We start from the raw sequence: 56,429 nt of genomic DNA, 5'->3' as shown, positions 1-56,429 counted from the left end.
CGCTGGCCGAGATCCTGGGCATGCCGCGCAACTGGATCGGCTATGTGTTCCTGCTGGTCACCGTCAGCCTGTACGCCGGCATCGGCATCGTCTGCCGCACGTCCGACCAGGTCGAATACTACGTCGCCGGCCGGCGCGTGCCGGCCATCTACAACGGCATGGCGACGGCGGCCGACTGGATGTCGGTGGCTTCCTTCATCGGCGTGGCGGGCACGCTGTACCTGACCGGCTACGGCGGGCTGGCCTACATCATGGGCTGGACGGGCGGGTACGTGCTGGTGGCGATGCTGCTGGCGCCGTACCTGCGGCGCTTCGGCCAATACACCATTCCCGATTTCATGGGCGCGCGCTACGGCGGCAACCTGCCTCGGTTGGCGGGGGTCTTCTGCGCCATTCTGTGCTCGTTCACGTATCTGGTGGCCCAGATCTACGGCGTGGGCATCATCACCACCCGGATGACCGGCATCTCGTTCGAACTGGGCATCTTCGTGGCGCTAGGCGGCATGCTGGTGTGTTCGTTCCTGGGGGGCATGCGCGCGGTCACGTGGACACAGGTCGGGCAGTACATCATCCTGGTGATCGCGTATCTCGTGCCGGTGATCTGGCTGTCGGTCAAGCACACCAACATGCCGTTGCCGCAACTGTCGGGTGGGGCCGTGCTGCAGCAGGTGACCGAAAAAGAGGTCTACCTGCAGAACGATCCTTCGGAGATCGAGGTGCGCAGGATCTGGCAGCAGCGCGCCGACGAAATGGCGCGCCGTCTGCAGGCGCTGCCCGAGTCGTGGACGCTGGAAAAGGACAAGCTGCGCAGCCGGCTGGCCCAGTTGAACGCGGGCGATGCGCCCATGGTCGAGATCCGGTCGGCCGAGCGCGAACTGGCCGCCTATCCGCCGACCGTCGAGGATGCGCGCGCCACGTGGTCGCAGGCCAAGGCGACCTTCGAGGCCCGAGCCGCGCCGCCCACGCCACATGCCGAGCCGTTCCCCGCGAAGGACGCCGAGGAACGCAGCAACATGCGCATCAACTTCCTGGCGATGGTGCTGTGCCTGATGCTGGGCACCGCGGGCATGCCGCACATCCTGATGCGCTCCTACACGACGCCGTCCGTCATCGAGGCGCGCAAATCGGTGTGCTGGTCGCTGCTGTTCATCCTGCTGTTGTATTTCATGGCGCCCGCGCTGGCGCTGCTGGTCAAGTTCGAGATCTACACGCAGGTCGTTGGATCGAACTTCCTCAGCCTGCCCAACTGGGTGCATGCCTGGAGCGCGGTCGACACCAACCTGCTCGACGTCAGCGACATCAATCGCGACGGCGTCGTGCAGCTCAGCGAAATCAGCATGGGGGCGGACGTGGTGGTGCTGGCCATGCCAGAGATCGGCGGGCTGCCTTACGTGATTTCGGGGCTGGTTGCTGCGGGCGGGCTGGCGGCGGCGTTGTCCACGGCCGACGGTCTCCTGCTGACGCTGTCCAATTCGCTGTCGCACGACATGTGGTACCGGGTCGTGTCGCCGCGGATGTCGGCGGCGCGCCGGGTGATGGTGTCCAAGATCCTGCTGCTGGTGGTGGCGTTTGGCGCGGCGTGGGTCGCGGCGCGCAAGCCGGCGGACATCCTGTTCATGGTGTCGGCCGCGTTTTCGTTTGCGGCCTCGTCGTTCTTTCCGGCGCTGGTCATGGGCGTGTTCTGGAGGCGCGCGAACAAATGGGGCGCTACGCTGGGCATGGCGGCCGGGCTGGCCGTGACGTTCGCCTATATGACGCATACGCATCCGTGGCTGCGGGAGTCGGTGCTCGGCATCGCCCGCACGCAACCGGTGGATCTGTGGTGGGGCATCCAGCCTATCGCGGCGGGTGTGTTCGGTGCGCCCGTGGCGTTCCTGACGATCGTGGTGGTGTCGCTGCTGACGCCGCCGCCTGACCGGGCCACGTTGGCGCTGGTGGATTACCTGCGCAATCCGGACGTGCGTCACCCGCAGCCGGACAACACCTAGGGGGCGGGGCAGGCGGCCGGACTGCGGTCTTGGGTATCGGCGCAGGCTGCCCAGGCGGCGCCGGGCATCGCCTGCAACAGCGTCAGGACCTGACCCGGCGCCCATAGCCATTGCACACCGCCGGGCGCGCGGCCCGCTGCCTTCCAGATACGTTGGCGGGCGTCGGCGCTAAGGTCGAAGCGCCCATTGGCGCCGCTGTTGCCGCTGGCCAGCACGGACGAAGGATCGCGCTTGGCGTCGTAGACATCGGCGTCGCCACGCGGCTGCACGATGGCCCAGTCGTAGTGGTAGAAGTCCAGCGCCGGCGGCTGCCAGTTGGGGCTGGGCAAGACGAGGATCGGGTGTTCGCCCTGGACTGCGCGATACGGCAATGCCGCCTGCGCGCCCAGGCCGTCTTCAGTGTTGCGGACCGGCCGCAGGTAGCGCTGGGCGGCTCCGCCTTTTGCGTCATGCACGATGACCTCGTTCGCCTCGCCGGTTTCGGGCGCGTGGCGGATGGTCCGTAACAGGCGGCCTGCGGCGTCATGCACGTAGCGCACTTGCGGGCGCGTGGCGCCGTCGCAGGCGCCGTCGGCCAGTTCCGCCAGCCAGCCATTGGCGTCGTAACGCAGGCAATGCCGCACCGGGCGATTCTGCCGGCCGTCCCAGGCGCGGGAGCGGAGGTCATAGCCGGTCAGCCTGCCGGCCGCGTCGTACCGAAAGCGGGTTTCGTTGTCTGGCGGCGGCAGGGCGGGGCCGGGCTGGGCGCGCGCCTCATCCACCGTGTGCGGGTTGTATTGGGCAATGCCGCAAAGATGCTGGCGGCCGTCTACGCCGCGTTCGAAGCGCAGCACGGTGACGCCGATGCGCGCGCCGGGTTCGGCTGCATAGACGGACCAGTCCACGCGTTCGGCCCAGAGGATCGGCGTGGCGCGCGGACCGTCTGGCACCTGGACAGGGGGCAGCCAGCTCCGGACGCGGGAACCGTCTTTGCCCAGCAACGTGTTGGTGTCGTCGAGCCGGACGTCGGCGACGACGGTCAACTTGTCGCCCGCAGCCAGCGGCTGGCACAGGGCCAGCGCAAGCCCCGGCGCCGCGGAAAGCGCGGCAAGGGCAAGCAGGCGCAGGACGAAATCAGTTCGCGGCATTGTGCAGCCATGCAACGAGGCCCCACAACTCGGCGCTGACACCGCCCAGCCTCAGCGTCCCGTCGCGCGACTCCATCAGCAGGAAGGGATAGGCCTTGCGCTCGAGCGTGCCGGCGGGCGGCAGCCGGTAGGGGGTGAAGTGGCCGGACGACAGCAGATAGGTGTTGGTCATGTCGCCAACATCCACGTGCAGGTACCAGACGATCAGATCCGTGCCCCTGAACGCGGCATCGGATTCGGGATACGTGCCGCCTTGGCCGGCGGGAATGCCGCTGGCCAGCACGCCCAGGAAGACCGAGCGCGGTCCGTATTGCGGGTGGTAGTCGCCATCGCTGTTGCGGCGGGTGAAGGCTTCGCGGATGAAGCCAGCGGCTCGCGAGCCGGGCACCACGGATTTGTCGAACATCGCATCGAGCTGCGCGTCGTTCAACGGGCCCCGCGCGGCGGCCAGCAGGTCCATGTCCTGCGTGAAGACGGTCAGCCAGGCCCGGTAGCGCTTGAGCTCGGCCGCGCGGTCAAAGTCGTGGGCGGATGCACTGCCGGCGAATAGGCAGGCCAGACACAGGAAGGACGCCAGCGCGCGGCGCAACGTGCCCTGCGCCAGGAAGCCCTGCGCCAAAAAGCACCGCGCGAGGACCCCGGCGACGGCCGTCAATGCGAGACGGACTTGGAGAAGACGTTCATCACCACCACGCCGGCGATGATGAGGCCGATGCCAATGAGCGCGGGCGTGTCCAGATGCTGCTTGAACAGAACCGCGCCCACGATGGAGATCAGCACGATGCCGACGCCGGACCAGATCGCGTAGGCAATGCCCACGGGGATCTCGCGCAGGGTCAGCGACAGGAAATAGAACGAGATCAGGTAGCCGAAGACGGTAATGACGGACGGCACCAGCCGCGTGAACCCTTCGGACCCCTTGAGGGCGCTGGTGGCGAAGATCTCGGCGACGATCGCCACGCCCAGGTACAGCCATTTCATTTGCGCGGACCCTCAGACTGCCGCAGCAGCACCAGCAGGGCGCCGGCGCCGCCTTCGCGTTCGGGCGCCTCGGAAAACGCCATGACCTCGGCCTTCTGGACCAGCCACGTGCGCGCCTTGTCCTTCAGGACCGGCTCAAGGCCTTCCGAGTTGTAGCCATTGCCGTGCACGATGCGCACGCAGCGGATGCCGTGTTCCTGGCATTCGTCCAGGAACGACAGCAGCGCATGCCGCGCCTGTTCGACACGCAATCCGTGCAGGTCGAGTTCAGCCCCCGCGCGCCATTGGCCGCGGCGCAGGTTGCGCGCGGTGTCGGGCGCCACGTCGCCGCGCACGAAGGCGGTGCCGCCTTCGGACAGCAGATGCGTGATCTCGCCGCCGTCCGAGACGCCGGCATCGGCGCGGCTGGGCGTTTCGCCCAGCGCGTTGGCGCGGCGCAGGGCGGGCGCGGGTTCCGCGGCGGGCTTGTGCGTGACGCGTTCCGTGTGCCGGATCGGCGTGACGGACTTCATCGAACGCTTGAACGCCGCCAGATCGTCCTCGGGGGGCGATGCCGCGCGCGCCGGCGCTGCCGCCGCCCGTTGCGGGGCGAGGGCGGCGCGCTCGCGCTCTTCCTGCAGGGCCTTCTTCAGGCGTTTCAGTTCCGCCACGCCGACCTTACTGCCCCGCATTCTCCAACCACCGTTGGGCGTCCAGGGCGGCCATGCAGCCCGTGCCGGCGCTGGTGATGGCTTGGCGGTAGACGTGATCCTGCACGTCGCCGGCGGCAAACACGCCGGGCACCGAGGTCATGGTGGCCATGCCGGACAGGCCGCTCTTGGTGACGATGTAGCCGTCCTTCATTTCGAGCTGGCCCTGGAAGATTTCCGTGTTGGGCTGGTGACCGATGGCGATGAACGCGCCGGTGACCGGCATGTCTTCGGTCGCGCCGGTGTCCACGTGGCGAACGCGCACGCCGGTCACGCCGCTGTCGTCGCCCAGCACTTCTTCCAGCGTGTGGAAGAGCTTCAGCTCCATGTTGCCGTTTTCGACCTTGCTCATCAGCTTGTCGACCAGGATGGGCTCGGCGCGGAACTTGTCGCGGCGGTGGATCAGGGTGACCTTGCGGCAGATGTTGGACAGGTACAGGGCTTCTTCGACGGCGGTATTGCCGCCACCGACCACGACCACGTCCTGGTTGCGGTAGAAGAAACCGTCGCAGGTGGCGCAGCCGGACACGCCGCGGCCCATGAAGGACTGTTCGGACGGCAGGCCCAGGTATTTGGCCGAGGCGCCGGTCGCGATGATCAGGGCGTCGCAGGTGTAGACCTTGCCGGTGTCGCCGGTCAGGGTGAAGGGACGCTTGGAGAGGTCGACCTTGGCGATGTGGTCGAACAGCATTTCAGTGTTGAAGCGTTCGGCATGCTTCTGGAAGCGCTGCATCAGGTCGGGGCCCTGCACGCCATCTGCGTCGGCCGGCCAATTGTCGACGTCCGTGGTGGTCATGAGCTGGCCGCCTTGGGCCAAACCTGTAACAAGAACAGGGTTAAGATTGGCGCGTGCCGCATAGACGGCCGCCGTGTAACCGGCGGGGCCGGAACCGAGTATCAAAACTTTAGCGTGCGTAGGCGTGGACATGGGCAGGTATCTTTAGGGTAACGCCCAATTATAATGAGCCGCATGCCGCGTATCTCGACTGCTTCTCCGCGCGCCTCGCGCAACACCCGCAACGGACCTTCGCCGCTGCAAACGCGCATTTCCGCGCTGTTGCGTGAAGCCCGCTGGATCCTCTTTGCCGCCCTGGCGGCCTGGCTTACCCTGGTGCTCGCCACCTGGAGCGCGTCCGACCCTGGCTGGTCGCACTCGGTTCCGGGCGATGTCGTGCGCAACCAGGGGGGACGCCTGGGCGCCTATCTGGCCGACATCCTCCTCTATCTATTCGGTTTTTCCGCCTGGTGGTGGGTCATCCTGCTGCTGCACCGCGTTCGCGCCGGTTACCGGCGGCTGGCCGCGCAGTTGCGCGTCGCCAACAGCAAGCAGCCCGAAGTGCTGCCGCGTGTCCATTGGGAAGAGGGCATCGGCTTCTTTCTGCTGATGGTGGGCTCGCTGGGCATGGAAGCCCTGCGCCTGGCCAGCCGCGGCACGCACCTGCCGGGCGCCTCGGAAACGTCCAGCGGCGCGGGCGGGGTCATCGGCCAGATGCTGGCCAGCCTGATCGGCAGCAGCATCGGCTTTACCGGCGCCACGCTGGCCTTCCTGGTCATGCTCGCAATCGGGCTCAGCCTGTTTTTCTCGTTCTCGTGGTTGGCGGTGGCCGAGCGCGTCGGTTCCTGGCTGGAAGGCCTGGTCCGCAAGATGCGCAATTCGTATACGGCGCGTCAGGACCGCAAGGTCGGCGAAGTCGCCAAGGCCGTGCGCACCGAACAGGTCGTGGCCAAGCAGGAAAAGCTGGTCCACGAGCAGCCGGTGCGTATTGAACCGGCCATCACCGTGGTGCCCAAGTCCGAGCGCGTCGAGAAGGAAAAGCAGCAATCGCTGTTCTTCCCGCCCACGGGCGGCGCCGAAGGCGACCTGCCCACCCTCGGTCTGCTCGATCCGCCCCTGAACAACCAGGAAACCGTCTCGGCCGAGACCATCGAATTCACCTCGCGCCTGATCGAAAAGAAGCTGGCCGACTTCGGCGTGTCGGTCACCGTGGTCGCGGCGCAGGCCGGCCCCGTCATCACCCGCTACGAGATCGAACCGGCCACCGGCGTGAAGGGCAGCCAGATCGTCAACCTGGCCAAGGACCTGGCGCGGGCGCTCAGCCTGGTCAGCATCCGCGTGGTCGAGACCATCCCCGGCAAAAACCTGATGGGGCTGGAACTGCCCAATCCGCGCCGCCAGATGGTGCGCCTGTCCGAGATCCTGGGTTCGCAGACCTATCACGCCAGCCATTCCGTCGTGACCATGGCGCTGGGCAAGGATATCGCCGGCAACCCGGTGGTGGCCGATCTGGCCAAGATGCCTCACCTGCTGGTGGCGGGCACGACCGGCTCGGGCAAGTCCGTCGGGATCAACGCGATGATCCTGTCGCTGCTGTACAAGGCCGACGCCTCGCACACCCGCCTGATCCTGATCGATCCCAAGATGCTCGAAATGAGCGTCTACGAAGGCATCCCGCATTTGCTGGCGCCGGTCGTCACCGACATGCGCCAGGCGTCCAACGCGCTGAACTGGTGCGTGGGCGAAATGGAAAAGCGCTATCGCCTCATGAGCAAGATGGGCGTGCGCAACCTGGCCGGCTACAACACCAAGATCCGCGACGCGATCAAGCGCGAAGAGCCGATCCCCAATCCGTTCTCGCTGACGCCGGACCAGCCCGAGCCCCTGTCCCCGCTGCCGACCATCGTCGTCGTCATCGACGAGCTGGCCGACCTGATGATGGTCGTCGGCAAGAAGATCGAAGAACTCATCGCCCGTCTGGCGCAGAAAGCGCGCGCAGCCGGCATCCACCTCATCCTGGCCACGCAGCGTCCCAGCGTGGACGTGATCACCGGTCTCATCAAGGCCAACATCCCGACGCGTATCGCGTTCCAGGTGTCGTCCAAGATCGACTCCCGCACCATTCTTGACCAGATGGGCGCGGAGACGCTGCTGGGTCAGGGTGACATGCTGTACATGCCGCCGGGCACGGGCCTGCCGGTGCGCGTGCACGGCGCGTTCTGCAGCGACGACGAAGTCCATCGCGTGGTCGAGAGCCTGAAGTCGCAGGGTGAACCCAATTACGTCGAGGGCCTCCTGGAAGGCGGTCTGGACGGCGACGGCGCCGAGGGCGCCAGCAGCGTCACGGGCATCGGCGGCGACGCGGAATCCGACCCGATGTACGACCAGGCCTGCGAAGTCGTGCTCAAGCACCGCCGCGCGTCGATCTCGCTGGTGCAGCGTCACCTGCGCATTGGTTACAACCGTGCAGCCCGGTTACTCGAGCAGATGGAGCAATCGGGTATGGTGTCGGCGATGCAATCCAATGGGAACCGCGAGATCCTGGTTCCCGCAGCCGCCGCCCGAGAGGAAGCATGATGAAGACGTTTCAAAGGCTGGCCGCCGTCGCGGTCCTGGGCCTGTCGCCGACTTTGGTGCTGGCCGCCAGCGCGCAGGAGCAATTGCGCGCTTTCGTGAGCACGGTCACCTCGGCCACCGGATCGTTCTCGCAGTACACCGTCAACGATCAGGGCCGGACGCAGCCCGCGCAGACCGGGGTGTTCTCGTTCCAGCGGCCCGGCAAATTCAAGTGGGCCGTGCAAAAGCCTTATGAGCAGTTGGTGATTTCCGACGGCCGCCAGGTGTTCCAGTACGACCCGGACCTGGCGCAGGTCACCGAGCGCAAGGTCGACGCCGCCATCGGCACGTCGCCTGCGGCCATTCTTTTCGGCTCCGGGTCGCTTGAGCAATCGTTCGACGTATCGGCGTTGCCCGCCAAGGACGGCGTGGACTGGCTGCGCGCCAAGCCGCGCACGGCCGACGCCGGTTTTTCGCGCGTGGACATTGGTATGAAGAACAATCTGCCCGTGCGCGTGGAATTGCTGGATTCGTTCGGCCAGACCACTCGCGTCGACCTGTCTGGCATTCAGGCCAATCCGCAATTGCCCGCCAAGGAATTCCAGTTCACCGCGCCCAAGGGCGTGGATGTGGTGAAGATGTAGGCGCGGGCTGCTCGTCCGCTGAATGCAGAATGCCCGGTGGAAACCGGGCATTTTTACTTTGGGTGCGGTGCCTGGCGGCGGCCGTGTAATGAACCCGGTGTCTGACACCCGTGTGAGACGGCCGTCAGCTTGGGCCGGCGTCGCAGGGGTGTCAGACACCTGCCGCCGACACCCGCCGCGCCACGCCGCCGGGCCACCCCAAGGCGGGGCAGCCCCCTTGGGGGGCAGCTAGACCACGTTAGTGGTCGTGGCGTGGGGGCTGCCACGCCGCCGGGCCGCCCCAAGGCGGGGCAGCCCTTGGGGGGCAGCTAGACCACGTTAGTGGTCGCGGCGTGGGGGCTCCTATACGCCACGCAATCGACTTCCACTTTCGCATCCACGACCAGACTCGACTGCACGCAGGCACGCGCCGGCGGATTCGCGCCGAAATACTCTTTGAACACCTTGTTGAACGACGCGAAATCCCGCGCGTCGTCCAGCCAGACGCCGCAGCGCACGACGTGTTCGGGACCGTAGCCGGCTTCCTGCAAGATCGCCAGCACCTGCTGGATGGCCTTGTGGCTTTGCGCGACGATGCCGCCTTCGATCACTTCGCCGTTGTCCATCGGCACCTGGCCGGACACATACAGCCAGCCGTCCGCAGCGACGGCGCGGGCGAAGGGCATGTGCGAGCCGCCCTGGCCGGTGCCACCGGCCACGCCGTAGCGGGTGATGCCGTTGTTGTCGGGAGTGGGGGTAGCGCTCATGGGATGGTTCTCCTTGAAGATGTCCGGATGCGCCGCAGTCAGGCGGCCGAAAGATCGGGGTAAGACTTTCGCAGGTCGCCGCTGCGCGGCAGCCAACGGCCGGCGCGCTCGCCGGTGGCCTGGCCCTTGCGGTAGGACAGGACGCCATTGACCCACACCGCCTCGATGCCCGCCGCAGTCTGTACGGGCTCAGCGAAAGTGGCGCTGTCGATAACGGTGTCGGGGTTGAACAGCACCAAGTCAGCGTGATAACCCTCGCGCACGAAGCCGCGCTCGGCCAAACCGAAGCGGGCGGCAGACAGGCCGGTCATCTTGTGCACGGCCTGGGCCAGCGGAAACAGGCCTACGTCGCGGCTGTAATGACCCAGCACGCGGGGAAAGGCGCCCCACAAGCGCGGATGCGGCATGGGGTCGTTCGGCAGGCCGTCTGATCCGACCATCGTGAGGCGGTGCGACAGCACACGGCGCACGTCGTCCTCGTGCATGTTGTGATACACCGCACCGGCCGGTTGCAGCCGCTTTGCCGCCTCCAGCAAGGTCACGCCCCAGTCGGCCGCGATGGCCGCGAGCTTGCGGCGCGCCTGTTCCGGATGCGGCTCGGACCACGTGATGTCGATGTCGAATTCGTCGGTGACCTGCTTCAGATCCAGCGTCGACGAACTGGCCGAGTACGGGTAGCAATCGCAACCCACGTGCTGCATGCGCCCCGCGTTCTCCAGCGCGAACAGCACCTCTTTCGTGCGGCCCCAGTTGCCGGCCCCCGCGCATTTCAGGTGCGACACCACCACCGGCACGCGCGCATGCAGGGCGATGTCGAAGGCTTCCTGCATGGCCTCCAGGATGGCGGCGAACTCCGAGCGCAGATGCGTCGTGTACAGCGCGCCGAACTCGTCCAACGCTTCGGCCAGCAGCTTGACCTCGGCCGTGTCCGCCTCGAACGCGGACGCATAGGCCAGGCCCGTACTCAGGCCGATCGCGCCGTGCGCCAACGCATCGCGCAACTGTTCGCGCATCGCCAGCACTTCTTCCCGCGTCGCCGCCCGGTCCAGCCGGTCCATGTGATTGCTGCGCAAGGCGGTATGCCCGACCAGAGCGGCCACGTTGACGGCGGGCTGCGCGGCTTCGATGGCGCGGGTGTAGTCGGCAAAGGTGGCATAGCGGAAGTCCTCGCGCTTGCCCAGCAGGTTCATCGGGTCGGGCGGATCGCCGCGCAGCGTCACCGGCGAGGCGCTGATGCCGCAATTGCCCACGACTACCGTCGTCACGCCCTGCGACAGTTTGGGCAGCATGTCCGGCGTGCGGATGACGTTGGTGTCGTCGTGCGTGTGGACGTCGATGAAGCCGGGCGCCAGCACCAGGTCAGTGCCGTCGATGATCTGGCGTGCCGGCGCACCGGGCAGGTCGCCGATGGCGGCAATGCGGCCATCTGCCAGCGCCACGCTGGCGCGGATTTCCGGACCGCCGGAGCCGTCCAGAATCCGGACGTTGCCTATGAGGGTGTCGTACATCTTGGTTTCCAGATCAATCGCCCAGCGGCAGGCGGTTCGGCCCGCCGCGGTGTTCGTCCAGCGCCAGCTTGATGCGGCGCAGGCGTTCGCGGTTTTCTTCCTGGTTCAGCATGGCCAGTTCGGTCGACAGCAGGTCGATGGCCAGCATCATCGCGTAGCGCGAGGCGGAGGGCTTGTAGATGAAGTCGGTTTCGTCGGTGCGGATGGGCAGGACGACGTCGGCCAGTTTCGCCAGTTCGGACGAGGCGTCCGTGATGGCGACGATGCTGGCGCGGTACTGCTTCACGATGCGCGCGGCGCCCACAATTTCAGGCGTGAGTCCCGAGGCCGACAGCACCAGCACGGCGTCGCGCTCGTCCAGGGTTGCCGCCACCATGCGCAGCAGCACGGCGTCGCTGTAGACGGCGATGGGATAGCCCAGCCGCACCAGGCGCGACTGCACTTCCTGCGCCAGCACCGCGGATGCGCCGCCCATGCCGAAGACATAGATCATGCGTGCGCCATCGACGATGGACGCGGCCGCTTCGAACAGCTGCTCGGTGAAGGCCGGCAGGTGCGCGCGCAGCGTGCTTTCGATGTCGGCGTAGATGCGGGCGTAAAACGTGCTTTCTTCGGCCGGCGCGCTGGGATCCAGAAAGCGGCTGCCCACCGTGCTGGCCTGCGCCAGCTTCATCTTCAGGTCGCGCGTGTCGTCGCAGCCCACCGTGCGCGCAAAGCGCGAGATGGTGGCGATGCTGACGCCGGCCTTGGCGGCAAGCTGGTCTACCGTGGCGCTGGCGCTCCAGATGATGTCGTCCAGAATGGCGTCGGCCACCTTGCGTTCGGTCACGCTCAATGCGTCCCGCCGACTGCGTATCTGGAAGACGATGTCGCGGATGATGTTCATGTGTGATTCCTGGATCAATTCGGGCGGGCTCAGGCCGCGAGCGCGGGGTCGTCGAGGCGGATGCAGGACACGTAGTGGTCCGCGCTGACGCCGACGGCCGGCGGCACGGCCGCGGCACAGGCGTCGATGGCGTGCGGGCAGCGCGTGCGGAACACGCAGCCGGAAGGCGGGTTCACCGGGCTCGGGATATCGCCCTTCAGGAGGATACGCGAACGCGGGGCGCGCGGATCCGGCACGGGCGCGGCGGATAGCAGGGCGCGCGTGTAGGGATGGCGGGGGCGGGCGTAGACCTCGCTGGTCGGCCCGCGCTCCATGACGCGGCCCAGGTACATCACCACGACGTCGTCGCACAGGTAATCCACCACGGCCAGGTCGTGCGCCACGAACAGCATGGTCAGGCCCAGGTCGCGTTGCAGGTCCTGCAGCAGGTTCAGCACCTGCGCCTGCACCGACACGTCCAGCGCGGATACGGGTTCATCGGCCACGATGAAGTCGGGCTCAACCGCCAGCGCGCGCGCGATGCCGATGCGCTGGCGCTGGCCGCCGGAAAATTCGTGCGGATAGCGGCGGCTGTGGTCCGCATTCAGGCCCACGCGTTCCAGCAGTTCGCCGATCCGCTCGGCGCGGCGGTTCTGCGCCAGCTTGTGCGTGTCCAGCGCCTCGCCCAGGATCTCGGCCACTGTCATGCGCGGATTCAGGCTGGCGTACGGGTCCTGGAACACGATCTGCATGCGGCGGCGCCACGGCAGCATCTGCTTTTCATTGAGCGTGGTGATGTCCTGTCCGTCGAACACGATGCGGCCGGCAGTGGGGGCAAACAGGCGCAGCAGCGCACGCCCGGTCGTGGTCTTGCCCGAACCGGATTCGCCGACGAGGCCGACGATGGTGTTGCGCGGCACGTCGAAGCTCACGCCGTCCACGGCGCGCACGACGGGGGCGTTGCGCGCCTGCGAGGTCGGAAAGTGGACCTTCAGGTCGTCGATGCGCACCAGCGGCTCGGCGGCGCGGGGAGTCGGAATGCTCGTCATATCGGGTTCACCTTGATGCAGCGGGCGCGGTGTTCGGCCTGCACCGTCACCAGGTCGGGAACGCCCGCGCGGCAGTCGTCCGCGGCCAGCGGGCAGCGCGGCGCAAACGTGCAGCCTGCCGGCAGCGACAGCACGCTGGGCACGTTGCCCGGGATGGCGCGAAGACGTTCGCCCGACGCCAGCAGCGCGGCCGTCGGCAGACAGGACAGCAGGCCGCGCGTGTAGGGATGCGTGGGCTTTTCGAACAGGTCGTAGACACCGGCGTCCTCGACCACGCGGCCGGCATACATCACGGCCACGCGATGCGCGATCTCGGCCACCACGCCCAGGTTGTGCGTGATGAAGAGGATGCTCATGTTCATCTCGGCCTGCAGGCGGCGCAGCAAGTCCAGAATCTGTGCCTGCACCGTCACGTCCAGCGCGGTGGTGGGCTCGTCGGCGATCAGCACCGCGGGGTTGCACGCCAGGGCCAGCGCGATCATCACGCGCTGGCGCATGCCGCCCGACATCTGGTGCGGGTATTCGTTGACGCGGCGGTCGGCTGCCGGAATCTCCACGCGCTCCAGCATCTCGCGGGCGCGCTTCAATGCCGCCGCGCGCGAGCCGCCTTCGTGCTGCAGCACTGCCTCGGCGATCTGATCGCCCACGGTGTACAGCGGGTTCAGGCTGGTCATGGGCTCCTGGAAGATCATCGCGATCTCGGCGCCGCGGATGCGTTGCAGCGTGGACGGCGTGGCGTGCGCCAGATCGTGCTGGACGCCCTGGCGGTCGCGGAACAGGATCCTGCCGGCCTCGATGCGGCCGGCCGGTTTGGGCAAGAGGCCCATGATGGACAGGCTGGTCACGGATTTGCCGGAACCGGATTCGCCGACGATGGCCAGCGTTTCGCCGCGGGCCAGGTCAAAGGTGACGCCGTCCACCGACTTGGCGATGCCGTCGCGGCTGTGGAACCAGGTCTTCAGGCCTTCCACCGACAGCACGATGTCTCGGGTGCTTGCGGTCATGTTTACAGCTCCTTGCGCAGGCGCGGATCGAGAACGTCGCGCAGGCCGTCGCCCACCAGTTGCAGCGACAGCACGGACAGCACGATGGCGATGCCGGGAAAGATCATGATCCAGTCGGCCGAGCCCATGTACTGCTGGCCGGCGTTGATCATGGTGCCCCAGGTCGGAATGTCGGGCGACACGCCCACGCCCAGGAACGACAGGCCCGCCTCGGCCAGGATGGCGTACGCGAAGATGAAGGTGCCCTGCACCAGGATGGGCGACACCAGGTTGCGCAGCACGTGCACGGTGACGATGCGCCACGTGGGCACGCCCAGCGCGCGGGCCGCTTCCACAAAGGGCAGCTCGCGGATCACCAGCGTCGAGGCGCGCACGATGCGCGCCAGGCGCGGCGTGTACACGATGCCCAGCGCGATCACCACGTTGACCAGCGACGGGCCCAGCGCGGCCACCAGCGAGATCGCCAGCAGGATGTCCGGGAACGCCATCATCGCGTCGATCAGCCGCGACACGAACTTGTCGGCGGTGCGGAAGAACCCGGCGATCAGTCCCAGCGCAATGCCCAGCACGCTGGACAGGATGACAACGGAAAAGCCCACCATCAGCGACAGCCGTCCGCCGTGGATGACGCGGCTGAACACGTCGCGGCCGAAGTCGTCGGTGCCGAACCAGTGCGCGGCGCCCGGCGCCTTCAGGCGGTTCATGATGGACAGCTTGAACGGGTCGTAGGGGCTGATCCACGGCGCCAGCAGCGCGGCGGCCGCCAGCACCACGATCACGATGAGGCTGATCAGCACCGTCTTGCGCGACACCAGCAGGCGCAGGACCTGCCAGCGGTCCGAGCCGGGATTCATGGAAGTTGCAGTCGTCATGTCGATGGCTCAGTAACGCACGCGGGGGTCGACCACCAGATACAGCAGGTCGATGAACAAATTGATCAGCACATAGATGGCCGCGATGATCAGCAGCGCGCCCTGGATGACCGGATAATCCCGCCGCAGCACGGCCGACACCACCAGGCTGCCCACGCCGGGCAGGCCGAACACGGTCTCGGTCACCACCGCGCCGCTGATGAGCAGCGCCGTGGTCAGGCCCAGCACCGTCAGGATCGGAATCAGCGCGTTGCGCACCGCGTGCTTCAGGATGACCTTGCGTTCCGGCAGGCCCTTGGCGCGCGCCGTGCGCACGTAGTCGTCGCGCAGCACGTCCAGCATGCTGGCGCGGATGAAGCGGGTGATCAGCGCCGAATTCACCAGTCCCAGCACGACCGCAGGCAGGATCAGGTGCGACAGGCGCGTGGCGAGCGAGGCGTCGGGGCCGCCATAGCCGGCCACCGGCAGCCAGCCCAGCTTCACGGAGAACACCTGCATCAGCAGCAGCCCCAGCCAGAAGCTGGGCACGCTGGACGTGAACATCGAGAACGACAGCACCGATTGGTCCAGCGTCGTACCGCGCTTGACCGCCGACAGAATGCCGACCGGCAGCGCGATGGCGCTGGCGATCAATAGCGACATCAGCGTCAGCAGGATCGTCGGTTCGGCGCGGTCAGCCAGCGCCGCCAGCACCGGCTTGTTCATAAAGATGGACTGGCCCAGGTCGCCCTGGAGCAGCTTGCCCAGCCACGACACGTACTGCATCGCCACGGGCTGGTCCAGCCCCAGCTGCGCGCGCAGGGCGGCGATGTCCTGCTGGCTGGCCTGCGGGCCGAGCATCACGGCGGCCGGGTCGCCGGGCGTGAGGCGGATGATGACGAACACGATGGTCGCGACGATGAACATCACGGCCACCAGCCCGACCAGCCGATTCAAGAGATAACGCAACACGGTGGAGTCCTGGAAATCATTCTCGTGGGCGCGAGCGGATCGCGCGGTCTGCGGTGGCGGGCGGCTGCGGCCGCCCGCCGGGGCAGGGGCTTACTTGGCCGCCTTCCAGGCGTTCCAGAAATACGGCCACGGCACCGCCTGCGTGCCTTGCAGCGATGGCGAGCGCGCGGCCTGTGCGTTGAAGTCGCCCACCTTGATGAACGGCACTTCGTCGTACACGGCCTGCTGCACATCGGCCCAGCGCTTGACGCGCTCTTCCTGCGACCCGGCCTGGTTGAAGGCGTCCAGCACCTGATTGCGGCGCGGCGTGTCCCACCAGCCTGGCGCGTCCTTGGACGGGAAGTCGATCAGCGCGGGTTCAGGCAGGAAGGGGCTGTGGGTAATGAAGATGTCCCACACGGCCGGATCCTGGCGGCGCTGCGTCAGCGTGGCCCAATCCACGACCTGCATGTCCACTGTGAAGCCGGCGGCCTTCAGGTATTCGGCGGCAACCAGCGCCATCTTGTAATGGAACTCGTACTGCTGACTGGTCAGGATGCGGATCTTGCGGTCCTGCACGTTGGCGCTGTCGACAAGCTTCTTGGCCGCCGCGGCGTCGCCCTTGTTGTAGACCTTGCCGCCCAGCGACGTGGCCCACGGGAAGCCTTCCGGATACAGGTCGCCGTTGAGCTTGTAGAAGTTCTTGTCGCCGAACGCGGCGAACAGCATGTCTTCTTCGTTCAGAGCCAGCTGCACCGCCTGGCGCACGGTCTGGTTCGACATGATGCCCTGCTTGGTGTTGAGCACCAGGCGAGGCCAGCCGAAGGGCTTGAGCATGACCGGATCGGAGCGGCCATTCTTCAGCTTGGGCAGCGACTCCACGGGCAGCGAGTCCACGTAGTCGAACTGTCCCGCCACCGCGCTTTCCACGCGGGTATTGGCGTTGCTGACCGGCACGAAGCGGATCTCGTCCAGGTATTGCTTGCGCGCGCCGCCGTAGCCGTTGGGCTCGCCTTCGCGCTGCTTGTAGCCGTCAAAGCGCACCAGCTGCACGTACTGGTCGGGCACGCGGGCCTTGAGCTGATAGGGGCCGGTGCCGACGAATTCGGTCAGGGACGGCGCGATCTTGCCCTTGGGCATGACGACCGCGGCGCTGTTGTTCATGGCCAGCAGCGCGGTCAGGGGCGCGTACGGCTGTTTGAGCGTGATGCGGATCGTGTTGGCGTCCGGGGCCTCGATGGCGCTGATGATCTTGGCGGCCATCTTGCCGCGCGTGGCGGTCTCGGTCCAGCGCTTCAGCGACGCCAGCACGTCCGACGAATCCATCTTCGAACCGTCATGGAACGTGATGCCCTGACGCAGCGGGATCGTATAGACCAGCCCGTCGGCCGACACTTCCGGCATCTTGTCGGCCAGCAGCGGCGTCAGGTTCCACTTGGCGTCAAAGGTGTACAGCGTCTCGAAAAAGTGCTGGGTCAGGATGCCAACCAGGTCGGCCGTGCTGGTCATCGGATCCAGCGTCGGCGGCTCGCCGATGGTGGCGACAGAGATCGTGCCTCCCTTGACCGGCGTGGCACAGAGGGCGGGGGTCGACAAAGCGGTCAAGCCAATTGCGCCGGCCGCGAGCAGGCTCTTCAGCCCACCGCCTCGCCGGGAGGTACGGAAGTTCATGATTCTCTCTCCAGAGGAACAGAAACAGGTTGTCGCGTGAAATCGGATGCGCGCCGGTGCCCGGATGCTGCGGTCCCCGTGGGGCCTGGCGCGGTGCCGCGGGCAGGGGGACTAGAAGAAGGTTTCGGCCACGCCGGTGACGCCGTAGTGCTCGTTCACCAGCAGCACCTGACGCCATTTGTCGAACGTCAGGCAGGGATGCGAAATGTCGAAGGCGATCATGTCACCGACCTGGATGTCGTCGCCGTCGCTCACCTGCATGAAGGCGTGCTGGTCCATCATCGCGGACAGCTTCCAGTGCGACGGCGCGGCGCCGGGCTGCACCGAGCCGGGCCGGTACAGCAGGGCGGGAGTGGGCAGGCCCGCGTCGAAGGCGGCGTCGCGCTTGCCCATCGCGATGATGGCGCGGCCGGGTTCGGGCAGCGACTGCACGTAGGCCCAGACCTGCAAGGCGGGCTGCAAGCCGGGCTCCATCTTGCGCGCCACCGGGTTCTGCGCATTGATGCGCTCGGCCGCGGTACGGTAGATGCCCACGTCGTGCGACAGGTAGCAACCCGGACGCAGCACCACTTCCAGGGCGCCGCCGATGTCCAGTTGCGAAAATTCCTCGGCGACCACATCGAACCAGGCCGAACCGGCGCCGGAGATGATGGCCGGACCGTTCTTGCGCAGCCGGCCCGCGGCCGCCAGGCCGCGCAGCGCATCGGTGGCGCGGCGCAGAAACGCGCGGATGGCGCCTTCTTCCTGTAGTACGCCTTCGTAGACTTCGATGCCGGCCAGCGCCAGGCCGGGCCAGCGGGCGATCTCGTCGGCCACGGCCTGCAACTGTGCGTCATCGCGCACGCCGGTGCGTCCGCCGGCCGGACCCAGTTCGATCAGCACGGGCAGCACCTTGCCCTCGTCGCCGAAAAACTTGCCAAGCTGCGCGGCATTGGCGGCCGAATCCACGATGCAGAAGAACGTAAAGGCGGGATCCTGCAACAGTCGCGCGATGATGGCCATGTTGGCGCGGCCCACGAGCTGGTTGGCCATCAGCACCCGGCGCACGCCGTGCTGGTAAGCCGCCAGCACCTGCGGCGCGGTGGCCAGGGTGATGCCCCAGGCGCCGTTGTCGATCTGGCGCTTGAACAGCGCCGGGCTCATCGTCGTCTTGCCGTGCGGCGCCAGCTTGACGTGATAGGCCTCCATGAACTGCTGCATCCACTGCAGGTTGTGGCGCACGCGCGCCTCGTACAGCACGGCGACGGGCAGGCTGACGTCTTCGTTCAGCAGATTCCAGTTCAACGCCGCCACGTCGGCGGTGGTACAGGACTCGGGAAACGCGCCCAGGCCTTTGCCGTTCACGTCCAGCGGCGCTGCGGGGGAGGAGGAGTTGGTCATGGCGGCGGTCCGGTATGGAAAATATTTACGTCAAAACTGATTTTTTTCATTATCGTGAAAGAAATTTACAAGCGGGAGCTAGGAGTTTCCCGTAGCCCCGGCCGCGCCGACGGTGGGAAAATAGGTCCATGCTGCGCGCCCCACAGGGCGCGCCCGTGCTTCGACAAAGGAAAAGCCATGCTGAAAGTCGCCTTGGGCCAGTTCGCCGTCAGCCGCGTCTGGGAAGAAAACGCGCAGGTCTGCGTGGACCTGATGGAACGCGCCCGCGCCGGCGGGGCGGGGCTGCTGGTTCTGCCCGAAGGCATCCTGGCCCGCGACATCACCGACCCGCAGATCGTGCTCAAGGCCGCGCAGCCGCTGGATGGCCCGTTCATCACCCGCCTGCTCGACGCCAGCCGCGGTTCGGACCTGGCCACGATGATGTGCGTCCACGTGCCGACGGGCGAGGGCCGCGTGTGGAACACGCTGGTCACCATCCGCGACGGCCAGACCCTGTCGCAGTACCGCAAGCTGCACCTGTACGACGCCTTCACCATGAAGGAGTCCACCAATGTCACCCCCGGCACCGACATCCCTCCGTTGCTGGATATCGGCGGTCTGCGCGTGGGCCTCATGACCTGCTACGACGTGCGCTTTCCCGAACTGGCCCGCCGGCTGGCGCTGGACGGCGCCGACCTGCTCGTGCTCCCGGCCGCCTGGGTGCGCGGTCCGCTCAAGGAAATGCACTGGGAGGTCCTGGTGACCGCGCGGGCGTTGGAAAACACCTGCTACGTCGCCGCCACTGGCGAATGTGGCGAACGCAATATCGGGTGCAGCATGGTCGTGGATCCGCTGGGGGTGGTCACGGCGCGGGCCGGCGAAGCGCCTGCGTTGGTCTTTGCGGACATTGACCCCGAACGGCTGGCCCATGCCCGCAAGGTCTTGCCCGTGCTGGCCAACCGACGGTTCGGTCCGCCCGAACTGGCGTAGGCCTGGCGTGCTGCCGCCGAGCGGGGCGGCTGGCAGGCAAGGGGGCCGAGCCGGACATGGTGTAATGCAGGCTTGAAATCCTTGCTGTATTCCTTCATCTGCTGCCAATGAGCAACGATCTCTTCGCGGCCGATCCTGCGCATCGGCCTTACGTTCCCCTGGCCGAACGCCTGCGTCCCCGCACCCTGGCCGACGTGGTCGGCCAGTCGCATCTGCTGGGACCTGACAAGCCGCTACGCGTCGCCTTCGAATCCGGCCGTCCGCACTCCATGATCTTCTGGGGGCCGCCGGGCGTGGGCAAGACCACGCTGGCGCGTCTGATGGCCGACGGCTTTGACGCGCAGTTCATCGCCATCTCGGCCGTGCTGGGCGGCGTGAAGGACATCCGCGACGCCGTGACGGTGGCGCAGATCGCGCAGGGCCAGGGCCGCCGCACGATCCTTTTCGTTGACGAGGTTCACCGCTTCAACAAGGCGCAGCAGGATGCCTTCCTGCCGTATGTCGAAAGCGGGCTGTTCACGTTCATTGGCGCGACCACCGAAAACCCCTCGTTCGAGGTCAACTCCGCCTTGCTGTCGCGGGCGCGCGTCTACGTGCTGCAGTCGCTGACGGCCGAAGAGCTGCAGCAGCTGGTCGACCGCGCCGTGCAGGCGCTCAACGAAGGACAAGACGACGGCGCGGCGATCCGCATCGAACCCGACGCGCGCGAGCAGCTTGCCGCCTGGGCCGATGGCGATGCGCGCCGGCTGATCAGCGCGGTGGAAGTCGTGGCCGAATCGGCGCAGTCCGCCGGACGCGACACGGTGGATGCGGCCTGGCTGGAAATCTCCCTGTCGCAGAACCTGCGGCGCTTCGACAAGGGCGGCGACGCCTTCTACGACCAGATCAGCGCGCTGCACAAGTCGGTGCGCGGCTCCAATCCGGACGCGGCGCTGTACTGGTTCTGCCGCATGATCGACGGCGGCGCCGATCCCAAGTACCTGTCGCGGCGCCTGGTGCGCATGGCGGTCGAAGACATCGGCCTGGCCGACCCCCGCGCTACGGACCTGGCGGTGAACGGCGCCGACATCTACGAACGTCTCGGTTCCCCCGAAGGCGAGCTCGCGCTGGCGCAGGCTGTGGTCTACATGGCGTGTGCCGCCAAGTCCAACGCCGTCTACAACGCGTACAACCAGGCCCGCAAGTTCGCGGCGGAACACGGCAGCGCGCCGGTGCCCATCCACCTGCGCAACGCGCCGACCAAACTGATGAAACAGCTGGGCCACGGCAAGGCCTATCGCTATGCGCACGACGAGCCCCACGGCTACGCCGCGGGCGAGCAATATTTCCCTGACGGACTCAAGCCTTCCTTCTATCGGCCGACCGATCGTGGCCTGGAGGCTAAAATCCAGCAGAAGCTGGCATTCCTGCGCGAGCTGGACGCGCAGGAACGCGCCAAGAACCGGTGACGGGCAAGCCCCGCCGCCATTTTTTGCAACCTCACCGACCTCACCATGCTAGACCCGATACTGCTGCGTAAAGACCTGCAAACCGTCGTAGACCGCCTGAAGACCCGCGGCGTCGCCTTCGACACGGAACGGTTCAACGACCTGGAGTCTCGCCGCAAGGCCGTCCAGACCGAGACCGAGTCCCTGCAAGCCCGCCGCAATGCGCTGGCCAAGCAGATCGGCCAACTGAAGGCCAAGGGCGAGGACGCCAGCGCCGTCATGGCGGAATCGCAAGCCGTGCCCGAGCGCTTGAAGCAGCTCGAGGAAGAGCTGGCCGCGCTGCAGCAGCCGCTCAACGACCTGCTGATGTCGGTGCCGAACCTGCCGCACGCCAGCGTGCCGCTGGGCGAATCCGCCGATGACAACGTCGAGGTGCGCCGCTGGCTGCCTGGCGAAGCGGGCGCTGACGGCAACCCGCCTGCGCTGGCCTTCGAGGCGCGCGATCACGTGTCGCTGGGCGAACCGCTGGGCCTGGACTTCGACATGGCCGCCAAGCTGTCGGGCGCGCGCTTTTCGTTCATGCGCGGCCCCATCGCTCGCCTGCACCGCGCGCTGGCGCAGTTCATGCTGGACCTGCAAACCGGCACCCACGGCTATACCGAGTGCTACACCCCCTACATCGTCAATGCCTCGACGCTGTACGGCACGGGTCAGTTGCCCAAGTTCAAGGACGACATGTTCGCGGTCTCCAAGGGCGGCGGCGATGACGATCCCAAGGTCGACGACCAAGGCAAGCCGTATGTGCGTGAAGACCAGTACCTGATCTCCACGTCGGAAATCACGCTGACCAGCGTGGCCAGCGGCGCGATCCAGGCAGCCGCCGATCTGCCGCTCAAGCTCACTGCCCACACGCCGTGCTTCCGCTCCGAAGCCGGCAGCGGCGGCCGCGACACCCGCGGCATGATCCGTCAGCACCAGTTCGACAAGGTTGAAATGGTGCAGATCACGCAGCCGGACCAGTCGTACGACGCGCTGGAAGAAATGGTCGGCCACGCCGAGCGCGTGCTGCAGTTGCTGAACCTGCCTTACCGCGTCGTGCTGCTGTGCACGGGCGACATGGGCTTTGGTTCGGCCAAGACCTATGACCTGGAAGTCTGGCTGCCGGCGCAAAACACCTGGCGCGAAATCTCGTCGGTGTCCAACTGCGAAACCTTCCAGGCCCGCCGCATGCAGGCGCGTTTCCGCAATGCCCAAGGCAAGCCGGAATACGTGCACACGCTGAACGGTTCGGGATTGGCGGTGGGGCGTGCGTTGGTCGCCGTGCTGGAAAATCACCAGCAGGCCGACGGCAGTGTGCTGATTCCGGAAGCGCTGCAGCCGTACATGGGTGGTATTTCGGTACTCAAGCCCTGATACTGCCGCACGTCCATCGGCCATATGGCTGATAAAAAGACGGAGCCTTCGGGCTCCGTTTTTTTTTATCATTGCCGACATATTCCTGTCGTTTTGGAACGCTATCGTGCTCGCGTGAGTGCTTGATTTTTGATGTGAGCAATTGTGTATTTGGCATAAAAGGGCCGGATAGTTACGGCACAATACACCGGCGTTCTACACGCTTCATTCACTTATATAACAAGGAGTTGTCCATGACTTCAAGAATGATTGGAGATTTTCGTGTGAGATGCTCTGTGGCAAAGGAAGACGAGCAGGGCTATCGGGTGCAAATATGGACCCGCCGTATTGGCGGTACCGCACCCGAAAAATGCTGGACCGTGCCGGGACAGCCGCCCTTCGCTGAATTGCACGAAGCAGAACAGGAAAGCCGTCATCTGTTTCAGGGCATCAATGGTGTGCGTTTCAACGGTGAACCGGAGTTTGCTCATGCGTCCGCATAATGGTTGGTGGCGGGCGTCCAGTGCGCCGCGCCGCTGGATTGATCTCGTTCAGGAGTCGCCGCGTTGGGCCGATGAAAAGGCCAAACCGGTATTGCAACAACCGGCCTCGCTGGCCGCAAAACCCGTCCAGGCCCCCGCGGCCTGACAGGTCGTCGCGCGGGGCACCGGACATTGCCCCGACGAAAAAAGGCCACTCGCAAGAGTGGCCTTTGCTTTTTGCCGCCGGGCATATTCAGTGACGGTCGCGCCCATGTCCATGGCCGTGGCCGCGGTAATGGCCGTGGCGGGGCCCCGGGCCTCGCCATTCGCGGCGGTCGTAATAGCGGCCGCCACCGTAATACACCGGCCCCGGATAAACGACGGGCGGCGCGACATAAACCGGTGCAGGACGGTAATACACCGGTGGGGGCGGTGCGACGTACACCGGCGCCGGGGCCACGTAGACGGGTGCGGGATAGACGACGCCTGGAACACCGATCGAGATACCAACGTCCACGCGGGCCAGGGCGACGCTGGAAATCAGCAGACCCGCGGCACCGACACCTGCAATAAGCCATTTTTTCATCTTGCACCTGCCTGCTGCGAGACGCAGCAAAGTTGAGTATTCGTTGGTGCTATTTTCGGCGGTTTGCGCAAGCTATTCGTAAGCATCCCGGGCGCAATGGCGACAATCCGCAACCGCCCCCGTTTTCAAGCGGGTGCGCGTGCTGCACTGCGGCAGCGGGCGCCCGCTCTGGCGAGTTCGCGATTGAAGTCGATTGAAATAGGATGGAATTAACTGAAGCGGAGGGCTGGTGTTACAGCTGGACACTAACTCCAGGCGTGCAGCAGTACCGGTGTTGTTGCGGCACACCAGCCGGCTAGTAGTCCGACTTGTTGTAAGGCGTCGTCTGGCGGTATTCGACCACCCACACCCAGGGATTGGCCGCCCACGCATGTGCGCCATAACGTTCGCACCACATCAGCGCGAACGCAGTCTGCAGAGGCACGCCCGGCAATAGCGCGGAACTCTGATAAAGCGACTGCGTGCCTTCGGCACGCGCGTCGGCCTCGGTCAGGTTCTGTAGCCGCTGAATGCGTACGCCCACGACGACGGCGCTGGCAAAAGGCGAGCCCGCTTCATCGGCCAGGATGATGGTTTCGCCCGATTTGCCATAGGGGCACCTGACCCAGCTCGAAGTCTTGCGCAATTCGGAAGGTTTATCCGGTGACGGTCCCATGGCCACCCATCTTCCGGAATCCGCGGCGTCCGCATACCAGACCGTAGTGAACTTGGACGGCTGCGGCTTGAGGATGCGCCGGCTTTGCACCTTGGCGCCATCCAGAATGGCTTGCTTGAGCGGTTCGCTGAATTGAAGTAACTGCCGTTTCATGTGCTAGCTGTATCCCTCGCGATGAACGCTTGCGCGCTTATTGCTGTTATGGCCGGGGCCGGCACGTGCCACCTGCTTGAGACTTGCTCAAGCTCCGCATGCGGAGTATGACGTGTCACGACTTACCTGTCAGGTAGGGCGCTTCATATGTGTTGTCTTTTTGAAAACGCCTGGGCGTTATTTGTATACTCGACCAATGACTACCGACCTCCACAATCTCAAGCCCGGTTACTACTGGTACACCATGGCCAACGACCCGCTGGCCGTCATCCATATTCATGAAGACGGCGGCGCCACGCTCATGGGCACGGACTATCGCATCGGCGCCGAAGGCGTCGCCGACATGGTCCGGCAAGGCGAACGCTTCTTCTGGATCGAGCCGCCTCAAGTCTGAGATGGCGGATCTGCTCCTCAAGAACGTCCGCACGGCACAAGGCGAGGGCGTTGACGTCCTGGTGCGCGGCGGCCGCATCCTGCGGATCGGACCGGGTCTCGATGCCGATCCCGGCGTAAACGTCGAAGACGGCGGGGGCGCCTTGCTGCTGCCCGCCCTCATCGAGGGCCACACCCATCTGGACAAGACGACCTGGGGTTCCGCCTGGTACGTAAACAAGGTCGGACCGTCCCTCACCGACCGCATCGACAACGAACGCAACTGGCGCGCCGCCACGGCACATGACGCCGCCAGCCACTCGCACGCATTGGCGCTCGCATTTCTGCGGGCGGGCACGACGCGGATCCGCACCCACGTTGACGTCGACACCGACGCCGGGTTGAAGCATCTGGAAGGCGTGCATGGCACGCGGCAGGCGCTGGCTGGCCGCGTCGAGATCCAGACGGTGGCCTTTCCGCAATCCGGTCTCTTGGCCCGTGCCGGCACGGCCGAGCTGCTGGACCAGGCACTTGCCGGCGGGGCGGACGTGCTGGGCGGACTGGACCCATCCGCCATCGACCGCGACCCCGTGAAATCCCTGGACGTGCTGTTCGGCCTGGCCGACAAGCATGGCAAACCGGTCGACATTCATCTGCACGAACCCGGCGAACTTGGCGCCTTCACGCTGGAGCTGATCCTCGACCGGGTGCAGGCGCTGGACATGAAAGGCAAGGTCGTGATCAGCCACGCGTTCTGTCTGGGCGCCCTCGACGCCGCTCGTTTGAACGGGCTGCTTCGGCGGCTGGCGTTGCTGGACGTGGCCCTGCTGACCACCGCGCCGGCATCGCGGCCGGTGCCCGCAGTGCGCTCCTGCCGCGAGGCAGCCGTAACGCTTTTTGGCGGCAACGACGGCATCCGGGACACCTGGACGCCGTACGGCAGCCCGGACATGTTGGAACGCGCCGCGCTGATCGGGCTGCGCAACGATCTGCGCCGCGACGACGAGATCGAGTGGGCGTTTGAATGCGTGACCCGCGCGGCAGCCCGCGCCTGCGGGTTTGCGGATTACGGCCTGGCCCCCGGCGCGCGCGCCGACCTGGTGCTGGCCGACGCCAGTTGCATTGCCCAAGCCGTGGTGCAGCGCACGCCCCGGCGCCTGGTGGTGTCCAGCGGCGTGGTCGTGGCGCGCAACGGCGAAGACGCCATCGCCTAGCGGGCGCGCTGCGCGGCCGCGGCGCCCAGGCCGAGTTGCGACTCGGCCAATTCCACAAACGCCCGCATCAATTCCGAACGCACGCCGGAGCGCAACCAGATCGCGCCCACCGTCCTGACCGGACAAGGCTCGGGCAGCGGCCAGCGTTTGACGTGCGCGGACGGCGTGCCCGTACTGGCCCAATCGGGCAGCAGCGCGACACCCAACCTTTCGGCGACCAGTTTGGCAATGGATTCGATGCCGTCCAGTTCAAAGCGAACGCGCGGACGCAGGCTGCGCGCGCGCAGGTAGTCGTCCGCCATCTTGCCACCCACCACGCTGCGGTCGTAGCAGATATACGGCTCCCGGGCGATGACGGCCAAGGGGTCGTCGACCTGCATATCGGCGGGGGTGGCCAGCACCAGGGGCTCGTGCCGCAAGTCGCGCCACGCGCAGGTCTTGGGAATGGGAAACAGCGGGTGCACCAGCAGCGCGCCGTCCAGTTCGCCCGACAGCACCTTGCTGTACAGCAGCGTGGTCGGCGCGGGTTCTATGTAGATCTCGATGCCCGGATGCCGGGTCACCCACGTGCGCAGCACCGGCGGCATGATGCCGGTCAAGGCGGTGGGGGTGGCGCCCAGCCGCAAGGGGCCGGCCGGCAGGTCCGTGTCCGATGCGGCCGAGCGCAGGTCACGCACGTCGCGCAGGATGGCGCGCGCGCGTTCCAGGATGCGCACGCCGGCGGGCGTGGGTTTGACCGTGCGGCCCGAGCGCGCAATCAGTGCGCTGCCCACGTCCGCCTCCAGCGCGCGCAACCGCTGCTGCACCGTGGCCGGTGTCAGCCCCTGATGCCGGGCGGCCTGGGCGATGGAGCCGAGTTCCACCACATGCACATAGGTCTGTAGAAAGCGCGAATCCAAAGCCGCGTGCCCTTTTCAGAAAATGGTTTTTCCATATTCTAAAGATGCGTGAAGATAATTGTTGTTTTCTTTGGTCCGGAGAAGAATACGTCCAGGCGATCAGGCAGCGCGCGGCGCGCCGATCGGTCCAGTCGATTTCACTGCTTTCAAGGAGCCACCCGTGCCCATCATTGAATCCATAGACGTATGCGCCGCGGCGGTGCCTCTGGATAAGGTCACCTCGTTTTCCAACCGCACCGTGTCCACCCGCCACTACGGCCTGGTCAAGGTGCGCTCCACCGATGGCGTGGAGGGTATCGGGTTCTGCTATGTCGGCAGCGCCGGCGGCGCAATCTTCGAGGCCGCCGTCCAGAGCCTCTTGGGCCCCGTGCTGCTCGGCAAGGATTCGCACGCGGTCGAAGGGTTGTGGCAATCCATGTATCAGGAAGCGCTGTTGCAAGGCCGGCAAGGCACGGTGATGCGCGCGTTGAGCGCGCTGGACATCGCACTGTGGGACCTGAACGCCAAGACGGCGGGCCTGCCCCTGCACAAGTTCCTGGGCGCGGTCGAGCTGGAATCCGTGCCGGCCTACGCCAGCGGCGGTTACTACCTCGATGGCAAGACCCCGCAGCATCTGGGCGAGGAAATGGCCAGCTACGTGGCCAAGGGGTTTGGCGCCGTCAAGATGAAGACCGGCCGCCTGTCGCCGCGCGAGGAAGAAGCGCGCCTGAAGGCCGCGCGCGAAGCCGTGGGCCCGGACGTCGAGCTGATGATGGACTGCAATAACGCCTGGCAGGACGTGACGCAGGCCATGCAATACATCCGCCGCTTCGAACAATACGAGCCGTACTTCATCGAAGAACCGTTCAGTCCGGATGACATCGACAGCCACGCCAAGCTGGCGCGCCTGACGCATCTGCCGATAGCCACCGCCGAGATCGGCTACGGCCGCTGGTATCACAAGGAACTGCTGGACAAGGGCGCGGCGGGCATCCTGCAGACGGATGCGGCGGTTTGCGGCGGCATCACCGAATGGAAGCGTATCGCCGCCACCGCAGCCAGCTACGGCGTGGTCGTGTGCCCGCACTGGTTCCACGACGTGCATGCGCCGCTGGTCGCGGCCACGCCCAATGCGCGCTATGTCGAATTCTTCTGGGACGATCAGGTCCTGAATTTCCGCAAGCTGGTCGACCGCCAACTGACCCACAAGCAGGGCCGCGTGATTCTGCATCAGGAGCCGGGTCTGGGGTTCGGCTTTGACGAGCGCATGGTCGAACGCTTCGGCAAGTGGACGCGCGTCGCCCGTTAGGCCCGTCTTTCATTAGGCCCGTCTTCCATCAGGCTCGTCGACCGGCGCCGCGCAAAGGTTGCATGCCGTGCACATGCGGCAGCGGCGCCGGTTCATGCAGGCGTAGTACCCGAAGGTCCGCATCCAGGCCGCGTCAGACGGCCGGATGCAACAGCGGCAGGCAGTTCCACATAACCAGTTGCCGGCCGTCGGACCGGCGCGCGAGGAGACAACGATGCAACGTAGGCAATTCATGACCAGCGCCGCGGCGCTGGGGGCGGCCCTTGTGCTGCCGTCGGCGGCGCGGGCGCAGGACATGCCCTCCGGGCCGGTGAAGATCGTGGTGGGGTTTCCCGCGGGCGGCGGCACGGACGTGCTGGCCCGGCTGCTGGGGCAGAAGCTCGGCGTGCTGTGGAATATGCCCGTCATCGTCGAAAACCGCGCGGGTGCGGCGGGCATCATTGCGGCCGAGCAGGTCGCCCGCCAGCCCGGCGACGGCAACACGCTGCTGATGGCGCACGTGAACAGCCATGGCATCGCGCCCGGCCTGCAGCCCAAGCTGGCGTATTCGGTGGACAAGGACTTCACGCCCATCGCGCTGGTCGGCAAGACGCCCACCATTTTGATCGGCGGCGCCAGCCAGCCGGCCAAGACGTTGCCCGAACTCGTCCAGCTATGCCGCGCGCAGCCCGGCAAGATCGTGTTCGGATCTGCGGGCAGCGGATCCGCGCAGCATCTGGCGCTGGAAATCTTCAAGGCGCGCGCCGGCATCGACGTGCTGCACGTGCCGTACAAGGGATCGGCGCCGCTGATGAACGACCTGCTGGGCGGCCACGTGCAATATTGCTTCGAGGGAATGACCACCGCCACGCCGCTGATCCAGTCCGGCAAGGTCATCGCGCTGGCCCAGACGCTGCAGAAGCGTTCCAAGAGCCAGCCCAATGTGCCGACGGTGGCCGAGCAGGGCTATCCGGGATTCGAGGCCAGCATCTGGTTCGGTATGGTCGGCCCGGGCGGTATGCCTGCCGCCATGGTCCAGCGCATGAACCGCGACATCGACCAGGTGCTGGCGATGCCGGACGTGCAGGAGAAACTGGCGCAGGTGGGCGCGGAAGACGGCGGCGGGGGCGTGCAGCGCTTTGCCGAATTCATGAAGAGCGAACAGCAGAAGTACGCGAAGACAATCCAGGACGCGAAGATCGTGGCGGAGGGGTAGCGCTTACCGCGCCTCAGGATCCACCCAGCCCGCCGTCGCCGAGATCGAGCGGGCTTTTTCGCTGAGCAGGCGCGCGGTTTCGGATTCCAGGTCGTCGTCCACCGCGCCGACCGGTCCCATCAGTGTGATGGCGGCCTTCATTTCGCCCAGCATGTCGAAGATGGGCGCGGACAACGACGTGAAATGCGGCAGCAGCGCGTGGCGGCAGCGGCTGATGTGGTGCTTCTGCACTTCGTCGCGAATGGCCTGCACGTCCGCCATCGTGTAGGCATTGCCGGCGGTGCCGCCGTGGCTTTCGGGCACGGATGAGGCCAGCTCCTGTTCCAGCAGCTCGCGGGTCAGCGCATCGGGCAGGTGCGCCAGGAAATTTCGGCCCAGCGCGGACGACAGCAGCGGCATCACCGTGCCCACGCGCAATTCGAGCAGCGGCCGGCTGCGGCTGCCTTCGACGCGGTAGACAATCGTGGGGCCCTTGTTGCCCCACACGCCCAGGAACACTGTGTGACCCGTGGCCGCGGCCACCTCGGCCATGATCGGGCGCGCCGTCGTGAACACGTCGAATTGCTCCAGCGCGGCCAGCCCCAGCCGCAACGCATACGGACCCAGGCCGTAGTGGCCGGTGTCGGCGTGCTGCTGCACCACGCCCACTTTCTGGAAGCTCACCAGGTAATAGTGGACGTTGGGCACCGTCAGCGCACAGGCGTCAGCGATTTCCTTGAGCGGCATCGGGCGGCCGGTCTTGCGGATGACGTCCAGGATCCGGAACCCCACCTCGATCGACTGGATGCCCCTGCGCGCCGTGGCCGGCGCCTGTTCCGAATTCTTCTCAACCTTGCCGGCGGGCCTTGCCATTGCTGCCTCCACAGTGTGCGTGGCGGCAGTGTAGCAGCGGCCTTTTCCCCGCTTTTCCAGTCCGCGCCGGGTTTCCCCTAGCTTTTTCCCGTTCGGGCTTAGCTTTGATAATAGTTAATGCGTACAGCACTATCAATCTAAAACGACAGGGGAAAGCAAGCATGGAAGCAAATGTCGCAATGCCCAGGCTCGACGCCGGGCCGACGCTGAGCCGCAAGGAAGAACGTCAGGTCGTGGTCGCCTCGACGCTGGGCACGCTGTTCGAGTGGTATGACTTTTTCATCTACGGAACGCTGGCTGTCTTCATGAGCCAGGTCCTCTTCCCGCAGGACAACCCCACCGTCGCGCTCTTGGCCGCCCTGGGCGCACTGGCCGTGGGCTTCATCATCCGGCCGCTGGGCGCGGTGATGTTCGGCTATCTGGGCGACAAGCTGGGCCGCAAATACACCTTCCTGATCACCGTCGTCATGATGGGCGGCGCCACCGTGCTGATCGGCTGCCTGCCCACCTACGAGACGGCGGGCCACCTGTCCTGGATCCTGCTGCTGACGCTGCGGGTCGTGCAGGGCCTGGCGGTGGGCGGCGAATACGGCGGCGCGGTGATCTACGTTGCCGAACACTGCGAACCGCGGCGCCGGGGGCTCCTGACCGGATGGATCCAGATCACCTCGTCGGCCGGCCTGATCCTGTCGCTGGTCGTCATCCTGCTCGTCCAGGCCTCGATGAGCGCCGAGGACTTCCGCCAGTGGGGCTGGCGTCTGCCGTTCATCCTGTCGATCGTGATGCTGGCCATTTCGATCTACGTGCGCGCCAAGCTGCAGGAATCGCCCGTCTTCACGCGCATGAAGCAGCAGAACCGCCTGTCGAAGAACCCGGTCAAGGAAACGTTCGGCCAATGGCCCAGCCTGCGCCTCGTGCTGCTGGCGCTGATCGGCGTGACCGCCGGCCAGGGCGGCACCTATTTCACCGGGCAGTTCTACGTGATGATCTTCCTGCAGCAGGCCGTGCAGCTTGATCAGACCACTGTCTACCGGCTGATCCTGATCGGCTTCATCATCGGCGCGCCGACCTTCGTGCTGTTCGGCTGGCTGTCGGACAAGATGGGCCGCAAGTGGATCATGATGGCCGGCCTGTTCATCGGCGCCGTGGGTTACCACGCGATGTTCAACGTGCTGCTCAATGCCGGCAATCCGGCGCTGGCGCAGGCCATGCAGACCACGCCGGTCCGCGTGCATGCCGACACCAGCGGCGGCGCGTGCGACTTCGGATTGCAGGCCGCCATGATCGGCAGCCATGCCGACCACAAGAAGGTGTGCGTGCAGGCCAAGAAATTCCTGGTCGGCAAGGGCATCAACTTTGAATATGCCGCGCCGATCCCGGGGCAGGAAATTGCGATGAGCGTGGGCGGCGCCACCGTCAACGGCTTTGACCGCGCGGCCTACGCCAAGGCGCTGACGGCGGCCGGCTATCCGGAGAAGGCGGATCCCGCGCGCATCGACCGCGCCACGATCATCCTGATCCTGGTGCTGATGACGGCCGTCGTCGCGATGGTCTATGGCCCGGTCGCGTCCTATCTGGTTGAATTGTTCCCGGCGCGCATCCGCTACACGGCGCTGTCGTTCCCGTATCACATCGGCGCGGGCATTTTTGGCGGTATCGTGCCCTTTACCGCCACGTACCTGGCGCAGGCCAGCGGCAATATCTTCGGCGGCCTGATGTACCCGGTGGCGGTGATGGTGGTCGTGGGCGTCATCGGCAGCCTGCTGCTGCCCAACACGCGTGCGAAGGCCATCGACGAAGATCCGGCCCACTGACAACAACGAGACGAAAAGGAAGCGAGCATAGATATGTCCATGCAAAAGACCTTCAAGGCCGCCGTCATCCAGGCGGCGTCCATTCCCACCGACAGCATGGCTTGCGCCGAAAAGGCCGCCGCGCTGATCCGGCAGGCGGCCGAGCAGGGCGCCCGGGTACAGGTGTTTCCCGAAGCCTTCCTGGGGGGATATCCCAAGGGCAATTCCTTCGGCGCTCCCATCGGGATGCGCAAGCCCGAAGGCCGCGACGCCTTTGCCGCCTATCATCAGCAGGCCATCCGCCTGGACGGCGAGGAGGTCGCGCTGGTGGCGCAGGCCGCGGCCGACACCGACAGCTTCGTGGTGATGGGTTGCATCGAGGCCGACGGCGGCACGCTGTACTGCACCGTGCTGTATTTCAACGGCCAGGCCGGCCTGGCGGGCAAGCATCGCAAGCTGATGCCGACCGCTGGGGAACGCCTGATCTGGGGTTTCGGCGACGGGTCCACCATGCCCGTCATCGACACCCCCTACGGCAAGATCGGCGCGGTGATCTGCTGGGAAAACTACATGCCCATGCTGCGCATGTACATGTACAGCCAGGGCGTCGCGCTGTATTGCGCACCCACGGCGGACGATCGCGACACTTGGGTGCCCAGCATGCGCCACATTGCGCTGGAAGGGCGCTGCTACGTGTTGACCGCGTGCCAGCACCTGCGCCGCAGCGCCTACCCCGAGGACTTCGAATGCGCGTTGGGCGACGCGCCGGACACGGTCCTGATGCGCGGCGGCAGCGCCATCATCGGTCCGCTGGGCGAGGTGCTGGCCGGTCCGGATTTCTCGGACGAGACCATCCTGTACGCCGACATCGAACCCAACCAGATCCTGCGCGGCAAGTACGACTTCGACGTGTCCGGGCACTACGCCCGCCCCGACGTCTTCCAGCTTCAGGTGGACACCCGCGAAAAGCGCGCGGTCTCGGCCACCGGCGCCGCCGCCGGGCAGCAGGAGGCATGATCGATGCATTTTGATTTCAACGCCTTGCCGGCGCAGACGGTCTACAACATCCTCACCTCGACCGTCACGCCGCGTCCGATCGCGTGGGTCACCACCGTGTCGGGCAAAGGCGTCGTCAACGCGGCGCCCTTCAGTTTCTTCAACGTGATGGGGCATCAGCCGCCGACGGTCGCTATCGGCCTGATGCGCCATGCTGGCGGGGAATTCAAGGACACCGGCGCCAACATCATCGAGAACGGTGAGTTCGTAGTGAATCTGGTGCCGGAATCCCTGGTCCGCGAGATGAACCAGACCTGCGCCGACTACCCGGCGGACGTGGACGAAATGGCCGCGGCCGGTTTGACCGCGCTGCCCGCCACCCATGTGCGACCGCCCCGCATCCAGGGCAGTCCGGTGTCGCTGGAGTGTGTCAGCCAGGCAACGGTGGTGACCGGTCCGCGACAGATTGTGGTTATCGGGCGCGTGCTGGGCGCGCATGTCGAAGACGCCTATGTGCGGGACGCCGAACGCGGGCATGTGGATACGCCGGCGCTGGGACTTATTGCCCGCATGCACGGCGGCGGCTGGTACGCGCGCAGTACGGACACCTTCCAGCTTGCGCGGCCGACGTCGCCGACCTGAGTTTCCGCGGCCTTCGGGCCGTTTTTCTTGCCTGGGTTTTCCCGTTGATTCGGTCAGCGATAGCGGCTTTTTTACAACGCTGCCGACGCCTTTAAGGCAATGCGAGGAGGTTGCGTCAATAACGCCTTCATTTCCCCCGATGCCGCCCAAATCCGGACTGCTAGCATCCGTTCGACCGTCGCGAGAACCCTCGAAAATCCGAATTCTCCGCCGGCAATTTCAGACACAACGGACACCATTATTGGGGGCGGATAACCAGGGGCTTGCGAGCATCTGGCTTGAATTGGCGGCGGCGCAATTCCGCCGCCAAGGCATCCGCCCGAGCACGCATTCACACCGCCCTGGAAGTCGCCGGAGGCAGTATGAAAAACATGAAGCTTGGAACCCGCCTTGCGGGTGGTTTCGCCATCTTGCTGGCCATGATCATGGTCATGTGCATTGTCGGGCTGGTCAGCCTGGCCAACATCAACGAATCGGTCGAAACGCTGACGCAGCGATCCCTCACAAAGGAACGCCTGATCAACGACTGGGCGCGCAACATCCAGTCGGGCGTCACCCGGACCACCGCCATCGCCAAGAGTGCCGACGCCAGCCTGGCAGGCTTCTTCGCCGAGGAAGCCGCGGCATCGACCCGCAACTCGTCGGCCTTGCAGCAGAAGATCGAGCCCTTGATCGAAAGCGACGAGGAAAAGGTGCTTTGGCAAGGCATTGGCAAGGCGCGCAGCGAATACCTTCGCACCCGCGACGGCATCTTCAAGGCCAAGCAGGAAGGCAACGTGGACGCCGCCAACAAGATCTTCACGCAGGAGTTCTTGCCCGCGACGCGCCAGTTCATTGACAACATCAATCGCCTGTCCGAATTGCAGCGCGCCGATATCGACGCGCGCGCCGCAGAAATCGAAGCGTCTTACGGCAACGCGAATCTGTGGATGATCGTGATCGGCTCCATCGCGGTGGTCTGCGGCCTGTTGATGTCCGTGCTGCTGACGCGCAGCATCACCCGTCCGCTGTCCGACGCCGTGCGCGTCGCGCGCACGGTTGCGGCAAACGACCTGACTAGCACCATCGTCGTGCGCTCGCGCGACGAGATCGGCCAGTTGATGGCGGCGCTGGAATCCATGAACGCCAACCTGGCCAGCACGGTCGCCCGGATCCGCACCGGCGTGGACAGCATCGCGTCCGCCTCCGGTGAGATCGCGGCAGGCAACACCGACCTGTCCTCGCGCACCGAGCAGCAGGCTGCGTCGCTGGAGGAAACCGCCGCCTCGATGGAGCAGCTGTCGTCTACCGTGAAGCAGAACGCCGACAGCGCCAAGCAGGCCAACCAGCTCGCCGCGGCGGCCTCGGAAACCGCATCGCGCGGCGGCGCCACCGTGTCCGAAGTCGTCAGCACCATGAACGCGATCTCCGCCAGCTCGGTGAAGATCTCGGACATCGTGTCGGTGATCGACGGCATCGCGTTCCAGACCAACATCCTGGCGCTCAACGCCGCAGTGGAAGCCGCCCGTGCCGGCGAGCAGGGCAAGGGCTTTGCGGTCGTGGCCGCCGAGGTGCGCACGCTCGCGCAGCGCAGCGCCCAGGCCGCCAAGGAGATCAAGGTCCTGATCGAAGACACCGTGCAGAAGATCGGTCAGGGCTCGGGCAGCGCCGAACGCGCCGGCGCGACGATGCAGGAGATCGTCAGTTCCGTGCAACGTGTGACCGACATCATGGGCGAAATCGCGGCGGCCTCGGCCGAGCAGGCGGATGGCATTGAACAAGTCAACCGTGCCGTGTCGCAGATGGACGAGGTGACCCAGCAGAACGCGGCGTTGGTGGAAGAGGCTGCGGCGGCTGCGGGCTCGATGCAGGATCAGTCGGCGGATCTGACGCGGGCGGTGAGCGCGTTCAGGTTGCCGGGCGGTGCGGAGCGGGTGTTGGCGGTCGAGGCGGTGTCGTCCGTCCAGGCCGGCGGGTCGCAGGCGTCGTTGCGGTTGGCTGCTTATTGAGCATGCGGCACGGCGTGAATATGCCGTGCAAAGAAAAAAGCCCCTGATTTCTCAGGGGCTTCATTCTTCAATACTTGGCGGAGAGGGTGGGATTCGAACCCACGGTACGGGGATACCGTACGCCTGATTTCGAGTCAGGTACATTCGACCACTCTGCCACCTCTCCGTGGCTGGGTTCCGCATCGGTGAAGTCTCGGTTTAACAAGACTTCACTAAAAGATCCCTGGTCGGAAGGATCTTCGTTGTCGGAGCAGCGAAGCCCGCAATTCTACAGGATTTTTTTCTTTTGTGTAAAGGGGTGGAAAAAAGAACGGGTAAAAGGACCACAGCGGGTTTCATCCGGCTTTCAGTCGGCGCAATCTTTGGCCAGAATTCACCCCATTCCGCCCTCTGCGCATTCCATGGACCTCATCCTCATCCTTCTGCTCGCGGCCGTGCTTTGCGTGCCCATCACGCAAAGACTGGGGCTGGGCGCCATTCCGGGTTACCTGATCGCGGGCGTTCTCGTCGGACCGTCGTGCTTCAAGCTGGTCACGAACGTGGACACGATGATCGGCGTGTCGCAGTGGGGCGTCGTGATGATGCTGTTCATCATCGGGCTGGAACTGTCGCCCAAGCGCCTGTGGGCGATGCGCAACGAAGTCTTCATCCTGGGCACCCTGCAGATGCTGATCTGCGGCCTGCTGCTGGGGGTGGTGTTCGGCGCGGCGCTGCGGCATCTGGCGGGCATGGAGTGGCAGGCGGCGGTGTTGTGCGGTCTGTCGCTGGCGCTGTCGTCCACGGCGGTGGCGCTGCGGTTGCTGGACGAGCGTCAGTTGACGCGCACGCCGCTGGGGCGCTCGGCGCTGGGCGTGCTGCTGTTCCAGGACATGGCGGCGATTCCGATGCTGGTCGCGGCCGGCCTGCTGGGCTCGGACGGGACCTCCGCACCGTCCTTCAAAGAAGCGCTGGTGGCCGTGGCGGTCGTGGCGCTGGCCTACCGGCTGCGTCTGCTGGGCTGGGCGGCGAAGGCGGAATTGAACGAACTCTTTACCGCCGCGGCGCTGCTGATGGTGGTGGGCGCAGCTCAATTGTTCGACTACGCGGGCCTGTCGGCGGGCCTGGGCGGATTCCTGGTGGGCGTGTTGATGGCCGAATCGCGCTACCGGCATGAACTGGAAAAAGCGATCGACCCGTTCAAGGGTTTGCTGCTGGGCCTGTTCTTCGTGGCCATCGGCATGTCCATCAACCTCAAGGTCGTGGCCCATCACTGGATGTTCATCTGCGCGGGCGTCGCGGCGTTGCTGGCGGTGAAGGCCGTCATCCTTTATGGATTCGCGCGCTTTCTGGGGCTGCCGCGCTATCACCGGCTGCTGTTTGCGCTGGTGCTGGCCCAGGGCGGCGAGTTCAGCTTCGCCATCTTCAACGAAGCCTGGGACAACCATCTGGTGAACCTGGAGCAGCGCGACGTGCTGTCGGTGATCGTCGCGGTGTCGATGGGCGTGGTGCCGGTGCTGATCAAGGTGCTAGAGCGCGTGCCGGAGAAATACGGCGGCATGGCGGGCCTGCCTGTGACGGACGCGTTGCCGGTCACGGACACTGCGCCGTCTGCCGACGCCGCGCCGTCGTCCTCCTCGGACAAGCCGCCCACCGCTTGACCCCGCAGCGGGTAAGGGCATGGCATGATTGGCGGCTTGCCGGGCAGCTACACTTGAAGCCCGTTTCGTTTCCCCACGCCAGCTCACAGGAGAAAGCTCATGCTCAAAGGAAAAGTAGCGCTTGTCACCGGTTCCACCAGCGGGATCGGCCTGGGTATCGCCACGGCCTTCGCCGAGCAGGGCGCCGATATCGTCCTGAACGGTTTTGGCGACGCGGCCGAAATCGAGAAGCTGCGCGCGGAGCTTGCCGCCAAGCATGGCGTGAAGGTCATCTACGACGGCGCGGATCTCTCCAAGGGCGCGGCCGTGCGCGAGCTGGTCGAAAACACCGTCCGCGAGCTTGGCCGCATCGACATCCTGGTCAACAACGCGGGTATCCAGCACACCGCGTTGATCGAAGACTTTCCGGCCGAAAAGTGGGATGCCATCCTGGCGCTGAATCTGTCCGCCGTGTTCCACGGCACCGCCGCCGCCTTGCCGCACATGAAGAAGCAGGGTTCGGGCCGAATCATCAACATCGCGTCCGCGCACGGCCTGGTGGCATCGGCCAGCAAGTCGGCCTACGTGGCCGCCAAGCATGGCGTCGTGGGATTCACCAAGGTCACGGCGCTGGAAACGGCCGGGCAGGGCATCACCGCCAACGCCATCTGCCCGGGCTGGGTGCGCACCCCGCTCGTCGAAAAGCAGATCACCGCGCTGGCTGAAACGAACGGCGTGGACCAGGAAACCGCTGCCCGCGACCTGCTCAGCGAAAAGCAGCCGTCGCTGCAATTCGTGACGCCGGAACAACTGGGCGGCACCGCCGTGTTCCTGGCCTCGGACGCCGCCGCGCAAATCACCGGCACGACCGTCTCCGTCGATGGCGGCTGGACGGCGCGCTAAACAAGGAATTTCTGAATGCTGTTGTTGCTTTCCCCCGCCAAGAAGCTGGACTACGACTCGCCGCTGCACGTCGAGACGCATACCCAGCCGATGTTCGTGGATCAGGCCGCCGGCCTGATCAAGGTCCTGAAGACCAAGACCGCCGAGGACATCTCGGACCTGATGAGCCTGAGCCCGGCCCTGTCCGAGCTGAACGTCCAGCGCTACGCGCACTGGAAGCGCAGCTTCACGCAGGCCAACTCGCGCCAGGCCGTGCTGGCCTTCAATGGCGACGTCTACGAAGGCCTGGACGCCGCCACCCTGTCGGCCAAGCAGCTCGACTGGGCGCAGGAGCACGTCGCCATCCTGAGCGGCCTGTACGGCGTGCTTCGCCCGTTAGACCTGATGCAGCCGTACCGCCTGGAAATGGGCACGCGGCTGGAGAACCCCAAGGGCAAGAACCTGTACGAGTACTGGGGCAGCACCATCGCGGACTACCTGAACGAGCGCCAGGCCAGCCAGAAGTCGCCGGTCGTCATCAACCTGGCCTCCGAGGAATACTTCAAGTCCGTCGATCAGAAGGTCCTGAAGGCGCGGGTGGTGCAATGCGTGTTCCAGGACTGGAAGAACGGCGCCTGGAAGATCATCAGTTTTCACGCCAAGCGCGCGCGCGGCCTGATGGCGCGTTACGCCATCCAGCACAAGGTTGCCAAGCCGGAAGGGCTGCAGGGGTTTGATCTGGAAGGCTACGCGTACGACGCGTCGGCGTCGTCGGCGGACAAGCTGGTGTTTCGCCGCAAGCTAGATTGACGAAGTCGGCGGCGGGGGAAGGTGTCAGACACCTGGTTGGGACCTCGCCCTTTCACAAAAAATGCCGGCCTGGCATCTCCGCCAGGCTGGCATTTTTTTTGCCCGTCGAATCGACGGACGGCGGCTTACGACGCCGCGGCCGCCACCGGCGGCGCATGCAGCGGATCGGCCAGCGCCTGCAGTTCCTGGCGGATCATGTGCGTGGCCTTGAGCATCTGCTTCACGGGATAGACCAGCGCAGCCTGATCGCCCGCAGTGTCGAATTGCGTGGGCAGGTCCAGCGGCACGCGCGGGCTGTTTTCATCCAGCAGCACGGTCATGCCGTCCAGCGCCTGCCGGACCGGCTCGGGCGTGGCGGGCAGCGCCGCCAGAATCGGAATTGCCGCGGTAATTTGCGAGGCCAGCACGTGGTTCTGGATCAACAGATTGTTCAGCTCCGGCACGTCCACTTGATGCGACTTGGGCTCGCTCATCATGCGGTAGAACGCCTCGGCGAAATTGCTGAAGGCGATGTGCACGTTCTTGCGCGCCAGGCGCCAGGCCAGGTCGGCGTCGGTGACGGCGGGCGTGTCGGTGGCTGCCGCACCCACGGGCGCGCCGTGCGCCTGCATGGCTTCGACGTAGCGCAGGCCGGCCAGCAGATACTCGCGGTTGGCGCGGGTCGCGGCCGAAGCCAGCGGCTTCAGGTAACGCGCCTCCCACCACGGCAGGATGTAGCTGCAGACCAGCGCCAGCGCGCAGCCCAGCAGCGTGTCGATGGCGCGTTCGCCGATCACCGACATGGACACCGTGCCCGGCGACACGAAATGGAACACCAGCACCACGAATAGCGTATTGAAAATAGCGCTGGCCATGTAGTTGAGCTGCACCATACTGTTGCCCATGATGCAGGCGCCCAGCAGGACGGCGAACAGGACGCTGGGCTCGTCGGTCACGTTGAACAGCAGCAGCGCGGCGATGCAGCCGATCAGGGTGCCCATCAGCCGCCAGCCATTGCGCTGGCGCGTCAGCGCAAAGCCAGGCTTCATGATGATGACGATGGTCAGCATGATCCAGTAGTTGTGCGCCGAGAACTCGGGCGATAGCCAGCGGCTGGCCAGCGTCATGGCGATCGCGGCAGCGGCCGTCACGCGCAGCGCATAGCGGAAGTGCGGGGAATCCAGCCGCAGGTTGCTGGTCAAGAGGCCAAAGCGGAATTCCTGGCGCGAAATGAACCGCGTCAGCGACTTGTTGATGCGCAGCACGTCGGTGGGCTTGGCGTCGGGCGAGGCCGCCGTGTGATCGGCCAGCCGGTCCACGATGCGCGCCGAATTGCGCAGGCGCCGCAGCACCTGCACTATCAGCGCCAGCATCTCCGGGTCGCGTTCGCCCAGGCCTTGCTGCTTGAGTTGCTCGATCTCGTACTCGATGGCGCGTAGCTCCGCCTTGGCGCTGCTTCGGTATTGCACCTTGCGACCGCGCGACACGTCCAGCGCGATGCGGTTCAGTTCCAGCGACATCTTCACCAGCGCGTCGCGCATGAACATCAGGCAGTCGTTGCCGGCCAGCGTGCGGCGCAGCGCGGCGTAGTCGGTATGCGTGGCAACCAGCGTGTCCAGCAACTGCAGCATGTCCACGAACATGTTCCAGATCATCACGCGCTGGCGGTCGCCCAGGCCTTTGCCGCGGGGCAGGGCGCGCAGCACCATATCGCGGGCCGCCTGGTGCTTTTCGGTCATGACGGACTGGCGTTGGATCAGGTTTCGGTAGGCCTCGTCCAGATCGGCGGTTTCGTCGTAGAAGTTTGCGCGCGCGGCCACGTAGTCGGCGGTGGCAAACAGCGCGACGGACATGGCCTGTTGCTCTTCACGCAGCCAGAACAGGCGCGAAAACCCCAGGCTGAACGCCACATAGAACAGCGCGCCGCCCAGCGTGGCGGCGGCATGGGCCAGCACTTCTTGCGGCGCCAGCGGCGAGTGCATGGTCAGCGTCATCAGCAGAAGGCCCGCAAAGCCGATCAGGCCGCCGCGCTTGCCGAACACGGTGAACATCGAATAGACGAAGCATTGCGCAATGACGGCCAGCCAGATCAGCACCGGATGCGAGGACGCCAGCCCCGTGATGATGACGGTGATCGTGCCCAGCGCCGCGCCGCCCAGCATTTCGTTGGTGCGGTGCCGCTGCGGACCGCCCGGCTGGTCGATGATGGCCAGGCATTGCGCGCCGAAGGTCGCCACCAGCCCGGTCGTGTAATTGCCGAATAGGCCGCCCAGCACCAGCACGGGCAACAGCATGCCGACCCCCTGGCGCACCCCTCCGAAGAAGTAGTGGCTATAGAGAAAGCGGCGAATGCTGGCAATGCGTAAATCCATGGGCGGCGGCTCGGTTCTGGACGACGCAACAAGTATAGAGAGGGCATCGCGCGTTTTGGGGCCGGATAGTGACCGAACCTTCCACGCAACGGTCGGCAAAAGCCGATTTGCCACCTTTGACGCAACGCGGTAAATTGCTCCACTTGCTTCGGTCTGCCTATCCGATACCGGAGCGTTGATGCGAACGGCCAGGGTCACATCCCAGCCGTTGTGCAGCAAGTCTCACCTGCCGTTGGCCGCGCCACAAGCGTGTGTTGCCAAGGCTTCCATTTCGACCTCCAGCGTCCCCCAGGGGCGTTTGCACTGCGTTCTGTCGAGCGTGTGCCGGGTCGGCAAGGTGTCCGGGTGGCGTGGCTCCGTGAGCCGCTAAGCGCCGGATCATGTTGTCGTAACCGGTATGGGTTCAGTTGCCGCCGTATCCGGGCGCGCAGCAGTCAGGGTTGCAGGGCCGGTTTTGAAAGGAACTACAACATGGAAATGAATGGCGCCGATATCGTCGTGCGCTGCCTGGCCGATGAAGGCGTGGAACACGTTTTCGGCTACCCTGGCGGCGCGGTGCTCTACATCTACGACGCAATCTTCAAGCAAGACAAATTCCAGCATATCCTGGTTCGTCACGAGCAAGCTGCCGTGCACGCGGCCGATGCCTACTCGCGCTCGTCGCAAAAGGTCGGCGTCTGCATCGTGACCAGCGGTCCGGGCGTGACCAATGCCGTCACCGGCATTGCCACCGCCTACATGGACTCCATCCCGATGGTCATCATCAGCGGGCAGGTGCCCACTGCAGCCATTGGCGAAGACGCTTTCCAGGAATGCGACACCGTCGGCATCACGCGTCCCTGCGTCAAGCACAACTTCCTTGTGCGCGACGTGAAGGACCTGGCCGAAACCATGCGCCGCGCGTTCTATATTGCGCGCACGGGCCGTCCCGGTCCGGTGCTGGTGGATATCCCCAAGGACATCACCGTCGCGCAGTGCAAGTACGTGCCGCCCAAGGGCGAGATCTCGATGCGTTCCTACGCGCCCGTCAACAAGGGCCACCAGGGACAAATCAAGAAGGCCGTGCAGATGCTGCTGGCCGCCGAGCGCCCTATGATCTACACGGGCGGCGGCGTCATCCTGTCGAACGCCGCGCCCGAGCTCAACAAGCTCGTGACGCAACTGGGCGCGCCTTGCACCAGCACCCTGATGGGTCTGGGCGGCTTCCCGGCCAGCAGCGGCCAGTTCGTGGGCATGCCCGGCATGCACGGCACGTACGAGGCCAACATGGCCATGCAGCACTGCGACGTGCTGCTTGCCATCGGCGCCCGCTTCGATGACCGCGTGATCGGTAATCCCAAGCACTTTGCGCAGAACGCCCGCAAGATCATCCATATCGACATCGATCCCTCGTCGATCTCCAAGCGCGTGCGCGTGGATGTCCCGATCGTGGGCAACGTCAAGGACGTTCTGGCCGATCTCAGCGCGCAGTTCGAGATCGCCGCCGCCGAGCACAAGCCGGCCTCGCTCGCCAAATGGTGGGACCAGGTCGAGACGTGGCGCGGCAAGGAATGCCTGAAGTTCGCCAACTCGGACGAGGTCATCAAGCCGCAGTACGTGGTGGAAAAGCTCTGGGAAGTGACCGGCGGCGACGCCTTCGTCACCTCGGACGTCGGTCAGCACCAGATGTGGGCCGCCCAGTACTACAAGTTCGACAAGCCGCGCCGCTGGATCAACTCCGGCGGCCTGGGCACCATGGGTGTGGGCCTGCCGTACGCCATGGGCGTGCAGATGGCCAATCCGGGCAAGGACATCGCCGTGATCACCGGCGAGGCCTCGATCCAGATGAACATCCAGGAACTGTCGACCTGCCACCAGTACCGCCTGACGCCCAAGATCGTCTGCCTGAACAACCGGTTCCTGGGCATGGTGCGCCAGTGGCAGCAGATCGACTACGGCTCGCGCTATTCCGAGTCGTACATGGATTCGCTGCCCGATTTCGTCAAGGTCGCCGAAGCCTATGGCCACGTGGGCCTGCGCATCGAGCGTCCCGCCGACGTCGAACCGGCGCTGCGCGAAGCGTTCGGCAAGCACAAGGAGCGCCTGGTCTTCCTGGACTTCATCACCGACCGCACCGAAAACGTGTGGCCGATGGTCAAGGCCGGCCGCGGGCTGACTGAAATGCTGCTCGGCTCTGAAGACCTGTAAGGAGGCCCCGCAATGAAGCACGTGATTTCCGTCCTCCTCGAAAACGAACCCGGCGCGCTGTCGCGCGTGGTGGGCCTGTTTTCGGCGCGGGGCTACAACATCGAAACCCTGACCGTGGCGCCCACCGAGGATTCCACGCTGTCGCGCATGACCATCGTCACGACCGGTTCGGACGAGGTCATCGAACAGATCACCAAGCATTTGAACCGCCTGGTCGATGTCGTGAAGGTGGTGGACCTGACCGAAGGCGCCCACATCGAGCGCGAGCTGATGCTCGTGAAGGTGCGCGCCGTCGGCAAGGAACGCGAGGAAATGAAGCGCATGGCGGACATCTTCCGCGGCCGCATCATCGACGTCACCGACAAGTCCTACACCATCGAATTGACCGGGGTGCAGGAAAAAGTACAGGCCTTCCTCGAGGCCCTGGACCGCAGTGCCATCCTTGAAACCGTGCGCACCGGCGTGTCCGGCATCGGACGCGGTGAACGGATTTTGAAGATTTGACCGGCCTTCCAGGCCTGCCTCACCCTACATCTGAATCAAACGAATATCCAAATACTGGAATCTGGAGCACAACATGAAAGTTTTCTACGACAAAGACTGCGATCTGTCCCTCATCAAAGGCAAGACCGTTGCCATCATCGGCTACGGTTCGCAAGGTCACGCGCACGCGCTGAACCTGCATGAGTCGGGCGTGAAGGTCATCGTCGGCCTGCGCAAGGGCGGCGCCTCGTGGAACAAGGCCGCCAACGCCGGCCTGGAAGTCAAGGAAGTCGCGGAAGCCGTCAAGTCGGCCGACATCGTCATGATGCTGCTGCCCGACGAGAACATCGCTTCGGTCTACAACAACGAAGTCCACGGCAACATCAAGGCGGGCGCCGCCCTGGCGTTTGCCCACGGTTTCAACGTGCACTACGGCCAGGTCGTGCCGCGCGAAGACATCGACGTCATCATGATCGCCCCGAAGGCCCCCGGCCACACGGTGCGCAACACGTACAAGCAGGGTGGCGGCGTGCCCCACCTGGTGGCCGTGTACCAGGACAAGTCGGGCGCCGCGCGTGACGTGGCCCTGTCGTACGCCAGCGCCAACGGCGGCGGCCGTGCCGGCATCATCGAAACCAACTTCCGCGAAGAAACCGAAACCGACCTGTTCGGCGAACAGGCCGTGCTGTGCGGCGGTACCGTCGAACTGATCAAGGCCGGTTTCGACACGCTGGTGGAAGCCGGCTACGCGCCCGAAATGGCTTACTTCGAGTGCCTGCACGAACTGAAGCTGATCGTCGACCTGATCTACGAAGGCGGCATCGCCAACATGAACTACTCGATTTCGAACAACGCCGAATTCGGCGAGTACGAAACGGGCCCGAAGATCGTCACGGACGAAACCCGCAAGGCCATGCGCCAGTGCCTGACGGACATCCAGACCGGCGAATACGCCAAGAAGTTCATCCTGGAAAACGCCGCCGGCGCCCCGACCCTGACCTCGCGCCGCCGCATCAACGCGGAATCGCAGATCGAGCAAGTGGGCGGCAAGCTGCGCGCGATGATGCCCTGGATCGCCGCCAACAAGCTGGTGGACAAGTCCAAGAACTGATCCCCACGGCAGGCGGGGCGTTGCCCCGCCGGTCAGGATCGAAGCGGCATGCCTTTCATGGGCATGCCGCTTTTTTCTTATTTTTTGGGCTTTTCGCAGCCATTTGGGCGCTTTGAAGCCAAATGGGGCCGGGCACGATCCTTGCTATAGCCCGCAAGCAGGGCCAGATAGGTTAACCTTTCAAAGTCCGTCGTAAGTTATTGAGACCATGCCCAATTTTTCCATGCGCGATTCCGAGAACCGCCACCGGAGCATTTACCTGCTCCCCAACGCGTTCACCACCGCCGCTTTGTTTGCCGGGTTCTACGCCGTTGTGCAGGCCATGAACGACCGCTTCGAAGTCGCCGCCATCGCCATTTTTGTCGCCATGGTGCTGGACGGCATGGACGGCCGGGTGGCCCGTCTGACCAACACGCAGTCCGCATTCGGCGAGCAATACGACTCGCTGTCCGACATGACGTCGTTCGGTGTGGCGCCGGCGCTGGTCATGTATGAATGGATCCTGAACGACCTGGGCCGCTGGGGCTGGCTGGCGGCTTTCGTCTATGTGTCCGGCGCGGCGTTGCGGCTGGCGCGTTTCAACACCAATATCGCCGTCGTGGACAAACGTTTCTTCCAGGGATTGCCCAGCCCGGCCGCAGCTGCGCTGGTGGCGGGTTTCGTCTGGCTGGCCGTGGACAACAAACTGCCCATCCATGACAGCCTGATGGCCTGGGTGGCGTTCACGCTGACCATGTACGCCGGCATCACCATGGTGTCGAACGCGCCGTTCTTCAGTGGCAAGAGCTTCGCCCTGGGCCGCAGCGTGCCGTTCTGGGGCATCCTGCTTGTCGTTGCGGTGTTCGTGTTCGTGTCCAGCGATCCTCCCGTTGTCCTGTTCGGCCTGTTCGTGCTGTACGGCCTGTCGGGCTGGGTCACCTGGCTGTGGCGCTGGAACAAGGTGCGCCGCCTGCAGCAGGAGCGCCGCGGTCATTCGTCCTGACGTCCAGACGCCGCCAACAAAAAACCCGCCATCGCAAAGATTGGCGGGTTTTTTGTTCCGGGTGGTGCTACCAGAAGTTGAACCGGTCGTCGTCGTACATGGGGTCCGGTCCGGGATGGAAGTGGGTGACCTTGCTGCCGTCGCGGCTCATGTACACGTACATCAGGGAATTCCAGACGCTGTTTTCCTTATAGCGATACGACCACACGACCTCGCGCTTTTCGCCCAGGCCAGCCTGTTCGATACGAGCTGGCGGGCCGAACTCGCAGCGCACCCGATCCGGCCCCCAATCTCCGGTCTCCAGCACTTTGAAGTGCGCGTCGGTCAGAAGCGGCATCACCCGGTCGACCCGGCCATCGGGACCGACGTTCGCGCCCCAGGCGTACTGGCCCATGGGCTGCTGCGTCCAGATCACCCGGCGGCCGCCATTGGCCTGGGGACATTCGAAGTTGGGCGCGCCGAACTGCGCCTGAACTTGCGAAAGCGGGGTGCCGGGCGGCACCTCGGTCATGTTGGCGCAGGCGGCCAGTCCGGCCAGTGCGATCGAGGCCAGGGTCACGCGGGCCGTTCTGTATAAGCTGATCATGTCCATGCTCCTTCGGGTGCGCACTGCGGCTTGGCCGGCCCTCGCGGCGGGCCCGGTCTTCTTGCTGGGGTAATTCTAGCGAATCAGCTATAATCGCCGAGCTTTATCAAATGTATTGATTCTGCAAGATCCTTTGCGCCAGCCGCCGGCGGCTTGTCGCAGTACCCGCAACATGGCGCCAAGCCTCATGTGCCGGTCCTGCCCGATCCCGCCAATGGCAGCAGTGAGAAAGCGAATTCAAGCCTGGCTCGCGCAAAATTTTCCAAACCACGTCAGGGCGCCTCGGCCCTGTCGCATGTCCGAAGAGGTCATCAATGTCTGTAGCTGACATCAAGAAATCCGATATCGTTGCGCAATTCCAACGCGCTCAGGGCGATACCGGCTCCCCCGAAGTTCAGGTGGCTCTGCTCACCGCCCGTATCAACGAGCTGACCGGTCACTTCAAAGAACACATGAAGGATCATCACTCGCGCCGCGGTCTGCTGCGTATGGTCAGCCGTCGCCGCAAGCTGCTCGACTATCTCAAGGGCCGCAATCCCGATTCGTACCGCGCACTGATCGAAAAACTCGGTCTGCGCAAGTGATCGACGGGGCTGGCTCCCCATGACGCAACCGTGGTCGGTGCGACGCATGTCGCAGCGGCCACGGTTTTTCATTTGTAAGGAATAATCGTCATGTTCAACAAAGTGACTAAATCGTTCCAGTACGGCCAGCACACGGTCGTCCTGGAAACTGGCGAAATCGCTCGCCAGGCCTCCGGCGCCGTTGTGGTGTCGATCGAGGACACCGTCGTCCTGGCCACCGTCGTGGCTGCCAAGAAGGCCAAGCCGGGTCAGACGTTCTTCCCGCTGACCGTCGACTACATCGAAAAGACCTACGCCGCCGGCCGTATTCCGGGCGGGTTCTTCAAGCGCGAAGGCAAGCCCTCCGAAAAGGAAACGCTGACGTCGCGCCTGATCGACCGTCCGCTGCGTCCGCTGTTCCCTGAAGACTTCTACAACGAAGTCCAGGTGGTCCTGCACACGCTGTCGGTCAATCCTGAAATCGATCCCGACATCGCCGCCATGATCGGCGCCTCGGCCGCACTGGCCATCTCGGGCATCCCGTTCAATGGCCCGATCGGCGCCGCGCGCGTGGGTTACATCGATGGTCAATACACCATCAATCCGACCGCATCGGAACTGAAGTCCTCCAAGCTGAACCTGGTTGTCGCCGGTACGGAAAACGCCGTGCTGATGGTCGAATCGGAAGCTGACCAGCTGTCCGAAGAAGTCATGTTGGGCGGCGTGGTCTACGGCCACCAGCAAATGCAGACCGTCATCAACGCCATTCACGACCTCGTGAAGGATGCTGGCAAGCCCGATTGGGATTGGCAGGCTCCCGCCAAGGACGAGGCCCTGATCGCCGCGGTCACCGCCGCCGCCCAGGAAGGCCTGAACGCCGCCTACCAGATCCGCGAAAAGCAGGCCCGCACCGCCAAGCTGCGTGAAGTGTCGGCCGAGGTGTCGGCCAAGCTGGCTGCCGCCGCTGCCGAAAAGGGCGAATCGGCTCCCGACGCCGTCACGGTCGACAACATCATGTTCTCGCTGGAATCGGCCATCGTCCGTGGCCAGATCCTGAACGGCGAACCGCGCATCGACGGCCGCGACACCCGCACCGTCCGTCCGATCAGCGTGCGTCTGGGCGTGCTGCCCCGCGCGCACGGCAGCGCCCTGTTCACCCGTGGTGAAACCCAGGCGCTGGTCGTGGCCACGCTGGGCACCAAGCAAGACGAACAGATCATCGACGCGCTCATGGGCGAGTACCGTGACCGCTTCATGATGCACTACAACATGCCTCCGTTCGCCACCGGCGAAACCGGCCGCATTGGTGTGCCGAAGCGCCGCGAAATCGGCCACGGCCGTCTGGCCAAGCGCTCGCTGGTGCCGCTCCTGCCGGCTCCGGAAGACTTCCAGTACACGATCCGCCTCGTGTCGGAAATCACCGAATCCAACGGCTCCTCGTCGATGGCCTCGGTCTGCGGCGGCTCGCTCGCCATGATGGACGCTGGTGTGCCCATCAAGGATCACGTGGCCGGCGTGGCCATGGGCCTGATCCTGGACGGCGGCAAGTTTGCCGTGCTGACGGACATCCTGGGCGACGAAGATCACCTGGGCGACATGGACTTCAAGGTTGCGGGCACCGAAAACGGCGTTACCGCACTGCAGATGGACATCAAGATCCAGGGCATCACCAAGGAAATCATGCAGGTTGCGCTGGACCAGGCCCGCGAAGGCCGTCTGCACATCCTCGGCAAGATGAAGGACGCCCTGGACGGTTCGCGCGGCGAGCTGTCGGCGTTCGCGCCGCGCATGCTGACCATCAAGATCAACCCCGAGAAGATCCGTGACGTGATCGGCAAGGGCGGCGCCACCATCCGCGCGCTGACCGAAGAAACCGGCACGCAGATCGACATCTCCGACGACGGCACGATCGTGATCGCCAGCGTCGACGAAGCGCAGGCCAAGGAAGCCCAGCGCCGCATCGTCGAGCTGACCGCCGACGTCGAAGTGGGCCAGATCTACGAAGGCTCGGTCCTGCGTCTGCTGGACTTCGGCGCCATCGTGCAAGTGCTGCCGGGCCGCGACGGTCTGCTGCACATCTCCGAAATCGCCAACTACCGCATCGCGAACATCAACGATGTGCTGAAGGTCGGCCAGCAAGTCCGCGTCAAGGTCATCGAGGCCGACGACAAGGGCCGTCTGCGCCTGTCCATCAAGGCAATCGGTGGCATCGAGCAGCAGCAAGCCGCTGCCGCTCCCGAAGCTGCCCCCCAATCGGAACCGCAAGCTGAATAAGCCTGCAGCCTCCTGATTGAAAAGCGGCGCCTCATCCGAGGCGCCGTTTTTTTTGCCTGGCGCGGCTGAACGTGAGGGGGATGGGTCGCTGCTCCCCAGTTCGTCCGCCTTCCTGTAAAGTCTTGCGCGAGAGACGCGCCGCCGGGTGCAATGGCGCGCTTCACGCTTGATCGAAGGGGGCATACGGATGAACAAGGCATGACGGCGTGGCCGATAACCGCAGTCACCGCAGCGCTGTTGGCGGCGCTGTTGACCGGCTGCATGTCGCCCCCCGGGGCGGGCCAGCGTGGCCCCAAGGGCGAGGACATGACGGCGGACCAGTTCGCGCAGACGGACTTCAACCGGACGGTCACGCTCGAGGTACGCGACAACCTGACCAGCCTGTATTCGTTGCTGGACAAGCTGTACCGCCGCAATCCGCGGGAATGGCGTAAGACCGGTGCGCCGGACCTGGCCACGGCGGTGAACCGCGTCAAGCATTCCATCGAAGTCCGCGTGCCGCCGCGAGATCTGAGCGGGCTGCGCGACATCCAGATCCTGGCAGTCGCCCTGGATCCCAATTATCCGGGCGACCGGGTCGGCGCCTTCATCTACGGGCTTGCGGACACCATCATCGCGGCGCACAACGGCAAGACGCGCCTGTACGCGACAGACGCCCTGGACGGCCAGCGGGTCTACAATGCCGCACGGAATGTCGAGGCCGCGGCCTGGCTGCTGGCCACGCGCCGCAACAACCAGGGCGAATTGCTGTTGCTGGCCAACGAAATTTCCCCGACCGCCACGAATCTCAGCTTCGAGCGCGAGTTCGGCGCCATCATCGGCCGGCTGGACCTGATCGCCAACCTGCTCGGCGAGAACTCCCGGCGCATCGGCATCAACTACGCCCAGGGCCTTTTGCTGTTCAATTTCCTGCCTGTGCGTTAACCGGATTTCCATCGTGATCGATATCGCATCCATTCAGGCCGCCCGCGAAAAGCTGCGCGGCCAGGTCCTGAAGACCCCGTTCACCCTGTCCCGCACGCTGTCCGACATTTTCGGCGCCGAGATCTGGCTGAAATTCGAGAACCTGCAGTTCACCGCGTCCTTCAAGGAGCGCGGGGCGCTGAACCGCATGCTCACGCTGTCGGACGAGGAGCGCGCCAAAGGCGTGATCGCGGTGTCGGCGGGCAACCACGCGCAAGGCGTGGCCTACCATGCGCAGCGCATGGGCGTGCCGGCGGTGATCGTCATGCCGCGCTTCACGCCGACGGTGAAGGTCGCCAACACGCGGCGCTTCGGCGCCGAGGTCGTTCTGGCAGGCGACACCTTTGACGATGCCAAGGCGCGTGGCTACGAGCTGGCTCGCGAACGCGGCCTCATCATGATCCACCCCTACGACGACGAAGCCGTCATGGCGGGGCAGGGGACCGTCGCCCTGGAAATGCTGGAAGACCAGCCCAAGCTGGACACCCTGGTCATCGCCATCGGCGGCGGCGGGCTGATCTCCGGCATCTCCACCGCCGCCAAGGCCGTGAACCCCGGCATCGAGATCGTGGGCGTGCAGACCGAGCGCTTTCCGGCCATGTACGCGGCCGTCAAGGGCGTCACCATGCCGCCGGGGCAGTACACCATCGCCGAGGGCATCGCCGTCAAATCGCCAGGCGACCTGACGCTGGCCGTCGTGCAACGACTGGTTGACCGCATCGAACTGGTCAGCGAAGCGGACATCGAGCACGCCATCGTCGTGCTGCTGGAAATTGAAAAGACCGTGGTGGAAGGCGCCGGCGCCGCGGGCCTGGCCGCCTTGCTGCGCGCGCAGGAAGAGGGCAGCGACCGCTACAAGGGCAAGCGCATCGGGCTGGTGCTGACGGGCGGCAACATCGACCCGTTGATGCTGGGCGAATTGATCGAGCGCGGCATGGTGCGGGCCGGGCGGCTGGCGCGGATCCGCGTCGACCTGCGTGACCTGCCCGGGGCGCTGGCCCATGCCACCAAACTGATTGCCGACGCGCAGGCCAACATTACGGAAGTGCACCACCAACGCGCGTTCACATCGCTGCCCGTGCGCAATGTCGAGGTGGATTTCGTGTTGCAGACGCGCGGTCCCGAGCACATCCAGGAAGTGATCGACATCCTGAACGCGGCCGGGTTTGCGGCCAGCAATCACGATCATTGACCGCCCGGGCGGCATCGTGATGCGGCCCCATTCTTTCAATCTGCTGTCAGAAAACTGTCGCTCCGGCCGAACTTTCGGCCGGAGCGTTTTTGTATGGGCGGCGCGTTCGTGGACGCCGCGTTGCGAGCATCAGGTGCGAGTCCCGGCAGGGCCTCGCCGGTGACGGATTTCCCGCTCCAGATCCTGCAAAAAATGCATCTGAATATTTCTCCGCAGGCTTGCATCCATTCTGTATGGAACTTTTCCTCTAACGGCTAACTCACCTGAAAAATCGGCTATTTAAGCCAATTTCGCGGATTTGTGACCCTTCCTGCAGGTGCCAAGATGCCCAATTGCGTCCATCCGGCGGTCTAGGGATATCCCCCACAAAGTCATGGTTGATACCCATAGGAGATATGTCGTTCCACGATTTACCATCCCGCGTTCATGTCGTTGCCGCCCGTCAAAGCGGCTGCGTTGAAAGAGAAATGAGCGCGTCTGAAGTCAGGATTTCCGGGACGCGACGGATTAGGGAGAAAGCAGATTGATAAGAAACAGACAGGATTTCTGGTCTGGCGTCATGTTCATCGTGGTGGGGGGAGGCTTTGCGTTGCAGGCCACCCAATACTCCATGGGCAGCGCGGCGCGCATGGGCCCCGGTTACTTTCCGTTCTGGCTCGGCATCGTGCTGGCGCTGATGGGTGCGACGGTGCTGATGAGCGCCTTGTCCCCCCGCGCCGAGAAAACGACGATCGGCCGCTATGACTTCCGCATTCTTTTTCTCGTCGTCGGGTCCGTGTTCCTGTACGGCTTTTCCCTGCGTTATCTCGGCCTGTACCTCTCGGTGTTCCTGCTTGTCCTGATCAGCAGCGTCGCCAGCCACGAATTCAACTGGAAGGTTGCCGTCGCCAACGGCCTGTTCCTCGTGGCGTTCTCCTACCTCGCGTTCATTCGCGGGTTGGGCCTGATCTTTCCGCTGTGGCCCAGCGTGCTGACCAACTGAGGTACCGGACATGGAATTGCTTCAAAACCTGATGCTGGGTTTCTCGGTGGCCTTCACCCCCGAAAACCTGACTTACGCATTCATCGGCTGCCTGCTGGGCACGCTGGTCGGGGTGCTGCCGGGGCTGGGTCCCGTGCCGACCATCGCCATGCTGCTGCCCATCACCTACGTGCTGCCGCCCACCGCCGGCCTCATCATGCTGGCCGGCATCTACTACGGCACGCAGTACGGCGGGTCGACGACAGCCATCCTGGTGAACCTGCCGGGCGAGACCTCGGCGGTGGTGACCGTGCTGGACGGGCACCAGATGGCGAGAAACGGACGGGCGGGCGCCGCACTGTCGCTGGCGGCCATCGGCTCGTTCTTCGCGGGCAGCGTCGCCACCGTGCTGATCGCCGCCTTCGCGCCGCCGCTGGCCGAAGTGGCATTCGCGTTCGGCCCGGCCGAATACTTCTCGCTGATGGCGCTGGGCCTGATCGGCGCCGTGGTGCTGGCGTCGGGCTCGCTGCCCAAGGCCATCTGCATGATCCTGCTCGGCCTGCTGCTGGGCATGGTGGGCACCGACGTGAACTCGGGCGTGGCGCGCTATGACTTCAGCATCCCCGAACTGCAGGACGGCATCGACTTTGCCATCGTCGCCATGGGCGTCTTCGGTCTGTCGGAAATCATGAGCAACCTGGAGCTCAAGGAGAACCGGGTCGAGATCACCGACAAGGTCGGTTCGCTGTATCCCAGCCGCCAGGAATTCCGCGAGGCCGCGCCCGCCATCGTGCGCGGCACGGCGCTGGGTTCGGCGCTGGGCATCCTGCCGGGTGGCGGTTCCGTGCTGTCGGCGTTTGCGTCCTACACGTTGGAAAAGAAGCTTTCGAAAGAGCCGCAGCGCTTCGGCAAGGGCCACCCCGCCGGGCTGGCCGGTCCCGAATCCGCCAACAACGCGGGCGCGCAGACCTCCTTCATTCCGCTGCTGACGTTGGGTATCCCGGGCAACGCGGTGATGGCGCTGATGGTGGGCGCGATGACCATCCACAATATCCAGCCGGGACCGCAGGTCATGTCCAGCCACCCCGAGCTGTTCTGGGGCCTGATCGCCTCGATGTGGATCGGCAACCTGATGCTGGTGGTGCTGAACCTGCCGCTGATCGGCATCTGGGTGAAGCTGCTGCGCGTCCCTTACCGCATGCTGTTCCCGGCGATCCTGGTCTTCTGCACGATCGGGGTGTATTCGTTGAACTACAACGCCTTCGACATCTTCATGTTCGCCATCTTCGGCATCATCGGCTACGTGTGGAGCAAGCTTGGCTGCGAAGGCGCCCCGCTGCTGCTCGGCCTGGTGCTGGGGCCCATGATGGAAGAGAACTTCCGCCGGGCGCTCCTTCTGTCGCGCGGCGAGTTCTCCACCTTCGTCACGCGCCCGCTGTCGGCCACGCTGCTGGCGCTTGCCGCGATCCTGCTGGTGCTGGTTGCGATGCCCGCGCTGCGCAAGAAGCGCGAAGAGGCTTTCGTCGAGGTCGATTGACGTAACGGTTACGGTTGGCTCCGGGTCTGGTTCGGCGAAAGCCGGCCAGGCCCCTTTTTTATTGGCGGCTTCTTATTGCCTGCCTTATTTCCGCCGGCTTATTGCCGCCGCTTTCATCGCCGAGCGGTCTATTGACGCGCCACCAGGTTCTTCAGACCGTACAGCCGTTCACGATGCAGCGTTGCAGTCAGCGGCTCCGGCTCGCGGCCCAGCGCGACGTAGTCGGCGGGAATCTGCGCAATCGCGTCCTGCATGTTTTCAGACCCCGCGTGCCACCACTGCACCAGCATCCGGTCCGGGTTGTAGACGTCCAGCCCCTGGCGTCGCAGCTCGGAACGATTGAAATCCTTCAGATTCCACGTCAGCACCTGCACGGTCGGCGTCTGAGGCAGCCCGCAGCGCGCGCGCCGCGCCAACCCGGCCGCAATCACGTGGAAATCCTTCGGATCGCTGTAGCGCAGCGACGCTTCATAGACCTGCGTGTCCGATTCCATGGCCGCCGGAAACCGCGCGTTCATGTCTGCCCAGAATTCCGCCATCACCTCCGGCGGAATGTCCCAGATGCGGCAGGCGTTGCGGCGCCATTCCTCGCCGATGCGCTCGGTCCATACGGGCTGGAACACGCCGGCCTCGGCCAGGCGCAGCAACAGGCGGCGCAGGATGCCGGACATGAGAACGCACGCGTCCAGGACGATGAACGGGGGAGAAGCGGGGAGGCAGGTCAAGATCGGTTCGGTCGCTGGCCCGGGCAACGCGCGCGAATGGTGCGGCGAGGGTCGCCGGGCGGGCGGGAAATATGAGGCGAGGCAGAAGAATAGTGGTTTTTTCTGTGGTCTGCCGAGCGGGTTATCTGTTCAGGAGGTCGTCCGGCACCTGAAGGTTTCGGTCGTCGGGACCCTGTTGGGTACCGCTGAGGACGGGTCGGGCCATGGGGGTGGCCGTCAGCATGTCTGCCGGAAACGGAACCAGCATCTCGCGGCTGTGGGCGGCCGATGCGGTCAGCCAATCGCCATAGGCGCCTTCCGGCAGGATGACCACCATGCGCTTTTCCGTGTTGGGCTGGTGATAGCGGCTGAACAGGGGATCGTTGTCGGCGTTGATGGTGAGCATGGTGTAGCTCTCCTGCCAATGCCCGGCCGCATCGCGATAACGGTCCCACAAGCCCGCGATGCCCAATGGCTTGCCGTCGGCGCGGGTGAAGCGGGTGGCCACGGCCTTGCCGGACGTCCAGTCCGGCTCGAAGATCGCGTCGGCAGGAATGATGCAGTGCTGCGCGCGGCGCCAGGCGTTGCCGAACGTGTACGAGCCCGCGGCGGTCTCCGCGCGGGCATTGAAGGTAGACAGCTTGCTTGCCCGTTCCAGGCCGCCTGAACGCGTCATGGCGCTGATCAGTCCCCAGCGGCCCGCCACGGCCTCACGATCAGGAACGGCGTCGTCGCCGGCGTCATGCTCAGGCGGACGCCGCACGAACACCCCTTCGTAGCGGGGCCACATGTCGTACTTGCCGATGGCAGCGGGCTTGGCGCGCACGCCGAATTTCTGCAACAGCAGTTCGGCGTCCTTGAGCGTCTGGTAGTGCGAACACATGCACGGGCTCCCGGAATGACGGGGAGGCGCGGTGTGGCACCTCCGGGGTATCCAAGCTTGCCGTGTGGGCGTGCGATTTGTCCAGCGTGAGGGGATGCGAGGGGTGGTGCCCGAGACCGGAATCGAACCGGTACGGCCGCGAGGCCGAGGGATTTTCTTACCACTTCGGCTTTCGCCGCCAGCACAGGCTTGCTGTTCGTGGTCTGGAGCACGCCTTCACCATAGCCTTTTCGGCCTTAGGTGCCCGCCGTCTGCTCTCTACACCTTCCCCGATATGTCATCGGGGCTTGGCTCGGCGTTAGCGCGGAACGGGTCCAGGGCCTTCGCCGAGTTTGACGGGCTTCACCTTTGGAGTTTCCTCCAGAGGGCTCAAATTTGTTCAAGTCCCTTGTGTCTACCAATTTCACCACTCGGGCGATGCGCGTCCCGCGAGGGGCCGGCAGCGGGCGAGACTATACCACCTTGGCAGCGGGGATATTGGCGGCGCGCGCTGGGAAAGGGTAATCGCGACGGGAACCGGACCGGCGGGCGGGTAAACCCCGATCCCTGCGCGGCGGGACTACGGACGACACTTTGCGCCATGAAGCCCAGCCCGCCCATCATTTGCACCACCTCGTCCAGCGCGGTGCGGTGCTTGTAGGGACCGGACAGAAAGC

General features: G+C 65.1%; 51 protein-coding genes and 1 tRNA gene (1 of these 52 running past the window's edge). 28 read left to right on the top strand and 24 right to left on the bottom strand.

Annotated elements, in window-relative coordinates; genetic code table 11:
* On the top strand, positions 1-1,988 hold the 3' portion of the coding sequence (locus MHZ91_RS25030) for a sodium:solute symporter family protein (protein WP_239216219.1). 103 nt of this gene lie to the left of the window's left edge; the window shows 1,988 of its 2,091 coding nt (coding positions 104-2,091); its start codon lies beyond the left edge, outside the window; the stop codon is at positions 1,986-1,988.
* Here the strand turns inward: MHZ91_RS25030 and MHZ91_RS25025 are convergent.
* The 5 genes from MHZ91_RS25025 to trxB are packed head-to-tail and all read right to left on the bottom strand — an operon-like array spanning position 1,985 to position 5,713.
* Complete coding sequence (locus MHZ91_RS25025) at positions 1,985-3,115, bottom strand: hypothetical protein (RefSeq protein WP_239216218.1); 1,131 nt, start codon at positions 3,113-3,115, stop codon at positions 1,985-1,987. The genes MHZ91_RS25030 and MHZ91_RS25025 overlap by 4 nt on opposite strands.
* On the bottom strand, positions 3,102-3,734 hold the full coding sequence (locus MHZ91_RS25020) for a hypothetical protein (protein ID WP_239216217.1): 633 nt from the start codon (positions 3,732-3,734) through the stop codon (positions 3,102-3,104). Before MHZ91_RS25020 ends, MHZ91_RS25025 begins: the two co-directional genes overlap by 14 nt.
* A gap of 32 nt (positions 3,735-3,766) precedes the next feature.
* Complete coding sequence (locus tag MHZ91_RS25015; protein ID WP_056568656.1) at positions 3,767-4,096, bottom strand: multidrug efflux SMR transporter; 330 nt, start codon at positions 4,094-4,096, stop codon at positions 3,767-3,769.
* On the bottom strand, positions 4,093-4,767 hold the full coding sequence (locus MHZ91_RS25010) for a Smr/MutS family protein (protein ID WP_239216216.1): 675 nt from the start codon (positions 4,765-4,767) through the stop codon (positions 4,093-4,095). The genes MHZ91_RS25015 and MHZ91_RS25010 overlap by 4 nt, the downstream gene beginning before the upstream one ends.
* Complete coding sequence (gene trxB / locus MHZ91_RS25005; RefSeq protein ID WP_175123136.1) at positions 4,754-5,713, bottom strand: thioredoxin-disulfide reductase; 960 nt, start codon at positions 5,711-5,713, stop codon at positions 4,754-4,756. Before trxB ends, MHZ91_RS25010 begins: the two co-directional genes overlap by 14 nt.
* 42 nt (positions 5,714-5,755) lie before the next feature.
* Between trxB and MHZ91_RS25000 the strand changes: the two genes are divergently transcribed.
* The gene (locus MHZ91_RS25000; RefSeq protein WP_239216214.1) at positions 5,756-8,137 is read left to right on the top strand and encodes a DNA translocase FtsK; all 2,382 of its coding nucleotides are present in this window, start codon (positions 5,756-5,758) and stop codon (positions 8,135-8,137) included.
* Complete coding sequence (gene lolA, locus MHZ91_RS24995; RefSeq protein ID WP_175123354.1) at positions 8,137-8,760, top strand: outer membrane lipoprotein chaperone LolA; 624 nt, start codon at positions 8,137-8,139, stop codon at positions 8,758-8,760. The genes MHZ91_RS25000 and lolA overlap by 1 nt, the downstream gene beginning before the upstream one ends.
* Before the next feature lie 308 nt (positions 8,761-9,068).
* Here the strand turns inward: lolA and MHZ91_RS24990 are convergent, their stop codons facing one another.
* From MHZ91_RS24990 to MHZ91_RS24950, 9 genes are all read right to left on the bottom strand, one after another.
* On the bottom strand, positions 9,069-9,506 hold the full coding sequence (locus MHZ91_RS24990) for a RidA family protein (RefSeq protein WP_175123134.1): 438 nt from the start codon (positions 9,504-9,506) through the stop codon (positions 9,069-9,071).
* A gap of 38 nt (positions 9,507-9,544) precedes the next feature.
* On the bottom strand, positions 9,545-11,014 hold the full coding sequence (locus MHZ91_RS24985; RefSeq protein WP_239216212.1) for an amidohydrolase family protein: 1,470 nt from the start codon (positions 11,012-11,014) through the stop codon (positions 9,545-9,547).
* A gap of 13 nt (positions 11,015-11,027) precedes the next feature.
* A complete protein-coding gene (locus tag MHZ91_RS24980; RefSeq protein ID WP_175123132.1) occupies positions 11,028-11,900 on the bottom strand; it encodes a MurR/RpiR family transcriptional regulator in 873 nt (290 codons plus the stop codon).
* Positions 11,901-11,929: 29 nt separating this feature from the next.
* Positions 11,930-12,928, bottom strand: a complete 999-nt coding sequence (locus MHZ91_RS24975; protein WP_175184148.1) for an ABC transporter ATP-binding protein — start codon at positions 12,926-12,928, stop codon at positions 11,930-11,932.
* Complete coding sequence (locus tag MHZ91_RS24970; RefSeq protein WP_175123131.1) at positions 12,925-13,932, bottom strand: ABC transporter ATP-binding protein; 1,008 nt, start codon at positions 13,930-13,932, stop codon at positions 12,925-12,927. Before MHZ91_RS24970 ends, MHZ91_RS24975 begins: the two co-directional genes overlap by 4 nt.
* A 2-nt stretch (positions 13,933-13,934) precedes the next feature.
* Entirely contained in the window at positions 13,935-14,804 is an 870-nt protein-coding gene (locus MHZ91_RS24965) for an ABC transporter permease (RefSeq protein WP_056568629.1), read from the bottom strand.
* Positions 14,805-14,813: 9 nt separating this feature from the next.
* On the bottom strand, positions 14,814-15,755 hold the full coding sequence (locus tag MHZ91_RS24960; protein ID WP_175184149.1) for an ABC transporter permease: 942 nt from the start codon (positions 15,753-15,755) through the stop codon (positions 14,814-14,816).
* Positions 15,756-15,845: 90 nt separating this feature from the next.
* On the bottom strand, positions 15,846-17,405 hold the full coding sequence (locus MHZ91_RS24955) for an ABC transporter substrate-binding protein (protein ID WP_175137223.1): 1,560 nt from the start codon (positions 17,403-17,405) through the stop codon (positions 15,846-15,848).
* 111 nt (positions 17,406-17,516) lie between these two features.
* A complete protein-coding gene (locus tag MHZ91_RS24950) occupies positions 17,517-18,785 on the bottom strand; it encodes an amino acid deaminase (RefSeq protein ID WP_239216210.1) in 1,269 nt (422 codons plus the stop codon).
* 177 nt (positions 18,786-18,962) lie between these two features.
* Here MHZ91_RS24950 and MHZ91_RS24945 point away from each other — a divergent pair, with 177 nt between their 5' ends.
* From MHZ91_RS24945 to MHZ91_RS24930, 4 genes are all read left to right on the top strand, one after another.
* A complete protein-coding gene (locus MHZ91_RS24945; protein ID WP_239216208.1) occupies positions 18,963-19,754 on the top strand; it encodes a deaminated glutathione amidase in 792 nt (263 codons plus the stop codon).
* A 107-nt stretch (positions 19,755-19,861) separates the two neighbouring features.
* Positions 19,862-21,202: a replication-associated recombination protein A gene (locus tag MHZ91_RS24940; RefSeq protein ID WP_056568621.1), complete on the top strand. Its 1,341-nt coding sequence runs from the start codon at positions 19,862-19,864 to the stop codon at positions 21,200-21,202.
* A gap of 45 nt (positions 21,203-21,247) precedes the next feature.
* Positions 21,248-22,594: a serine--tRNA ligase gene (serS, locus tag MHZ91_RS24935; RefSeq protein WP_175137226.1), complete on the top strand. Its 1,347-nt coding sequence runs from the start codon at positions 21,248-21,250 to the stop codon at positions 22,592-22,594.
* 233 nt (positions 22,595-22,827) lie between these two features.
* Positions 22,828-23,076: a hypothetical protein gene (locus MHZ91_RS24930; protein ID WP_175123125.1), complete on the top strand. Its 249-nt coding sequence runs from the start codon at positions 22,828-22,830 to the stop codon at positions 23,074-23,076.
* 232 nt (positions 23,077-23,308) lie between these two features.
* Here the strand turns inward: MHZ91_RS24930 and MHZ91_RS24925 are convergent, their stop codons facing one another.
* Positions 23,309-23,641, bottom strand: a complete 333-nt coding sequence (locus MHZ91_RS24925; protein ID WP_218344881.1) for a virulence factor — start codon at positions 23,639-23,641, stop codon at positions 23,309-23,311.
* A gap of 295 nt (positions 23,642-23,936) precedes the next feature.
* The gene (locus MHZ91_RS24920) at positions 23,937-24,449 is read right to left on the bottom strand and encodes an ASCH domain-containing protein (RefSeq protein WP_175123123.1); all 513 of its coding nucleotides are present in this window, start codon (positions 24,447-24,449) and stop codon (positions 23,937-23,939) included.
* A 196-nt stretch (positions 24,450-24,645) separates the two neighbouring features.
* On the opposite strand from MHZ91_RS24920, the gene MHZ91_RS24915 reads away from it, so the two are divergent.
* Positions 24,646-24,843 (top strand): hypothetical protein, encoded by a 198-nt coding sequence (locus MHZ91_RS24915; RefSeq protein WP_056568607.1) that lies wholly within the window; start codon positions 24,646-24,648, stop codon positions 24,841-24,843.
* A gap of 1 nt (position 24,844) precedes the next feature.
* Positions 24,845-26,035: an amidohydrolase family protein gene (locus tag MHZ91_RS24910; RefSeq protein WP_239216206.1), complete on the top strand. Its 1,191-nt coding sequence runs from the start codon at positions 24,845-24,847 to the stop codon at positions 26,033-26,035.
* Here the strand turns inward: MHZ91_RS24910 and MHZ91_RS24905 are convergent.
* On the bottom strand, positions 26,032-26,934 hold the full coding sequence (locus tag MHZ91_RS24905; protein ID WP_239216204.1) for a LysR family transcriptional regulator: 903 nt from the start codon (positions 26,932-26,934) through the stop codon (positions 26,032-26,034). The two genes, MHZ91_RS24910 and MHZ91_RS24905, sit on opposite strands and share 4 nt — an antisense overlap.
* Positions 26,935-27,094: 160 nt before the next feature.
* Between MHZ91_RS24905 and MHZ91_RS24900 the strand changes: the two genes are divergently transcribed.
* Both MHZ91_RS24900 and MHZ91_RS24895 read left to right on the top strand, forming a co-directional pair.
* Positions 27,095-28,222: a mandelate racemase/muconate lactonizing enzyme family protein gene (locus MHZ91_RS24900; RefSeq protein ID WP_105237620.1), complete on the top strand. Its 1,128-nt coding sequence runs from the start codon at positions 27,095-27,097 to the stop codon at positions 28,220-28,222.
* A 214-nt stretch (positions 28,223-28,436) separates the two neighbouring features.
* Positions 28,437-29,417: a tripartite tricarboxylate transporter substrate binding protein gene (locus tag MHZ91_RS24895; RefSeq protein ID WP_175137231.1), complete on the top strand. Its 981-nt coding sequence runs from the start codon at positions 28,437-28,439 to the stop codon at positions 29,415-29,417.
* A gap of 3 nt (positions 29,418-29,420) precedes the next feature.
* On the opposite strand, the gene MHZ91_RS24890 is transcribed toward MHZ91_RS24895, so the two are convergent.
* Entirely contained in the window at positions 29,421-30,269 is an 849-nt protein-coding gene (locus MHZ91_RS24890) for an IclR family transcriptional regulator (protein WP_175123119.1), read from the bottom strand.
* Positions 30,270-30,430: 161 nt separating this feature from the next.
* Here MHZ91_RS24890 and MHZ91_RS24885 point away from each other — a divergent pair, with 161 nt between their 5' ends.
* The 4 genes from MHZ91_RS24885 to MHZ91_RS24870 all read left to right on the top strand — a co-directional run bounded on the left by MHZ91_RS24885 (position 30,431) and on the right by MHZ91_RS24870 (position 35,688).
* Positions 30,431-32,083 (top strand): MFS transporter, encoded by a 1,653-nt coding sequence (locus MHZ91_RS24885; protein ID WP_239216202.1) that lies wholly within the window; start codon positions 30,431-30,433, stop codon positions 32,081-32,083.
* 33 nt (positions 32,084-32,116) lie between these two features.
* A complete protein-coding gene (locus MHZ91_RS24880; protein ID WP_175137234.1) occupies positions 32,117-33,079 on the top strand; it encodes a carbon-nitrogen hydrolase family protein in 963 nt (320 codons plus the stop codon).
* A 3-nt stretch (positions 33,080-33,082) separates the two neighbouring features.
* Positions 33,083-33,700: a flavin reductase family protein gene (locus MHZ91_RS24875; protein ID WP_175123116.1), complete on the top strand. Its 618-nt coding sequence runs from the start codon at positions 33,083-33,085 to the stop codon at positions 33,698-33,700.
* A 371-nt stretch (positions 33,701-34,071) separates the two neighbouring features.
* Positions 34,072-35,688 carry a methyl-accepting chemotaxis protein gene (locus MHZ91_RS24870; RefSeq protein WP_281359591.1) on the top strand — a complete coding sequence of 539 codons (1,617 nt, stop codon included), beginning with the start codon at positions 34,072-34,074 and terminating at the stop codon, positions 35,686-35,688.
* Positions 35,689-35,763: 75 nt separating this feature from the next.
* On the opposite strand, the gene MHZ91_RS24865 is transcribed toward MHZ91_RS24870, so the two are convergent.
* Positions 35,764-35,854: transfer RNA gene (locus tag MHZ91_RS24865), tRNA-Ser, on the bottom strand.
* Between the two features lie 235 nt (positions 35,855-36,089).
* On the opposite strand from MHZ91_RS24865, the gene MHZ91_RS24860 reads away from it, so the two are divergent.
* The 3 genes from MHZ91_RS24860 to yaaA all read left to right on the top strand — a co-directional run bounded on the left by MHZ91_RS24860 (position 36,090) and on the right by yaaA (position 38,996).
* Positions 36,090-37,325 (top strand): cation:proton antiporter, encoded by a 1,236-nt coding sequence (locus MHZ91_RS24860; protein WP_239216200.1) that lies wholly within the window; start codon positions 36,090-36,092, stop codon positions 37,323-37,325.
* 99 nt (positions 37,326-37,424) lie between these two features.
* Positions 37,425-38,207, top strand: a complete 783-nt coding sequence (locus tag MHZ91_RS24855; RefSeq protein ID WP_239216198.1) for a 3-hydroxybutyrate dehydrogenase — start codon at positions 37,425-37,427, stop codon at positions 38,205-38,207.
* A gap of 15 nt (positions 38,208-38,222) precedes the next feature.
* Entirely contained in the window at positions 38,223-38,996 is a 774-nt protein-coding gene (yaaA, locus tag MHZ91_RS24850; RefSeq protein ID WP_175123112.1) for a peroxide stress protein YaaA, read from the top strand.
* Positions 38,997-39,121: 125 nt separating this feature from the next.
* On the opposite strand, the gene MHZ91_RS24845 is transcribed toward yaaA, so the two are convergent.
* Positions 39,122-41,347 (bottom strand): FUSC family membrane protein, encoded by a 2,226-nt coding sequence (locus MHZ91_RS24845; protein WP_175123111.1) that lies wholly within the window; start codon positions 41,345-41,347, stop codon positions 39,122-39,124.
* Between the two features lie 417 nt (positions 41,348-41,764).
* On the opposite strand from MHZ91_RS24845, the gene MHZ91_RS24840 reads away from it, so the two are divergent.
* The 4 genes from MHZ91_RS24840 (at position 41,765) to pssA (ending at position 46,110) form a co-directional block, all read left to right on the top strand.
* The gene (locus MHZ91_RS24840; protein WP_279971975.1) at positions 41,765-43,534 is read left to right on the top strand and encodes an acetolactate synthase 3 catalytic subunit; all 1,770 of its coding nucleotides are present in this window, start codon (positions 41,765-41,767) and stop codon (positions 43,532-43,534) included.
* Positions 43,535-43,546: 12 nt separating this feature from the next.
* Complete coding sequence (ilvN, locus tag MHZ91_RS24835; protein ID WP_006223608.1) at positions 43,547-44,038, top strand: acetolactate synthase small subunit; 492 nt, start codon at positions 43,547-43,549, stop codon at positions 44,036-44,038.
* 73 nt (positions 44,039-44,111) lie between these two features.
* Positions 44,112-45,128 (top strand): ketol-acid reductoisomerase, encoded by a 1,017-nt coding sequence (gene ilvC / locus MHZ91_RS24830; RefSeq protein ID WP_056568560.1) that lies wholly within the window; start codon positions 44,112-44,114, stop codon positions 45,126-45,128.
* A gap of 208 nt (positions 45,129-45,336) precedes the next feature.
* Complete coding sequence (pssA, locus tag MHZ91_RS24825; RefSeq protein WP_105237630.1) at positions 45,337-46,110, top strand: CDP-diacylglycerol--serine O-phosphatidyltransferase; 774 nt, start codon at positions 45,337-45,339, stop codon at positions 46,108-46,110.
* A 67-nt stretch (positions 46,111-46,177) separates the two neighbouring features.
* Here the strand turns inward: pssA and MHZ91_RS24820 are convergent, their stop codons facing one another.
* Complete coding sequence (locus tag MHZ91_RS24820) at positions 46,178-46,696, bottom strand: hypothetical protein (protein WP_175123109.1); 519 nt, start codon at positions 46,694-46,696, stop codon at positions 46,178-46,180.
* Between the two features lie 314 nt (positions 46,697-47,010).
* Between MHZ91_RS24820 and rpsO the strand changes: the two genes are divergently transcribed.
* The 6 genes from rpsO (at position 47,011) to MHZ91_RS24790 (ending at position 54,186) form a co-directional block, all read left to right on the top strand.
* Positions 47,011-47,280: a 30S ribosomal protein S15 gene (gene rpsO, locus MHZ91_RS24815; RefSeq protein ID WP_006223612.1), complete on the top strand. Its 270-nt coding sequence runs from the start codon at positions 47,011-47,013 to the stop codon at positions 47,278-47,280.
* A gap of 90 nt (positions 47,281-47,370) precedes the next feature.
* On the top strand, positions 47,371-49,533 hold the full coding sequence (pnp, locus tag MHZ91_RS24810; protein WP_175137241.1) for a polyribonucleotide nucleotidyltransferase: 2,163 nt from the start codon (positions 47,371-47,373) through the stop codon (positions 49,531-49,533).
* 198 nt (positions 49,534-49,731) lie between these two features.
* The gene (locus tag MHZ91_RS24805) at positions 49,732-50,457 is read left to right on the top strand and encodes a hypothetical protein (RefSeq protein ID WP_175123107.1); all 726 of its coding nucleotides are present in this window, start codon (positions 49,732-49,734) and stop codon (positions 50,455-50,457) included.
* A gap of 13 nt (positions 50,458-50,470) precedes the next feature.
* A complete protein-coding gene (locus tag MHZ91_RS24800; protein WP_218344865.1) occupies positions 50,471-51,688 on the top strand; it encodes a threonine ammonia-lyase in 1,218 nt (405 codons plus the stop codon).
* Positions 51,689-52,247: 559 nt separating this feature from the next.
* Positions 52,248-52,670: a tripartite tricarboxylate transporter TctB family protein gene (locus MHZ91_RS24795; RefSeq protein ID WP_175184167.1), complete on the top strand. Its 423-nt coding sequence runs from the start codon at positions 52,248-52,250 to the stop codon at positions 52,668-52,670.
* Positions 52,671-52,680: 10 nt separating this feature from the next.
* Complete coding sequence (locus MHZ91_RS24790) at positions 52,681-54,186, top strand: tripartite tricarboxylate transporter permease (protein WP_175137244.1); 1,506 nt, start codon at positions 52,681-52,683, stop codon at positions 54,184-54,186.
* Positions 54,187-54,314: 128 nt separating this feature from the next.
* Here MHZ91_RS24790 and MHZ91_RS24785 read toward each other — a convergent pair whose 3' ends face one another.
* The 3 genes from MHZ91_RS24785 to MHZ91_RS24775 all read right to left on the bottom strand — a co-directional run.
* Complete coding sequence (locus MHZ91_RS24785) at positions 54,315-54,911, bottom strand: PIN domain-containing protein (protein ID WP_255810589.1); 597 nt, start codon at positions 54,909-54,911, stop codon at positions 54,315-54,317.
* Between the two features lie 121 nt (positions 54,912-55,032).
* On the bottom strand, positions 55,033-55,773 hold the full coding sequence (locus MHZ91_RS24780; RefSeq protein WP_239216196.1) for an SOS response-associated peptidase: 741 nt from the start codon (positions 55,771-55,773) through the stop codon (positions 55,033-55,035).
* Positions 55,774-56,142: 369 nt separating this feature from the next.
* A partial coding sequence (locus MHZ91_RS24775) for a hypothetical protein (protein WP_239216229.1) occupies positions 56,143-56,429 on the bottom strand: 287 nt, incomplete at its 5' end.

Origin of the sequence: Achromobacter sp. ACRQX (assembly GCF_022346505.1) — a bacterium.
GTDB lineage: Bacteria > Pseudomonadota > Gammaproteobacteria > Burkholderiales > Burkholderiaceae_B > Achromobacter > Achromobacter animicus.
This window is presented reverse-complemented; position numbering and strand designations above follow the sequence as displayed.

Bases quoted from the DNA above. Each gene is read 5' to 3' on its own strand.
- MHZ91_RS25025 (WP_239216218.1), bottom strand. From the start codon at position 3,115: ATGCCGCGAACTGATTTCGTCCTGCGCCTGCTTGCCCTTGCCGCGCTT.
- MHZ91_RS25015 (WP_056568656.1), bottom strand. From the start codon at position 4,096: ATGAAATGGCTGTACCTGGGCGTGGCGATCGTCGCCGAGATCTTCGCC.
- MHZ91_RS25010 (WP_239216216.1), bottom strand. From the start codon at position 4,767: ATGCGGGGCAGTAAGGTCGGCGTGGCGGAACTGAAACGCCTGAAGAAG.
- trxB (WP_175123136.1), bottom strand. From the start codon at position 5,713: ATGTCCACGCCTACGCACGCTAAAGTTTTGATACTCGGTTCCGGCCCC.
- MHZ91_RS25000 (WP_239216214.1), top strand. From the start codon at position 5,756: ATGCCGCGTATCTCGACTGCTTCTCCGCGCGCCTCGCGCAACACCCGC.
- lolA (WP_175123354.1), top strand. From the start codon at position 8,137: ATGAAGACGTTTCAAAGGCTGGCCGCCGTCGCGGTCCTGGGCCTGTCG.
- MHZ91_RS24990 (WP_175123134.1), bottom strand. From the start codon at position 9,506: ATGAGCGCTACCCCCACTCCCGACAACAACGGCATCACCCGCTACGGC.
- MHZ91_RS24985 (WP_239216212.1), bottom strand. From the start codon at position 11,014: ATGTACGACACCCTCATAGGCAACGTCCGGATTCTGGACGGCTCCGGC.
- MHZ91_RS24980 (WP_175123132.1), bottom strand. From the start codon at position 11,900: ATGAACATCATCCGCGACATCGTCTTCCAGATACGCAGTCGGCGGGAC.
- MHZ91_RS24975 (WP_175184148.1), bottom strand. From the start codon at position 12,928: ATGACGAGCATTCCGACTCCCCGCGCCGCCGAGCCGCTGGTGCGCATC.
- MHZ91_RS24970 (WP_175123131.1), bottom strand. From the start codon at position 13,932: ATGACCGCAAGCACCCGAGACATCGTGCTGTCGGTGGAAGGCCTGAAG.
- MHZ91_RS24965 (WP_056568629.1), bottom strand. From the start codon at position 14,804: ATGACGACTGCAACTTCCATGAATCCCGGCTCGGACCGCTGGCAGGTC.
- MHZ91_RS24955 (WP_175137223.1), bottom strand. From the start codon at position 17,405: ATGAACTTCCGTACCTCCCGGCGAGGCGGTGGGCTGAAGAGCCTGCTC.
- MHZ91_RS24950 (WP_239216210.1), bottom strand. From the start codon at position 18,785: ATGACCAACTCCTCCTCCCCCGCAGCGCCGCTGGACGTGAACGGCAAA.
- MHZ91_RS24945 (WP_239216208.1), top strand. From the start codon at position 18,963: ATGCTGAAAGTCGCCTTGGGCCAGTTCGCCGTCAGCCGCGTCTGGGAA.
- MHZ91_RS24940 (WP_056568621.1), top strand. From the start codon at position 19,862: ATGAGCAACGATCTCTTCGCGGCCGATCCTGCGCATCGGCCTTACGTT.
- serS (WP_175137226.1), top strand. From the start codon at position 21,248: ATGCTAGACCCGATACTGCTGCGTAAAGACCTGCAAACCGTCGTAGAC.
- MHZ91_RS24930 (WP_175123125.1), top strand. From the start codon at position 22,828: ATGACTTCAAGAATGATTGGAGATTTTCGTGTGAGATGCTCTGTGGCA.
- MHZ91_RS24925 (WP_218344881.1), bottom strand. From the start codon at position 23,641: ATGAAAAAATGGCTTATTGCAGGTGTCGGTGCCGCGGGTCTGCTGATT.
- MHZ91_RS24920 (WP_175123123.1), bottom strand. From the start codon at position 24,449: ATGAAACGGCAGTTACTTCAATTCAGCGAACCGCTCAAGCAAGCCATT.
- MHZ91_RS24915 (WP_056568607.1), top strand. From the start codon at position 24,646: ATGACTACCGACCTCCACAATCTCAAGCCCGGTTACTACTGGTACACC.
- MHZ91_RS24910 (WP_239216206.1), top strand. From the start codon at position 24,845: ATGGCGGATCTGCTCCTCAAGAACGTCCGCACGGCACAAGGCGAGGGC.
- MHZ91_RS24895 (WP_175137231.1), top strand. From the start codon at position 28,437: ATGCAACGTAGGCAATTCATGACCAGCGCCGCGGCGCTGGGGGCGGCC.
- MHZ91_RS24890 (WP_175123119.1), bottom strand. From the start codon at position 30,269: ATGGCAAGGCCCGCCGGCAAGGTTGAGAAGAATTCGGAACAGGCGCCG.
- MHZ91_RS24885 (WP_239216202.1), top strand. From the start codon at position 30,431: ATGGAAGCAAATGTCGCAATGCCCAGGCTCGACGCCGGGCCGACGCTG.
- MHZ91_RS24880 (WP_175137234.1), top strand. From the start codon at position 32,117: ATGTCCATGCAAAAGACCTTCAAGGCCGCCGTCATCCAGGCGGCGTCC.
- MHZ91_RS24875 (WP_175123116.1), top strand. From the start codon at position 33,083: ATGCATTTTGATTTCAACGCCTTGCCGGCGCAGACGGTCTACAACATC.
- MHZ91_RS24870 (WP_281359591.1), top strand. From the start codon at position 34,072: ATGAAGCTTGGAACCCGCCTTGCGGGTGGTTTCGCCATCTTGCTGGCC.
- MHZ91_RS24860 (WP_239216200.1), top strand. From the start codon at position 36,090: ATGGACCTCATCCTCATCCTTCTGCTCGCGGCCGTGCTTTGCGTGCCC.
- MHZ91_RS24855 (WP_239216198.1), top strand. From the start codon at position 37,425: ATGCTCAAAGGAAAAGTAGCGCTTGTCACCGGTTCCACCAGCGGGATC.
- yaaA (WP_175123112.1), top strand. From the start codon at position 38,223: ATGCTGTTGTTGCTTTCCCCCGCCAAGAAGCTGGACTACGACTCGCCG.
- MHZ91_RS24845 (WP_175123111.1), bottom strand. From the start codon at position 41,347: ATGGATTTACGCATTGCCAGCATTCGCCGCTTTCTCTATAGCCACTAC.
- ilvN (WP_006223608.1), top strand. From the start codon at position 43,547: ATGAAGCACGTGATTTCCGTCCTCCTCGAAAACGAACCCGGCGCGCTG.
- ilvC (WP_056568560.1), top strand. From the start codon at position 44,112: ATGAAAGTTTTCTACGACAAAGACTGCGATCTGTCCCTCATCAAAGGC.
- pssA (WP_105237630.1), top strand. From the start codon at position 45,337: ATGCCCAATTTTTCCATGCGCGATTCCGAGAACCGCCACCGGAGCATT.
- MHZ91_RS24820 (WP_175123109.1), bottom strand. From the start codon at position 46,696: ATGATCAGCTTATACAGAACGGCCCGCGTGACCCTGGCCTCGATCGCA.
- rpsO (WP_006223612.1), top strand. From the start codon at position 47,011: ATGTCTGTAGCTGACATCAAGAAATCCGATATCGTTGCGCAATTCCAA.
- pnp (WP_175137241.1), top strand. From the start codon at position 47,371: ATGTTCAACAAAGTGACTAAATCGTTCCAGTACGGCCAGCACACGGTC.
- MHZ91_RS24805 (WP_175123107.1), top strand. From the start codon at position 49,732: ATGACGGCGTGGCCGATAACCGCAGTCACCGCAGCGCTGTTGGCGGCG.
- MHZ91_RS24795 (WP_175184167.1), top strand. From the start codon at position 52,248: ATGTTCATCGTGGTGGGGGGAGGCTTTGCGTTGCAGGCCACCCAATAC.
- MHZ91_RS24790 (WP_175137244.1), top strand. From the start codon at position 52,681: ATGGAATTGCTTCAAAACCTGATGCTGGGTTTCTCGGTGGCCTTCACC.
- MHZ91_RS24780 (WP_239216196.1), bottom strand. From the start codon at position 55,773: ATGTGTTCGCACTACCAGACGCTCAAGGACGCCGAACTGCTGTTGCAG.